Here is a 57,671-nt window from a genome sequence, read left to right on the forward strand (position 1 = left end):
TTCAATGCGATTGAGATTTATATTACCGGAAGTAAGATAGAAAAAACCGAACCTTTTCCAACTTCACTTTTTACTTCAATACTTCCTTTATTTTTTTTGACAAATTCGTTACAAAGAACCAACCCAAATCCGGTTCCTTTTTCTTTGCTTGTACCTTCTGTTGAATAGTTACTCTCTAATTTAAAAAGGTTGTCAATATTCTCAGGACTAATACCAATTCCTGTATCTAGCACTTCAATTTTTATTTTATCGTGTTTTTTAACTGCATTGATGGTAATTGTTCCATTTGGATTTGTGAATTTTATAGCATTTGAAATCAAATTCCTGAGTACTGTCTCAAGCATTAATCGATCCATGGTTATCAAAAAATTTGCCCGAATTTTATTTATGAGTTGAATTTTTTTCTCCTTCAATCTCAGTTGAAATAAAAGACCTATATGATCAGTTAATTCTTTTAAAACGATCGATTTATATTCAACTTTGTTTTTCCCAGATTGAACATATGACCATTGCAATAAATTATCAAGTAGATCAAAACTTTCTTTAGCGGATTGGGAAACCAATGAATTGTAATATCCAATCTTGGTGAAATCTTGACTTTTAATATCTTCATCAATTAAATCCAAAAAACTAATCATGGATGAAATAGGTGTCCGTAAATCATGAGAGATAATTCGAAAAAATCGGTCTTTCGCTACATTCATTTTCTTTAATTGCTTATTTTTTCTTTTGATCTGATCATCTTTCTGCAAAATTTCAAGCTCATCTTGTTCTTTGTGCAATAAGATAAAAATCAATGGCCATGCAATCGAGACGATAAAAAGTCCCATTCCAGACAGTACATTATAATATTCTGGACTATGGAGAATTAAATCGACCTTGAGCAAGTATGTTTGGAGTGATCTGTTAAAAAAAAGAATTGCGATCATAAAGCTAATCCAACCGGCTATTTTTTGCAGTTTTGAGCGAGGATTTCTTAATGAAAAGTCGATCCATACATAGCCGTAAAATAAAAACCAAAAGAAAGAAGCTATAATAACTCGTTGATTTATATTAGTTGAAACGATTGCATATAAAGCGCTGTAAGCGAGGCCAATGATGAGGAGGGATGTAAACTTTAGTTTGACAAAATTTTGTGTAGAAGTGAGCAGGGTATAAATTTCCAACGCAACGCCCACAGCAAGAAAAGTGTTTCCTATTGACATGACAACAGGATTCAGGTCACTAACTTGAAGAAAGAAGATCAGCCAGGCAACTGTTTGCAACGATCGGGCAAAAACATACTTGTTAAGTTTACGAATTCTGGAATGGTACAATCGAATGTAGATCAGGAAAAAAGTAATAATAAATAGATTTCCAAGGATCAGAAAAAGGAACAATGTTTTTACATTAACGTCTAACATCAGCTTGCCATCGGTTAGTTGGAAGATAATATTACGAACATTTTTAATATAACTATCGTTTGCAACAGATAGTTATATTAAAAATGTTCAGCAACATTAATATTCGGGTAATCAACAGCTTTTACCAGCTGTGAATAGTCATTTTAATGATATCCCAACCATTTTCCCCGGATCGACCCATTGGTCAAACTGTTCGGATGTCAGCAGTCCCAAATCAAGGGCAGCCTCCTTTAGAGTCAAGTTTTCAGCATGAGCTTTTTTCGCAATCTTGGCGGCGTTCTCATAGCCAATGTGTGTGTTCAGCGCGGTCACCAACATCAGCGAATTTTTCAGATGCTCATCAATCCTGGTGTAGTTGGGTTCGATACCACCAGCACAATGGTCATTAAAAGCCTGGCAAGAATCGCCCAACAAGGTAGCCGACTGTAAGAAAGCGTTGATCATGACGGGCTTAAAAACATTCAACTCAAACTGGCCGCTTGATCCCGCAATTGAAATAGTCACATCATTTCCCATGATTTGTGTGCAAACCATGGTTAGTGCCTCTGTTTGTGTAGGATTCACTTTCCCTGGCATTATCGAAGAACCTGGCTCATTGGCTGGAATGGTGATTTCTCCAATTCCTGAACGAGGACCAGAAGCGAGTAAGCGAATGTCATTTGCAATTTTCATCAAACTAACGGCTAATTGTTTTAGCGCTCCATGCGATTCGACAATGGCATCATGAGCTGCCAGCGATTCAAATTTATTTTCAGCCGTTACAAAGGGTAAGCTGGTTAATTTGGCAATGGACTTCGCCACTTCTTCAGGATAACCATCGGGCGTATTGAGGCCGGTTCCGACAGCCGTTCCCCCCAATGCCAATTCTGAAAGGTGAGGAAGCGTATTTTTCAATGCTTTCAATCCATGATTCAATTGCGAAACGTAGCCTGAAAATTCTTGCCCCAAGGTGAGGGGAGTAGCATCCATCCAGTGGGTACGGCCAATTTTGACGACGTTCATCATTTCCTCAGATTTCATTTGTAAGGTATCACGCAACAGTTCAACTTTTGGGATGGTGTGCTCTATCAGCTTTCTATAGGCTGCAATGTGTATGGCCGTGGGAAACGTGTCATTCGACGACTGGGACTTATTCACGTCGTCATTCGGATGAATAAACAGCTTTCCTTCGCCCAATTTATTACCAACCAATACGTGTGACCGGTTCGCCACAACTTCATTCACATTCATATTGGACTGTGTTCCTGAGCCGGTTTGCCAAACCACCAGCGGAAACTCATCATTCAATTTGCCGGCGATAATTTCATCGCATACTTGCTGAATCAAGTAACTTTTTTCGTTGGGTAAAACGCCTAATTTTTCGTTGGTGATGGCTGCCGCTTTTTTCAGAAAACCGAACGCATGAATAATTTCAATAGGCATGCTGGCCGCGGGGCCAATCGGAAAGTTTTGAACAGAGCGTTGAGTTTGTGCGCCCCAATATTTGTCGGCAGGAACTTTAATTTCGCCAAGCGTATCTTTTTCAATTCTGAATTTCATGCTGTGTTGTTTTCGTGGTTCTTTTTATTGAGACAAGTCAGCCTCGTATTTGTTTGATAGTGAGGAGGCAGATAAAAAAATATTTTATTGTTTTTTCAATTCAAATTGCGATTATATTTGCGCCCAGTTATTTGATGTTTTGAGTGAATAAGTTAACACCTTTAAAAGAGCGGCACCGACTGAGGAATCAGGAGGAGTACCAGGTGAAATACAACTATTTGAGATTCCCTTCACCGGAAGAAGCAGCGACTGCTATGCAAGAACGACAAACAATTTTGTCAGCCATTGGAAGCAGGGTCAAGTGGGGATTTCATAGCAGCAAAGCAGATGTTTCGAAACTTTCGAAAGGTTGCCAGCTTTGTGGAGAAGGGCAGTGGTCCTGTCTTTTCATTAATAATCTTTGCAATGGGAAATGTTTTTACTGCCCAACGCAGCAGACTGACATGTCCCAGCCGGAAACCAATACACTTATTTTTGATGATCCACGTACTTATGTCGATTACATCCGGAGATTCGGTTTTAAAGGGGTAAGCATCTCAGGAGGAGAACCACTAATTTCATTTGAGAAAAGTCTTTCGTTTGTAAAAGCCGTTAAAACTGAATTTGGTGATGAAGTGTATGTTTGGCTTTATACCAATGGAATTTTATTGACTGAAGAAAAAGTTGTAGCACTAAAAAATGCCGGATTAAATGAGATGCGTTTTGATATTGGTGCTACTGATTACAATACCGACAAAATACGGTTGGCAATAGGTCAGATTCCGGTTGTAACAGTTGAAATTCCCGCAGTTCCGCAGGAAGAAGAATTGCTAAAACAAAAGATTCGGGAGTTGAAGGATTTGGGAGTGAATCACCTGAACTTTCATCAAATGCGTTTAACACCATACAATTTCAATAAACTGATTGAGCACGATTATACTTACACTCATGGTGAAAAAGTAACGGTCATTGAATCAGAACTAACTGCTTTGAGATTGATTCAGTTTTCGTTGGATGAAGGTATTGACTTGCCAATTAATTATTGTTCGTTTGTATTTAAAAACCGGCATCAAAAGTCGGCCAATCGAAAGAAGCACGCTCTGCTTGTAAAATACAACTGGGAAGAAATCACTGAAAATGGATTTATCCGAAACCTTTATGCAAAGGTAAAACCTGCAGGTCACGATAATATTCGAAATCAATTTGCAGATGAACTGGAGAATGGAAAAATGGCGTTTAGTCCAACAATAAATCGGCTTGATTTTCACGTGGAACATTTGCCGATTATAAAATCATTGGGAATGGCAATGTACGTCGAATATCATGTTAGCCAGATTTTCCCGCATGAAACTGGACTGAATGATTTTGAAACAATTGTATTAAATGATGAGGACGAAGTAGTGGTTGAAAGACGTTCAGCCGTTTTGCCAATTGAACTAACGAAAGAACGATTGGGTTTGATAGAAGAAATTATTGCAGGTTCAGTTAAATATGTTGAATCTTACGACAATGAGACTCAGCAAATAATGACCTTTGAATTTATTCAGGAAGGTTTGGGCGAATATTATTAATCGGGAATAGCTATTACCAGCGGTTTCATCCGCTGAAGACTATATTACCCTAATTAATTGATCGTCTGGCTCGATTAAATGACCAAATACAGAACTATTTAATCCGTTTTGTACCAGAATATTTTTCACATCCAGCAACGAATCTTCTTCTACAGCCAATAACAGTCCACCACTGGTTTGCGGATCGCATAGTAACAGTTTATCATCTTCAGATCTTAATTGAACACGGCCCCCGTAGCTATCCCAATTACGGTAGGTGCCACCAGGCATACAACCCTGAGCAATGTATTCAGCAACTTCCGGGAAACGTGGAATTTTATCCAATTCAATTTCCGCAGAAAGTTTACTTCCTTCACATAACTCAGTTAAGTGACCTAACAAACCGAATCCTGTAACATCAGTCATGGCTCTGATACCTGAAATAGAAGCGAGCTCAGCACCAATTTTATTTAGTTTCATCATCGAATCAGGTGCAATATGCAAATGTTCTGGTTTCAGTTTCCCATTTTTCTGAGCAGTAGTCAAAATGCCAACTCCTAGTGGTTTAGTGAGTAGTAATTGGCAGCCTTTTGTTGCGGTGTCATTTTTCTTTAAGTGATTAATTGCAACCTGCCCGGTAACAGCAAGTCCGAAGATTGGTTCAGGGCTGTCAATACTGTGTCCGCCAGCCAGCGGAATGCCCGCTTCCATGCAGGTTTCGCGACCACCCTCCAATACTTGTTGAGCAATTTCCGGCGCCAGTTTATTAACCGGCCAACCTAAAATAGCAATCGCTAGTAACGGATTTCCTCCCATGGCGTAAACATCACTTATGGCATTTGCTGCTGCAATTTTCCCAAAAGTAAATGGATCATCAACGATAGGCATAAAAAAGTCGGTGGTGCTAATGATGGCAGTACCATTCTGCATGTCGTAAACAGCAGCATCGTCCCGACTATCATTTCCAACCAATAGATTGGGGTGATCGATTGTAGCCAATTGGCTTTGTAGAATGGTACTTAATGTTTTCGGTGATATTTTACAGCCACAACCTGCACCGTGGCTATATTGTGTGAGCTTTATTTCGTTCATGATTTTCTGCAAATTTTATTAGAATTTTAGCAATTTCTGTCGCGTCAATTTTTGAAAAAGCAATTTGTTTTACGTTCTCCGGGTTTCTATCTTCAACTCCTCTCGAGTATGCTTTATCATAGTATTGAAGAGCAATCATTGCAACCTCAAAATATTCATTGTTGTCTAGGTGCTCCATAGCCAGTTTTACATTTTGACCTCCAAGTCGTTTGGCAATGCTGTTAATGGCTGATGCAAGTTTTTCATTCCCAAATGCGGTATAATCTTCTACTAAATGTCGTGCACGTTCGGTTTTCGGAATATCGATGAAATACACCTGCTGTTTGCGAATTTGCCGGAATAAGGACATAGGAATTTTTACCCGTCCTATATTATGGCTCTCATCTTCCAGCCAAATTGGTTTATCTAATCGAAGTTTTTTGAATTCATCGTGCAGATCATTCTCAAATTGCTCGACAGTTGGCTGAGCACTCTCTCCAATGGCACCGAATGCGGATCCCTTATGGTGTGCCAATCCTTCCAAATCGATTACCTGCCGACCCTGATCTTTTATTTTTTTCAGTATTGGGGTTTTGCCGCTACCGGTATACCCACCGAGTATTCGAAGATGAAAGGACTGCTCAAAAAAATCAAGAATATGATTTCGGTAAGCTTTGTAGCCACCTTCAATTACAAAAACATTTTTAAATCCGTTTGAGTGAAGGTGTTCCGCAAAAGACTGACTGCGCATTCCGCCACGCCAACAATGAACAGCAATAGCTGATTTCCCGGCAACTTTCCGGCTTTCATCAAGAAACCACTCGAGTTTTGGATTGACAAACTGATAACCAAGTTCGATTGCTTTTTCTCTTGATTTCTGTACGTACATCGTTCCAACTTCGGCTCTTTCCTCATTTGAAAAGAGGGCAATGTTGGTGGCTTCGGGAATATGTCCTTTTTCAAATTCCCCGGGAGAGCGAACATCAATCAAAGGTTGAGGGTTCTCCTGAGCAAAATAATCACCGATGCTGATTTTGGTTATCATGGCTGCAAAAGTAGATCATTTTATACGAGGATGGAAATTGTTATGTCAGTTTTATTTTTGACTAAAGGAATCAGAATTTTTAAGCTAAACCGCTCGATTCCTTGATAATTATCCGATTTGACACTACATTTGCATGAAATATCAAATGTTCTCATCTTTTGAGAATTCTTGGTTATAACGAAGAGTGGAGAGAGCGGGCTCTGTGAAACTCTGGCAACCCTCTTCCGTCAGCTGATGGAAGGAACGGTGCCAAAACCCGGCCGGTAACGGAATTATAATTGAAACTAAAAATTGAAAGAGTGAAAAAATTGGCAAACTCCCTTTTCCTGTTAAGCTTCATGCACTTCTCGAACAGCTGTATGCGCTGATCAGCGCAATACATTTTCCTTTTAAAACAAATACAATTCCGAAAAAGGAGTTGAAAACAAAATGAGTCTTTATTAAAGATTTAAATGAAGAAAGCATGGGCATCAAAAAAACATACGAAGAAATCAACGAAAAAATAAGAAGCGGTAAAGCTGTTGTACTTACTGCCGAAGAAGTTTCAGCAATGGCAAAAGAGATGTCACCAGCTGAAATTGTTCAAAAAGTAGATGTAGTAACTACTGCTACTTTTGGAGCCATGTGTTCCAGTGGCGCATTCATAAACTTTGGTCATGCTGACCCACCGATCCGCATGGAGAAAATCAAATTGAACGGAGTTCCGGTTTACGAAGGATTGGCTGCTGTTGACACTTATGTTGGCGCGACCGCTTGTGATCCGGATAATCCAACCTATGGTGGAGCACATGTCATTCAGGATTTAATAGATGGCAAAGAGTTGGAGTTGGAAGCTTGGGGAAAAGGAACGGATTGCTATCCACGCAAACACATTAAAACCAAGATCAGCAAGGAAACAGTGAATGAAATGTTCCTGTTCAACCCGAGAAATGCATACCAGAACTATAATGTGGCAGTGAACACAACAGACTCCATCAAATACACCTACATGGGATCATTGTTGCCAAATTTGCGGAATGCGACTTATTCTACTTCAGGAGAGTTGAGCCCGTTGCTGAATGATCCTGAGTTTAGGACAATCGGATTGGGAACCCGCATTTTCTTGGGTGGAACGGAAGGTTATGTGTCATGGCCCGGAACGCAATTTAATACCAGCAAACCTAAAAATGAGCATGGTGTTCCGGTAAGTAATTCAGCCACAATTGCAGTAATAGGAGATTTGAAGCAGATGAGTTCCGAGTATTTGCAAGCTGCCTATTACGAAAAATATGGAGTAAGCTTATTTGTTGGTATTGGCATTCCTATTCCGGTGTTGGATGAAGATATGGCTAAAAGGCTTTCCATTCGAAACGATCAGATTGAAACCACCGTATTGGATTATGGCACAGTTGGGACACCAGTTATGGGACGTGTGACCTACGAACAACTTCGTTCAGGATCAATCAAAGTTAACGGTAAGAAAGTTCGAACGGCCCCGGTATCTAGCTTGGCAAAAGCACGGAAGATCGCAGATTTATTGAAAGAAAAAATACAAAAAGGAGAGTTCGAACTGGTTAAGCCAGTAATGACTTTCCCCAAAAATACGAGTCTGAATGGGCTAAAAGAAACAGGAGGTGAATCATGAAGAAGAAACGTTACATGCTTAAATTTCCTCCACAAAGTGGCGACAAAGCTTTAAGTTATCACCTTGTTAAAGATTATGATATCCGCATCAACATTCTAAAAGCTGAGGTTCGACCTGGGAAAAGTGGAAGTTTGGTGCTCGAATTGGTTGGGACTAGCGAGAATTTGAAAAACGGCATAGCCTGGCTTCAGCAAAACAACATTAGCTGTGAACCTTTGGATAAGAAAATTCAATGGAAACAGTCTCGCTGCATCAACTGTGGAAACTGCACGGCGGTTTGTTTCTCCGGTGCTTTGACGATGGATAAAAACTGGGAGCTGGAATTCAATTCAGAAAAATGCATTGTTTGCGAATTGTGTGTTCCGGCATGCCCGTTAAATCTATTTGAGATCGATTTCAGATAAGAAATTCAATTTAAACGAGTCATTCTATCTGTCAGTTGAGGATTGGATGCCAATTTGAATATATGATTTTTGAACCCAGAACATATCGCAACAGTTTTTCAAAAGAGCGCTTTCAGTCTTTTGTGATCACCTATAAAGATTCAGATTTATGGATCGGAATTGATCACGATTCCTATCAGGAAGAAATGGCAAAAGAGGCTTTGAAAAAGTTGACTTCCCTACGGGAGGAGTTAGAGGCATATGTTGCCGATGATAGCTTTTTTAAAAAAAGTCTAAAGCCATGCGAAACAAAAGAGGGTGCACCTGAAATGGCTAAAAGAATGGCTGATGCTGCAAAAAAGGCTGGAGTTGGTCCAATGGCTGCAGTAGCCGGCATGTTTAGTGAGTTGATTGGGAAAATGCTTTTAGAGAACTTTTCTATTGATGAATTGGTTGTGGAGAACGGTGGTGACGTCTTTCTGAAACTGCAAAATCCATTGATTATGAGTATTTTTGCAGGAGAGTCGCCATTGTCCGGCATGGTAGGTTTGGAGATACTGGCTGAACAAACTCCAGTAGGTATTTGTACTTCTGCGGGGACAGTTGGGCCATCGATGAGCTTTGGAAAAGCAGATGCGGTGATGATTGCCTGTAAAGAAACAGCTTTGGCTGATGCTTTTGCCACAGGATTTGGCAACCTGATTAAAAAGCCAACCGACGTGGAAAAAGTACTGAAGCGCACCGAACGGTTTGATGAAATTATATCTGCCGTGTTAATTTGTGAGGATCAGATTGGGATTAGGGGCGAATTTGAAATGAAATTATTGAGCTAAAAAGATGATTAAGAAAAACGACATACGTGAAGAACTAAATAACAGGGTATTGGTGCTTGATGGTGCAATGGGAACCATGATCCAAAAACGAAAGCTGACTGAGAAGGATTTTCGGAATGAAGAGTTGGATGAATTGACCAACGAACTATTTGGAAATAATGATATCCTTTCGTTGACTCGTCCGGATGTAATCCGTGAAATTCATGCTGAATTTTTGGATGCAGGTTCAGATATCATTGAAACGAATACATTTAATGCAACCAGTATTTCCCAGGCAGATTATCATACTGAGAAGTGGGTGTATGCCATGAACAAGGCAGCGGCCGAAATCGCTAAAGTAGTTGCTGAGGAATTCACTCAAAAAGATCCCTCAAAACCTCGCTACGTGGCAGGAGCATTGGGGCCAACGAATAAAACCTTGTCGCTTTCTCCGGATGTAAATGATCCTGGCTATCGGGCAACGACCTTTGATTTTGTGAAACAATCCTACCGTGAACAGGCAAAAGGTTTGCTGGATGGAGGTGTGGATTTGTTGCTGGTCGAAACAATCTTCGACACGCTGAATGCTAAGGCTGCTTTGTTTGCCATTGAAGAAGAATTAGAGGAGCGTGGTATCCGTTTACCGGTGATGGTTTCCGGAACAATTACTGATGCCAGTGGACGGACTTTATCAGGGCAGACTGTTGAGGCTTTTCTTAATTCAGTGCGGCACATTGATCTGCTGAGTATTGGTTTAAATTGTTCGTTAGGCGCAAAAGATATGCGTCCATACCTGGAAGAAATGGCTAAAAAAGCGCCCTTCTACATTAGTGCGTATCCGAACGCCGGGTTGCCTAACCAGTTTGGTGAATATGATGAAACACCAGAAGAAATGGCTACCCAGGTGAAAGATTTTCTGGATAATCATTTTGTAAATATCATTGGGGGTTGTTGTGGTACCACTCCGGATCATATTCGAAAGTTTGCGGGAATTGCAAACGCATCACAACCGCATGTTAAACAGAAAAATGATGAATTAACGCGACTCAGTGGTTTGGAACCGGTAACCATATCGACAGAAACCAATTTTGTGAATATTGGTGAACGATGCAATGTGTCAGGTTCACGTAAGTTTGCCCGATTGATTCGTGAAGAAAAATATGAAGAAGCGTTGGCAGTAGCCCGCGAACAGGTTGATAATGGTGCACAGGTCATTGATGTGAATCTGGATGATGCCATGTTGGATGCCAAAAAGGAAATGGTCACTTTCCTGAATTTATTGATGGCTGAGCCGGATATCGCTAAACTTCCTGTGATGGTTGATTCATCCAAATGGGACGTAATTGAAGCTGGGTTGAAATGCCTGCAGGGAAAAGCAATTGTGAACTCCATCAGCATGAAAGAAGGCGAGGAGCAGTTTCTGGAACAAGCCAGCAAAATAAAACGCTATGGTGCAGCTGTTGTTGTGATGGCCTTTGATGAGAAAGGGCAGGCTGATAGCTACGAGCGACGAATCGAGATTTGCGAACGTGCCTATAAATTGTTGACTGAAAAAATCGGTTTTCCAGCTGAAGACATCATTTTCGATCCAAATATCCTGACGATTGGTACCGGAATGGAGGAGCACAACAACTATGCGGTGGATTTCATTGAATCCATTCGATGGATCAAAGCCAACCTTCCACATGCCAAAACAAGCGGTGGGGTGAGTAATGTTTCGTTCTCCTTCCGTGGAAATAATTTGGTTCGTGAGGCCATTCACTCGGTGTTCTTGTTCCATGCTATTGAAGCTGGTTTGGATATGGGAATTGTGAATCCCGGCATGTTGCAGATCTACGACGAAATTCCAAAAGATTTTCTTGAATATATTGAGGATTTGGTGATGAACCGACGGGCAGATGCTACCGAGCGCTTATTGGAGTTTGCTCAGGATTTAAAAGAAGATCCGGGTAAGGTGGTTCGGAAAGATGAATGGAGGGAGCTTCCTCTCGAAAAACGATTGGAGCATGCACTGGTAAAAGGATTGCCGGATTTTATTGAAGAGGATTTAGCAGAAGCATTACCACACTATCAGCCTACTTTAAACATCATTGAAGGCCCGCTGATGGACGGAATGAACGTGGTAGGCGACTTGTTTGGATCAGGGAAAATGTTCCTGCCGCAGGTGATTAAGTCGGCTCGTGTCATGAAGAAAGCAGTGGCATTTCTGTTGCCTTATGTTGAAGCTGACAAAGCTAAATTTAAGAACCAACAGAGTAGTCAGAAGAAAGTATTGATGGCTACTGTTAAAGGCGATGTGCATGATATTGGTAAAAATATCGTTGGAGTGGTGCTTGGTTGTAACAATTACGAAGTGATTGATATGGGAGTAATGGTTCCAACAGAAAAGATTTTGGAAACTGCCAAAAAGGAAAAGGTGGATGTGATCGGTTTAAGTGGATTGATTACACCTTCCCTCGAAATTATGGTGAGTGTGGCAGCTGAAATGGAGCGTCAAAATTTCCATTTGCCGCTGTTGATTGGGGGTGCAACTACTTCAAAAATTCATACAGCTGTTAAAGTTGAACCTCAGTATTCATTTCCGGTGGTGCACGTGAAAGATGCCAGTCGCACCGTAAATGTAGTGGCAAATCTATTGGCGAATAACCAGGAATATATTCAGTCTGTAAAAGACGAATATGCTCAAATTAGAGAGTTCCACGGGCAAAAGAAACAAAAGCAATATTTGACATTGGGAGAAGCGCAGGCAAATAAATTTCAGATTGACTGGAGTAAAAATGAAATATATAAACCCAAGGAAACTGGTATTTTCGAGTTGATTGATTTTCCAATTGAAGAATTACGAAAATACATCGACTGGAACTTTTTCTTCTTTGTATGGGAATTGAGAGGCAAATTCCCTGAAATTCTAGATGATGAAAAACAGGGAGAGCAAGCTCGTAAGGTGTATGAAGATGCTCAAATCATGTTGGATGAAATCATCGAGAAAAAGATGTTGCAAGCCAATGGAATTTACGGTATTTGGCCGGCACATGCCGATGGAGATGATATTGTGTTGTTTGAAGATGAAAGTCGGAATGAAGAATTAGGACGATTCTATCATTTGCGTCAACAAGAGAAAAAGCGCGAAGGATCGCCGAATTTCTGCTTGTCTGATTTTGTGGCACCAAAAGAAATCGGCAAAACCGATTACTGTGGAGCGTTTGCAGTAACAGCTGGGATTGGTATTGAAAAATGGATGGCTGAATTTAAGGCCGACCATGATGATTATAAGGCAATTATGTTGGAAGCTTTGGCTGACCGGTTGGCAGAGGCTTTTGCTGAATTATTGCACGAAAAAGTGCGTCGGGAATACTGGGGATATGTACCAGATGAGAGGCTTTCATGGGATGATATTTTGAAGGTGAAATACCAGGGAATTCGCCCGGCAATGGGGTACCCGGCTTGTCCTGAACACCATGAAAAGGAAAATCTTTTCAATATATTGGGAGCAGAAAAAATTGGCATAACACTTTCTGAACATTATGCAATGTATCCAACCGCTGCCGTTTGCGGACAGTTTTTTGCCCATCCGGAATCACGCTATTTCAGTTTGGAGAAAATTGGAAAAGACCAGGTGGAGAATTATGCGAAACGAAAAGGTGTTTCTGTGGAGTTGGTGGAGCAATTCCTTCCGGTTAATTTGAATTATAAAGGCGTATAGAAAATTAAATGATAATGAAGAATTCAGCGAAAAAGATATTAATTGCTTTTGTTTTGGGAATGGTACTTATGTTTGTACTCGATATGATTTTTCACTTCAATAACTCGGTTGAAAAACAACTTGAGCGTGAAACCAATAAGGCTGGAAAGAAAATAGAGAATCTGTTTAAAAAGTAGGCAAAATGAAGGTTATAGACATCATCAATAACAGCGATAAAACGGTTTTTTCGTTTGAGCTACTTCCTCCGTTAAAAGGGAATGATGCTGGCAATATTTATCGTACCATTGAAAGTTTGGTGGATTACGATCCAAAGTATATCAATATTACTACTCACCGTGATGAGATGGTTTTTAAGGAATTACCGGATGGTAGCATTGAAAAACGGACGGTTCGTAAACGTCCTGGAACGGTGGCTATTGCTGCTGCAATTCAACACAAATACGGAATTCCGGTAGTGCCTCATATTTTATGTGGCGGATTTTCAAAAAGTGAAACTGAACATGTATTGATTGACCTGAATTTCATGGGAATCAATAATGTGTTGGCATTACGTGGTGACGGATTAAAAACGGATCATGTGTTTAAAGCTAATCCGGATGGAAATGCAAATGCCAATGAGCTGGTTGAGCAAATTGTCAACCTTAGAGAAGGGAAATACATGGAAGAGGATTTGAAAAACAATGCTCCATTGGATTTCTGTATTGGTGTTGCCGGTTATCCTGAAAAGCACTTTGAAGCCCCCAATTTCGATACAGATATGATGTATCTGAAACAAAAGGTAGATGCAGGTGCAGATTACATTGTAACGCAAATGTTTTTCGATAACCAGGTGTATTATGACTTTGTGGATAAGTGTCGGTCGAACGGGATCAATATTCCAATTATTCCGGGTATTAAGCCAATTAACCTGAAAAATCAGTTGACCGTATTACCTAAGATTTTTGCGATTGATTTACCTCAGGAATTAGCTAAAGAGCTGGCAAAATGCAAAAACAATGATGATGCTAAGGTTGTAGGTACAGAGTGGGCTATTCATCAATCAAAAGACTTGGTGGCGCACAATGTTCCAAGTTTGCACATGTATACCTATGGCGTTTCAGATAATGCCCGAAAGATTGTTGAGGCAGTTTTTTAGAAGATAATAAGTAGAATCTAAATACGATCCGGTTTCTTATTTAAGAGGCTGGATTTTTTATGAGTTTAGAAGCGACAAAGAACAAATAGGCAACCGCTGTGCAAATAAACATGATGGTTCCCAGTGGGATGATATTTCCTGTATGGAAAAGTGCCAGTGACGAACCAATTGCTCCACTTAACGCAAAGCGAACAACTCCTACTACTGCATTTGCAGAGCCTGAAATCTCAGGAAATTGATTGAGGATTAATGCAACTACATTCGCAAAAATCAATCCGAGGCTACCGACAAACAATACGATCATGCTAAATACCAGCCAAAGATTTGGCTCAGCCTGTCGGACTGCAAAAAACAAACCGAAACCAGATATTAGTTGCAATAGAAGACCCGCGTGCAATAATTTTGACGGATGAATGTGCTTTACAAGCCGATAATTCAATAAAGTGAGCGCTACATTTAATACAACATTTGATCCGAAGAACAGTGGAAAATTGCTCACATCAACATGGAAGAAATCAATATACAGGAATGAAGCCCCGGTCAGAAAAACAAACATGCCGGCAACAGCAAAACTATTACATAGAATCAGCGTTACAGCCTTCGCTGATCCAAAAATGGTGGTGTATGAATAGGTTACTTTCTTAAAGGAGATTTGATTCGTTATGTACGTTTTGTCTCGGGATTCGGGCATAAATAGTCCAAAAGAAATCGCCACTAAAATGGATACGAAAAACATGAACAGGAAAATGGATTGCCAGCCAAAATGAACTAGCAGAAAGGTTCCGATCACCGGCGCAACAAGTGGTGCCAGCATCATTATCATCCCGATGAGAGAGGACAGACGTGCGACATCTTTTCCCTCAAACCAGTCACGGACGAAGGCCATGTTAACAACGGAAGCACATCCTCCTCCAATAGCTTGAATAAACCGGAGGACCCACAATGTATGCACATCCGTTACAAATACAGCAAAAAGGCTTGAACTGGAGAAAAGGAACAGTCCTAGAAGAGCAATCTTTTTCCGCCCAAACGAATCGGACAAAGGGCCTCCCAAAAATTGCCCAACTGCAACTCCCAGAAAATAAAGAGTAAGCGTAATTTCCAATAGGTTAATGGGCTGACCAAATTCCTTTGCCATGGTTGGCAAGGCAGGCATGTAAGTATCGGTTGCAAATGGAGAAAGCGCTGTTAGAAAAGCTAACAACATGGTAAATTGAGCAACAAAAAACTTGCTTTCCCTCGAAATTAAAAGTCGTTTTATCATCTCTGTTTTCTGTGGCTTTGATAGTCGACAAAATTACGAATGAATTAATTTGATTGTTCTATTGGTCGCCGAATCTTAACAAAAGCATCACATGTTTAACCTTGATGACGTTTGTAAGTCACTATAATTAAATGCATAATAGGATTTTTGCTTTGGCTTCAGCACTTCATTTAATTACTGATTATTATTTAGGCGGATAGTCGATTTAAATTTTTCAGTAAAAATTTCCAAAAAAAATAGTAGGGTCTGCGAGGGTTAGTCAGGATACAATGTAAAGAATTTAGTGTTGGGAAATTAAGCAAATGTTTAAAATGAAAACGTGAGATTATTCGCAAACGCTTATTCTTCATAAGTAACTGTTTCAAATTCAATCTTAAGTAGTAATCGATGAATACTCAAATTACATCTTGTTTTGATGCAATTGATCTAAGTGGGCTTGATCAGGTAAAATTAATGGAACGTACCGATAAAAAGTTTGTAGTACCTGCTGAGAAAATACCTGAGATATTGAATGAAATTTCGAATGATTATTATATTCTTGAAATCGATAATCGTCGTATTCTTCAATACAATACCCACTATTTTGATACTCGTGATGATAAGCTTTACACTTATCACCACAACGGGAAATTGAATCGTTACAAGGTGCGAAAACGAACCTATGTGGATACCCAGATCAGTTTTTTGGAAGTAAAGTTTAAGAATAACAAAGGCAAGACATTTAAGCAGAGAATCCAGAGTCATGATATTGGTTTAAAATTGAACGAAGCTGAAAAGAGCTTTTTGGAAGGTGTTTTCCCAATAAATCCGGCTGAACTTCAGCCAAAGTCAACGAATAAATTTCGAAGAATTACACTGGCTGACAAAAAACTGACCGAACGTTGCACCATTGATTTTGATTTTGAATTCATCAGTGATGATAAGACAGTGTTTTACGATGATTTTGCCATTATTGAGTTGAAACAAGATAAGTATTCAAATTCATCCAGAATTTATCAATGCTTGTTTAATCATCGGATCAGGCCAACCGGCTTTAGCAAGTACTGCATTGGGAGAGTCCTCGCAGAGGAAGACATTAAAAAGAACTTATTTAAGCAGAAGATGAGGATGTTAAATAAAATAATTCAGAATTAATTATGACACTGTTAACTCTATTATTTAGCTCATTCGTTGAGTGGATAGAACAATTTAGGTTCTTGGATATTAAGCTGATCAATGTTGAGGACTTTTCGGAGCTGGTAATCCGGTTCACATTTAATGCCTTGGTGTTGCTTTTTATCATTCGTTACCTGTACGCACGGGTGAGTACAAGGAAAGATTTCTTTTTCAGTTTTTTTGCAGTTGGAATTACTGTTTTCCTGCTTTGTTTTTTGCTCGAGAGCGTGAAGCTTGAGCTGGGATTTGCGCTGGGGCTTTTTGCCATATTTGGAATTATCCGATATCGAACCGATCCCATTCCAATCAAGGAAATGACCTACCTGTTTGTCATTATTGGCATTTCAGTAATTAATGCATTAGCCAACAAAAAGGTAAGCTATTTAGAGCTAATTATGACCAATTCTATCATCGTTGGAGGCCTTTATTTACTGGAACGCTTTTTAAGACTGCGTCAGGAAAATGCATTGGAGGTTTGCTACGACCGGATTGAAAATATCCAAAAAATGAAGCAAAATGAATTACTAAATGATCTTCAGGATCGAACAGGTATCAATATCAAAAGATATCAAATCAACCAAATTGATTTTTTAAGGGATATTGCTAAAATCACCATTTATTTCGATCCAGTTGATGAATTATAAGAGGGAAAACATGGGAAAATATATGATTCGTATTTTAATGGTTTTCAGCCTGCTTGGCGCATTGTTCATAACAAATGCAGCTATGGCACAAGAGAATAGCTGGAATACCTGGGCTGAGTTTGAACTCAGCAAATCAATTAATAAAAAGTTGGAGATTTTTTTAAGCCCCGAAATCCGCTTTCGCGACCAATTCAAAATTGATGAATATTTTATTGAAACAGGATTGGAATACGAAATATTAAAGTTTTTGGAAGTAGGTGGAAACTATCGGTTTCTGATCAATGAACGAGAGACAAAATCAACCGAATATTTTCATCGATTTGCGTTGGATGTTAAAGGAAAGTATAAAATAAACCGGTTTGATTTTCAATTACGAACAAGATATACAAACTATACAGAACTTGATACAGACGCTGCTGAGAACGACAGTTATCTGCGGTATCGGTTAAAAATGGAATATGACTTGCAGGGTTCAAAGCTAACCCCAAATATTGGCATTGAGTTTTTTCATCAGTTAAAAGATAAAGAGATAAACAAAATCAGGTATATCGCAGGTATTCAATACAAGATTAATAAACATCATAAAGTTGGTGTGAATTACCTTATTCAGGATTATTTGAAGAAGGATTACCTGAGAAATATACTATCCCTGGAGTATAAAATTAAGTTTTAAAAAATATGGATATGATTAAAAATGTTTTTCCATTAATTGCCCTATCGGCTCTTTTGCTGGCATCTTGTAATTTAGGATTTGAAGATGAGTCTCAGAATGAGCCTGAAATTATCGATGCAGAAGATAACATTCTGGAGGCAGATGAGAATAATAGTGAAGATTTTGAGGAATCTGGTGATTACACCTGGAGTAGTTCAAGTGAAGTTGAAATTACTTTAAATGGGAGTTCCATTAGTGTGAATGGTGATGGTGCAACTGCTGATGGGAGTGTGCTTACTATTAATGCAGCAGGAAACTACAATATCTCAGGGACATTAAATGACGGGCAAATTATTGTTGATTCAGAGGATGAAGAAATTGTCCGCATAATATTGAATGGAGTGAATATTACCTGTTCAAACAGTGCTCCTATATTTATTAAAAATGCTCCCAAAGTAATTTTAGCACTTGCTGACGATACCGAGAATTTTATTACTGATGGAGTTTCTTATATTACTGATGATGGCGAGCCGAATGCTGCGATTTTTAGCAAGGAAAACATGGCTATTTTCGGTGATGGCTCATTGACTGTTGATGCAAATTATAATGATGGAATTGCCAGTAAGGATGGTTTAATCATAAAAAGCGGAACGGTCATAGTTGATGCTGCTGATGATGGGATTCGAGGAAAGGACTTTCTAATTGTTAAAGGGGGGACAATGGATATTATTGCTGGAGGGGATGGTCTTAAATCGGATAATGAAACTGATTCGACCTGTGGTTATGTTTCTGTGATAGATGGAAAGATTAATGTTACTGCCAGCGGAGACGCCATTCAGGCTGAAACTGATGTGCTGATAACATACGGTGAATTTTCGCTTACATCAGGCGGTGGCAGTAGCCATTCTGTTACCAGTTCCTCAACTGCAAAAGGCATTAAGGCAGGCGTTGAGGTGATTGTTGAAGATGGGTTATTTACTATTAATTCAGCCGATGATGCACTGCACTCCAATGTAAGTTTGACAATAAACTATGGTGAGTTTACAATTTCAACGGGAGATGATGCGATACATGCTGATTCGTATTTGCTCATTAATGACGGTATCATCCAGATATCAAAAAGTTACGAAGGGATTGAAAGCAAAATTGTACAGATTGCTGGTGGCGATATTCATTTAATTTCAAGTGATGATGGTATCAATGCTGCCAGCGGAACTGGCGGTGGTGGTTTTCCGGGAGGTGGCTTTTCAGTTTCTTCCAATAACTTTTTTTACCTGGATGGTGGTTATGTGTATGTAAATGCCAATGGAGACGGAATTGACATCAATGGGGCGGTTGCGATAACTGGAGGAACACTAATTGTGAATGGCCCAACCAGCAGCGGTAATGGAGCGTTGGATTATGATGGCAGCTTCGAAATGAATGGTGGTTATATCCTGGCAGCAGGAAGCTCAGGAATGGCTCAGGTTCCGGGATCTTCTTCAGATCAAAATTCAGTATTGATTTATTTCAGTTCTACACTATCGGCAGGAACTCTGGTGCATCTGGAAGCTTCGGATGGCACGAGCCTATTTACGTTTAAACCTGCTAAAACTTATCAGTCGGTAGCTTTTTCTTCGTCAGATCTTAAACAAGGTGCAACATATACTATTTATACCGGAGGTAGTTCAACGGGTACAGAAGTTGATGGATTATATACTGGAGGTACGTACTCCGGTGGATCCGAATACACAAGCTTTACCATTTCGAGCACAGTAACACAGGTTGGTTCTGGAGGTGGCCATCCACCTGGATGGTAGTTTTCAACATCTAATCTGGGCAGCCAACATGGGCTGCCTTCATTTTTTTTATAATTAACACTTTTTAGAGAAAAGAAGTAGGGTCGGCATTCTTTTGTCAGGATACATTATAAAATAGATTGTGTAACCCAAAAAATTGAAAGAATGAAAATTAGAATTTTAGGAATGATTTTGGTCTTGGCGATCTTTAGTTTTTCATGCCAGGAAACGGACAATTTTAATTCAGATGCTTCTGAATTAATGTTAAAGTCGGCTGATATTGCTACCAGTGATATTACTGTAGAAGGTGTTTTGGAAGAGTTAAACTACGAAGCTGATTTCTTTGCGGAATCAGAACACCTCTTGCGTGAATTGGCCCATTATCGTGGACATGGTCATGATTTGTTACGAGGCAGTCATTGCGATAGGTACGCCGAACAGGAATCGTTGGATGTATCTATTGACACTGCAGAAACGGGCTATCCGATTGTAATTACCATTGACTATGGCGATAGTACAATTTTACATCACGGAACAGTAGTTAGTGGATTGGTGTCGATTGAAATTTCAGCTCCACGTGGGACAGATGGTGCAACCCGCACTTTCAGCTATGAAGATTGTGTGGTGGATTCAGTGATTGTTAACGGGACACGAACAGAGGTTTTTATGGGAGATTCTCTCTCAAGAATGGAAACCAACACCGTGGATGTAAGTTCTATTCTTCCAGATGGAACCGAACTTAATCGTACTGGTGAGAAAGTTCGTGAGTGGACTTCCGGACTTGACACTCCGATGGTTCACGAAGATGATACAATCAAGATCGAGGGAACGGATTACATTGAAAGTTCTACGGGAGATTCCTGGTCAAAAGTCATTACCGAATCATTGGTTAAATCTGGTTCGTGCAGAAATATTGTAAGTGGAGTGGTGCAATATCTGTATAACGATGAGTTAATTGCTTCTCTTGATTATGGGGATGGCACTTGCGATAATGTGGCAGAGCTTACTTCAGACGGAGAAGTTATAGAAATAGAACTTCATGGGTTTAAAGCCAAAGCGAATATGGATGCTCATCACCATGGAGACGGTGAGCATAGAAAAGGTCATTGATTTAGTGATGGAGGTTAGGGGACGTCCTGACCTCTTTTTAAGATTTTCATTTATCTTTGATAGATAGGTGAAAATTAGCTGAAATTGAACAAGGAAGAATTTAAATTATTATTTGACAAGCATTTTGAGGATGTCAGGCGCTACGTTTTTTATCGTTCCGGTGATAATGATGTAGCCACTGATATTGCGCAAGACACTTTTTTGAAAATATGGGAAAAGCAAATGCAGATTAACCATAAAACGGTTAAGGGATTGCTGATAAAAATTGCCAATGATTTGTTTATCACCCGTTATCACAAAGAAAGTCTGGCTTTTAAATTCTTCGATACCTATGAACCAGATCAATCGGCGCTGACCCCGGAAGATCAATTGAATTACGAAGAGTTAAAAAATGCCTATGAAGAAGCTTTAAAAAGCATGCCTGAAAAACAGAGGGTAGTTTTTTTAATGAACCGGATTGATGAACTAAAATATCGAGAAATTGCTGATCAACTGGGCTTAAGTGTCAAGGCTATTGAAAAGAGAATGAGTCAGGCGCTGGAGCATTTAAAGAAACATCTGAAAGAAGAAATTAGTCATCTGGTTCTTCTATTTATTAACCACCGATTTGTCAGGCGAATTGTAAAAAACTGGAAGTGAATGATAAAAACAGACATATCAACCTAGCTGCCATTGACAATCACAGTAAGCGATTTTTTGCAAATGGTACTTTTCAATGGAATAAAAGTCAATACAAGGTTTGGCAGGAATTAGATGTGCTGGCAATAGAGCAAAAATCAAAATCCATCTCATTATCAAATTATAGAACTTGGGCAGTTGCTGCCAGTATTCTGTTACTGGTTGGACTCGGTTCATTTTTACGGTTCTATTCTGTGAAAATTGAAATTCCTTCGGGAATTCATCAAATGGCAGATCTGCCGGATGGCTCAACAGTTGAATTGAATGCAAATTCGACACTTCAATACTATCCATATTGGTGGAAGATGCAACGAATCGTGAAAATGGAAGGAGAGGGCTTCTTTAATGTTGAAAAAGGCAAAAAGTTTATTGTAGCTTCATCGGGTGGAAAAACACAGGTATTGGGTACAAGCTTTAATATTTATTCAAGAGATGATCATTATAAAGTAACTTGTATTACTGGAAGCGTGAAGGTGACCTCTCGTTTGAGGGAAGAAGTTATTTTGAAACCAAACAGCAAAGTAGAAATTACAAAGGATGGTGATATTAACATTAAAAGGGACATTGAGACCTATCCTGAAATATCTTGGAGAAAGAATATTTTCTTGTTTTCAGCAACTCCAGCAGGAAACGTTTTCAAAGAGATTGAACGACAATATGATATAAGAATAAGTGTGGATGTTGATGATTATGTGCTGTACACAGGTAATTTCTCAAAAGAACAAAATGTGGAGGATGTTTTGGGCTATGTATGTCCTGCCTTGGGACTGAAGTTCATAAAAAAATCACCGGGAATCTATGATGTTATTGAGGACAGTGAATGATAAGGAATATTGTATTTGGAATCATATTATTAGTCATTAGCCTGAATGCTTTGGCTCAGGAAAATGAAATTAAGATTGACGTACATGAAAAACCGCTTAACACGCTTTTGATTGAACTTCGCGATCATTACAATATTCGTCTTTCTTACAGTGATAATGAATTATCCAGATTCAAGGTTACGGTTCGGAAGACCTTTCAAAATAGCGAAGAAGCACTTAAGTATTTACTCCATGATCTGCCTTTTCAATTGAAAAAGTCGAACGATGTTTTCATCATCATTTTCGATAAGAAAAAAGCTGAAAAAGAGTTTCAAAATACAGTGAATATTTCGGGTCAGATCGTCGAATCCGGAACCTATGAACCTTTATCATTTTCTTCCATTCTCATTAATAAGCAGCAGTTATTTGCCGATGCATCCGGATCATTTAATTACACGGCTTCTGCTGATAGTTCATTCGATATTCGAATCTCTCATCTGGGTTATTATATTCTTGATACCGTGCTTTATGAAGGTCGAAATCAAAAAATTGTATTAACCCCATCCGTTGAAAATTTGCCTGAAGTAACAGTTCAAAATAGTGTTGTTGAAAAAGCGGCAATTATCGGAGAGAAACCCGGCAACATGAAGCTGAATCACAATATCTCCCGATTTCTGGCTGGGCAGGGAGACAACTCGGTATTCAACTTGCTTAAATTAATGCCGGGAATTCAAGCTGCAAATGAACAGACTACTGATATTCAGATTTGGGGAAGCTACGAAGGGCAAAGCTTAATCTCATTTGATGACTTTACCTTGTTTGGTCTGAAAAATTACAACAGCAACATCAGTATTGTCAATCCGTCGGTTGTCAAAAATATCGAAATATATAAAGGTGGTTTCGAGGCAAAATACGGTGATCGGGTCGGTGGATTGGTTAGTGTTTATGGGAAAAATGGGAGCTTGAAAAAACCCACTTTCAGTTTCAATATCAATCCGATGACGATTAATGGGATGGTAGAACTTCCGTTATTTAAAACTTCGTCCCTTTTATTTGCATACCGGCAAACCTATTATAATCCATATAGTCAGGATGATTTTAAAATTTTTGGTTTTAAAATACACGAGAGGAGAGATCGACCAGAGCCAAACCCGATGCCGGGAGGTGATGTAAATTTGAATGTATTTCCTGAAGATTACCAGTTCAGGGATATGAACTTGAAGTATACTTTCAACTTTGATAATTCCGATCAGATTTCGTTTAGTGGTTATTATGGAGGGGACGATTTTAAGCTTATTACTACCGATAATCTGGTGAATCCTTCATTCGAAAATAATCCGGAACCATTTAAGGTGTCATTCTCGGATTTAGAAAAAAATGAACAGCTTGGTTTATCATTGAACTATCTTAAAAATTGGGGAAATGGGAATCTTTCAAAATTGATATTTTCGCATTCAGACTATTCCAAGAACATTACTGACTCTATTCACACCGTATCAACAAATGATGATGTTGCATCAAAAAGTGATGTAATTCAAATTAAAAATGAGGCGTCTGAAACATCACTTCATCTCAATAATACAATCAATATTTACAAAGGGCACCAGATTGAATTTGGGGCTGGAGTTTTCGTAAATAAAGCCTCAATAAGAAATAGAAATACGCTTACTGATACTTTGGCGGTTGATGACAGCGACGAATTCGAGAATAAAAGAGGAATGTTCTTCATTCAGGATAATTTGCCGCTTCCCGGGAAGATTACTTTGAGAACAGGTCTTCGGATAAATTTACCAGACAATCTGAAAAAAGCATTTATTGAACCAAGAATTAGTTTTACTTCCGCACTTAGCGACAATTTAAAACTGAATGCTTCGTGGGGGCTATATAATCAATTTGTATACAAAACAGCGTATGTTGATCGTGATAGAAATTTCACTTACCTGTGGGCGGTTAGTGATGAGAACTCAAAGGTCTTAAATGCAACTCATTGGAATGTTGGACTGAATTATTATAAGTCAGATTTTACCTTTAATGTTGATGGTTATTTTAAGACCATCAAAAACCTTTCGCGTTATAAATTGGAAAACCCGTTTGTGAATGGGGAGATGAAAGAGAGTTATAATTTGTATTCCGGAGATTCTAAAACCTACGGGATTGATTTTTATATGAAAAAGGATTTTAAGAAGCATGCCATTTGGGGAACCTATACTTTGAGTAAGGTTTTAGAACGGCTGGCACCTGCAAATTCAGTTTTACCACGATACATGCTGGCTCCTCAGGATCAACGTCATGAGCTTAAACTTGCGGGGCTGTTTAATATTGGAAAGTTTTATTTGTCAGCCAATTATATTTATGGTTCGGGTTTAAATATTCTCAAAGAACAATATGGTTTTGGCCGGGAAAATATCAGTTATAAAAGACTCGATGCAGCGATGACCTACAAATTCAACTGGAAAAAGTTGAGTGGTGAAACCGGGATTTCCATTATTAATTTGCTCAACACCCGCAATCTGGTATCCAACAATATCCGAAACATTGACTATGAATTTGGCTCCATTAAAATCAGTTCAGATGCGTTGCCTTTCACCCCGATTGTATTTTTGAAACTTACATTTTAAAAAGGTTTTAAGCTGATTCGGGAAATTGTCTTTATATTGCTATACTTGAAATAATCGATTTAAATTCAATGAATCTTCCAAATATTACCCATACCAATGTTGATGTTTTCCTGAATCGGGAGGATATTATTCTTGATACCATTGCCCAAATCATGAAAGACTTTGGCTTATTTGGTGTGGAAATTCATTTTTCAGGACATATTGATGATGCCTATCATGAGTTGCATCAACAGCTAGTTGATCAAATCGATTCACTCTTGATTACTAATTCAGATTTACTAATGTCCATTTTATATCAGGTTGATATTTCAGAACTTGATATTGCACGCACACAAGCCGATTTTCCTCGCTATAATCAAGTTGAGGTAATTGCCCATCAAATTATCTTTCGAGACCTGAAGAAGGTTTTATTTCGGCGTTATTTCAGTTCGAAAGCTTAATCTGGTAGAAGTTGCTATTTTAGAAATCCTGAATTGTCGATATTAATTGATAATGATTAGCTTTATAACTTTCTAAGCCCAAATGCGTGAAAAAGCTTTTTTATTTTCTAATTCTATTCTTACAAGTCCATGTATTAATTGGACAGATTGACCTTTGCCGGAAATCAACCGAAGGAACTGATTTTTGGTTTGGATTTATGGAAAGCCGAAACTATCATTCTAACCACTTCATTGATATTACAGTTACTGCAAGGGAAACAACTAGTTTTCAAATCTTTATTGGTAAAAATGAATCTCCTTACAATGGAACACATACGGTTCAGGCTAATAGCAGCAAACGTGTTTCTATTCCCTGGACATTAGCGGAAGCCATTGGTTCAGAAACAATTCAGGAAAAAGGGGTCAGGCTTGTATCGGAAAAGCCAGTGAATGTTTACGCACTCAATTGGGATAAAAATTCATCGGATGTTGCAGTAATCTATCCAGTATCCTCACTCGGGAATGAATATTTTGCCGTTTGTTATGAACCACACGTGAACGAAAATAATGGGAATTATGGAGATGGTAGAAACAGCCAGTTTTTAATTGTTGCAACAGAAGACTCAACAGAGGTTGCAATTGTCCCGTCAAAAGTTACCGATAAATTGGTAAGCGTGGGAAGTACTATTAAAACCAAGCTTAATAAAGGAGAAGTTTATCAGGTACAATCCATGAACCATCCAAATCTTGCTGGACAAGGTGATCTAACTGGTAGCTATATACTCGCAGATAGGCCGGTTGCCTTTTACTCAGGGTCATTGGCTACAACAGTTCCCGCACAATCAGGAGTAAGATACTGGGATCATCTCTATGAACAAATTCCACCTGTCTATTCCTGGGGTCGCGAATATTATGCAGTGCCATTAAAATCACGAGAACAAGATTTATACAGGGTAATGGCTGCGCAGGATGGGACAACTGTTTACATTGATGGATTTTCGCCCATGAAACTGGATAGGGGAGAGTTCCGGGAATTTGTGCTACATAATGATCAGCCCAGACGGATATTTTCAGAAAAACCTATTTTGGTTGCTCAGTATAGTCAGTCACAATCGGTAGATAGGGACTATACCGGCGGAAATGGCGACCCGTTTATGATCGTTTTAAGCTCGACAACCCAGACGAAAAATGATGTAACTTTTGTTGCTTACGATTCCGATCAGATTCAAAAGTATTATGCCAATGTAATTAGCTTAACGGAGGAGATTGGAAATATTCGTTTGAATGGCTCCTCGGTTCAAAATCAGTTCACTCCATTCCCAAATAATAGTGAATATTCCTGGGCACAAATAACTCTCAGCCCGGGAACTTATCGGTTATGGAACACCAATAAAGATCGGGGATTCTTGGCATATGTATACGGTTTCGGAGGAGTGGAATCATACGGTTATGGTGTTGGTTTTAATCTTGATCTTGTTTTGGATTTGGGGGAAAGTGTCGATTTTCAAGGTGATACTTTATTGCTTTGCTATGGCGAAAAACGATTGCTGGATGCAGGTCCTTATTTTGATACTTATGACTGGAATACGGGTGATGTTTCGCAGAAACTGCTTGTTGATCAGGCTGGGAAATATTCCGTCAAGACTACTACCATTGATGGTTGTGAGTTGGAAGATTCGATATACGTGTTTGTAAGTCACCCTGAAGTGGAGCTGGGAATTGAGGATGTAAAAGAATGTTATCCCTTTTCATTACCATTGGATGGGAATGATGGTTTTGCAAAATATGTTTGGGAAAATGAAAACGGGGACACGCTCTCAACCAATCGAATTTATGACGCTGATAAAACCGGAGAGTACCGGATTTCATCATATGACAAATACAATTGTGTCGCAAGGGATACCATGACCCTGACCGTATTCCCGGTGCCGGATATCAAGATTGAAGGCGACACCTTGCTTTGTGGTGAGTTAAATTTATCTTTAACCGTGTCCATTGCCAACGCACCCGAAGACGTGTGGAACTACGATGGTAGTTTTAATTGGTCAACAGACAAACCTTTGCAGTTAAGCTTTACAGAGGAAAAGCAAAAGAGTGTTCAACTTGAAGCTTCTGAGTGGGGAACCTACAAGATATTCTACAAACTAACCACAGTTGATGGCTGTGAAACGATTGACACTTTTCAGGTTAGGTTTCATAACAATCCCACTTCTCTGTTTACATTTGAAGACGATGCCAAATGTGAAGGGTACAGTAAAAAACTTCGTTACGTTGGGCAGGCAACTGACAGTGCATCGTTTTACTGGGATTTGGATGGATGTAAATTTGTTGATACGCTTGACTGGCAATATTACGATGTTACCGTGGGCGCCTTCCTTAATGATCCTCCTTATATCAGTTTGGTTATAGACGACAATCAGTGTTGGAGTGACACAACAACAATACCTCTAGGAGCAAAACCCAATTTCACGATGGATGCAGATAAACTGCGGGGGTGTGATGAGATGACTGTTAATTTCACAAGTACGCTTTTAACAGCGGATAATGTCAATTTTGAATGGGAATTTAGCGATGGGGAAGTTGTGAAGCAACAAAATGCAATCAAGCATTTTGCAACGACAGGTTATTATGGTGTTAGTCTGACCATTACCAATCCTGTTACGCAATGTCAGAACGGCTTTTTATTGGACAGCATGGTAAAAGTATTCCCAACCCCAAAAGCATCAATAATTGCTGATCCGAGTTTTTGTTACGAAGATTCAACTCGTATTATCTATTCAAATAACATTGATTCTTCGTTTTGCTCGTGGGAATTTGAAGGGATTACTCAACTGGACGATGGGAATGATTCAATTCTCATTCGAATTGATGATCCCACAGGGACAGTACGACTAATTGTTGATGAATACGGATGCATTAGTGATCCCGTTGAAATGGACCTTAAAAGGAAGCCCCATTTTGATTTCAACACCGATGACCAAGAGGGCTGCCAACCTTATTCGTTGGAGATTTATTCGGAATCAATTGACGAATTCATAAATTATAATTGGATTATAAATGATTCAACCAAGATGCAGGGAGAGTCTGTTTATGTCACGTATCAGGATTCCGGGAAATTTGATATTAGCTTGATCGGAACTTCAACGATTACCGGATGTGTAGATACATTACTGAAACCGGATTGGTTATGGGTACATCCGATGCCGGTAGCTGAGTTTGATGTGAATTTCCCTGTGGCATTAATTGAGAATGCGAATATTTCATTTTACAACAACTCCGAAAGTTCTGATTATTATCAATGGGATTTTGATGATGGGATGAACTCAAATGAATTTGAACCCATGCACACGTATCTGGAACTTGGCGAGTATTTTCCGTCCTTAATTGCAGAGTCCATTTATGGTTGCAAAGACTCAACCGACTTTGAAATTAGAATTTTGCCGTTTGAGGTTTTCACTCCGAATGCTTTTCGGCCGGACAGCGAAATCCCCGAAAATAAAATTTTTATGCCGGTTGGGTTGGGAGCTGATGCGTCATCATTCAACATTAAGATTTACGATCGCTGGGGGCAAATAGTGTTTGAAAGCAATACCCCTGATTATCCATGGGATGGAACAACCAAAAATGGAGATCGTGCCCCGATGGGCAACTATGTATGGTTAGCACAGTTTATTGATATCCAAGGGTTCAAGCACAATCAAAAAGGACAGGTTCTTCTAATCCGATGAGTTGCTACTGCACTCCAAATTCATCCTCGTATGGTCGGAAAAATGGGAAAATTCTTTTTTTATCCACTTTCTTCAGTAAAAATGCGAGTGATAATTCACTAATTCCTCCGGAGTCACCACGTAACCCGGAAACTGTCCAGTCAAAGCTGTAAGTAATTTGCATTCTACTATTTACATATCCAAAAAGAAAGATGACAGAATCGTAACGGATACCAAAATTCTGTCTCAACCAGGCACCAGCAGTAAGTCCTCTTTTAGTCGCAAACATGCCGTAATTAATTTGTTCTGAGATTCCCTGCTTTTGTACAATAATCTGCGGTGAGATATCTAATGTTTTTCGATGATACCCATGTCTAAAAATTGGCAGTCGTGCCCCAACATGTGCAGTATACTTTCGGTAAAGTTTATCACCATTGCTGTCATTCCCAAAATAAGTTTGATTCGGTTCTGTCAAATGATGAACGGCACCTCCAAAAAACAATCGTTTACTATAAATCAGCAATCCGGTGGAAAAATCTACAAATCCATAGTTCGGATCAGATATTATTTCAGCAGTTGTTCCATGGTTTCCATAGTTGATATCCAGGTTATCGGCAAAAACCAATCCACCAACGTTTAACGAATTCTGGTGATATCCAGTTTGTAAGCCGGCATGAATTCTATATTCCTTGCTTAGTTGAAGGAAAACAGAATAAGCCAGATCTATTTGAAATGAATTTACAATATTGTCGGCCTGTGTGTCATTCATTAGATGAAGCCCAATTCCACCTTGCAGTGCTTTTACAGGGAAATCAAAAGCTGCACTGTAAGTTGAATAAGCGTTATCAAACTTATGCCACTGGTTTCGATACTGAAGGGATACCCGGGGTACACCTACAGAACCAGCAAATGCAGGATTGAGGTACAAAGGGTTTGTATAAAATTGGGAGAAGGAAACATCTTGCCCATAGCTATGATGAATACCAATCATCATAATACAAATGACAATGATTTTTAGCTTTTTTAAACTTTCAATATGGTCGCAATTCCGCATTGCCTAAAAATAGCTATTATTCAATTAGATGATTCGTTTAGGGGAATAAAAAAGCCGGACAACTTTGCCCGGCTTAAAAAAGATGATTTTATCAGTATTTTATAAATTTTGACACATAGTTTTTGTTTCCGTTTTGTACAGAAATAAAGTACAGGCCTTTGTCGAATGATCTGATCTGGTATCTCAATAACTTTTGGTTATGAGCAACGATTTCTTGTTCGACGAGAGAACCTACTGTGTTATAGATTTTAACGGATGTTTGATTTCCTGATAAGCTATTAAGTGAAACATTCACATAATCGGATGCAGGATTTGGATACACTCCAAAACCAGCATCGGCAAACTCGATAGCTGCCGTCGCAATTTGTATATCGGTAAAGTTTGTGTTGTGGGTAAATACAATTGTACTATCACCTTTTACATTTTCCAACATTATTCTCCATGCATGATCGGTTGGTGGGTTATCATACATTCCGTTACCATTGTGATCAGCGTAAAAATCAACATCATAGGATTCACCCGGTACAACTCCATAAACACCAATAGTAAAATTGACCGATGCAGTTACTGATATGCTGTCAAGTTTTTCGCCGTTAGTAAGGTCTAAAACATACAAATGGAAATCTTGCCCATCATGGGGTGTCATGCTATTGAATTCAACAGTGAGTTTATGCATCCACATGATATCGGTAAAGTTGGTATTATGAGCAAAATCAAGGGTTTCATCACCAGCTACATCCATTAGTTCCATTCTCCAGGCATGATCAGTTGGTGGTGCATCATACATTCCATTTCCATTGTGATCGGCATAAAAATCAATATTATAAGATTGTCCAACTTCAATTCCCATGACCTCCAGGCTGAAACTTTCTTCAGCAGTTGTTTTCATTCTTTTCAATTCCTCGCCGGTTTCCTGGTTAATAACTGCAAGCCAAAGATCCTGTCCAACATGTGGGGGCATCCCTGTAAAGTTGACCATCAATTTATTCATCCACATGATATCAGTAAAGTTGGTGTTATGAGCAAAATCAAGGGTTTCGTCACCATCTACATCCATTAGCTCCATTCTCCAGGCATGATCGGTTGGTGGTGCATCATACATTCCATTTCCATTATGGTCGGCAAAAAAGTCGATGTTGTATGATTCGCCATTTTCAATTCCCATTACTTCAATAGAGAAATCAACTTCTACGGTGACTTTTACGCGTTCTAATTCCATCCACGTATTTGTGTTGACAACAGAAAACCAGAGGTCTTGTCCAACATGCGGAGTCATTCCAGTGAAATTTACTGTCAATTTATTTTCCATTGAAACTTCATTTACCGTAATGGCACCTGTCATTCCTAAGGAAGCGTGCGGGTCACATTGGTATTGATAAGATCCGGCTGTATTAAAAGTGTATTCAAACGTCCAACCAGTACTAACATCGTTTCCAAAAGATTCCGGGTTTGAAGCAAAATTAGCGGTTGTTCCGTTAACATTATGGCTACCTTCTGTATTTGTCCAAATTACTTTATCTCCTACATTAATAGTCAGAGAAGAAGGGCTAAATTGATTATTGGTAACAGAAACATCATGAGTAGTTTGCGCAAGAAGGCTACCTGCCAATAATAATAAAATGGAAAAGGCGAACAGACTTCCTGAATTTTTAAAAGTAAAAATTGTTTTCATAGGCAATGTTTTAGTTTACGTATTTGAGCTTCAAGAATATTAACACGCAAACAAAAAAAGATGTTCGTATCTTTTATTAAAAAAAAGACAAAATAGTCTTGAAAAAAATATCTATGATACAATTAGTTAGGGTGAAAAATAAAAAGTCCGGCAGTTGTACCGGACTTGAGAAATTAATATTTGGAATAAGGTTTAAAACAATTTCTTAAAGCCAACCAATTGTTTAACCTCCTTTAAAGTTTCGGCAGCAGACTCCCGTGCTTTTTCAGCTCCCATTTTGGCGACTTTTGCCAGGTAAGCGTCATCTTCGAGTATTTCAATAATTCTGGAACGAATAGGACTTGTGAAGGCGACAATGTCTTCAGCCAATTGTTTTTTCATGTCTCCATAGCGGATTTCACATTTGGCGTATGCTTCATCAAATTGCTTTACCACCTCTGGATCTGAAACAATATCCATCAAGGTAAACAAGTTTTGAACGGGTTCTGGTTTTGTTGAATTCATTTCAGTCGGGCCTGCATCGGTTACCGCACGCATAACTTTTTTGCGGATTTCTTTTTCGGTGTCAAATAAGTTAATTGCATTTCCTTCGGATTTACCCATTTTTCCACTTCCGTCTAAGCCGGGAACCTTCACCAAATCAGCTCCATCGAAAGTAAATGGTTTTGGTATTGGGAATACCTTGGATTTATACATCCGGTTGAAACGCTTGGCAAACTTGCGGGCCATTTCCAGGTTTTGTTCCTGGTCTTTTCCAACAGGCACAAAGTGAGCTTTATGAATAATAATGTCAGCAGCCATTAAAACCGGATAGGTTAATAGTCCGGCATTCACATTTTCCGGCTGTTGCCGTGCTTTATCTTTGAAAGAAGTTGTCCGTTCCAATTCGCCGAGATAGGCATTCATATTTAGAATAGTATAAAGCTCATTAATTTCCGGAACATCACTTTGAATAAAGATGGTTGATTTTTCAGGATCAATGCCACAGGCCAAATATTCTGCCAATACTTGTTTTACACCCGATTGCAAGTTTTCCGGGGTTGGATGCGTGGTTAACGAGTGTATGTCTGCAATAAAAAAGTAGCAGTTATAATCTTCCTGCATGCGCAAAAAATTACGCACTGCTCCAAAGTAGTTTCCAAGGTGCAAATATCCTGTGGGTCTGATTCCACTAACAACGGTCGGTTTATTCATCTTTTCCATTCTAAAGTAATGAGTTGCAAAAATAAGCCGATTCCTCGAAACGCAAAAATTAATTTGAATGATCCAATGTTTTATTCCTGATTTTGATTGGCCATCGCTCTTTTTAATGAGCTCACGGAACCAAATCCACCTATCTGAACAAGATTTTCCAAGGACGTGTCAGGATTATCCTTTAAATAATTTTGCACATGCTTAACCCGGTATTGATTGACAAATACATTAAAGTTCATTCCAAAGTTATGATTGATGATATTGGAAAGGTAGGTTCGGTTTGTTCCAACTTCTTTGCAAACAGTAGTAAGGTTTAGATTTGGATTCAGGAACGGCTCTTTTTCCTCAAAGTAGCTGATAAGCGATCGTGTTAACTCTGTATTGACCGTTGCCGATTGATTGATAATTGGGAAGACAAGTTCCGAATTTTCGGTTTTTGTAATCTCTGGTTTTTGTTGTTTAAATGACCAAATTCCAAGAATCCAGGTAAAGGCAGAAATAACAAAGAGAAATCCAACTAAAAACAGTTCGTTTTCTTCTTCAAACGGATTAAACATGTAAAATAGAACACACATTAGGCCAACCAGAACAAACGATCCATTAAACCATTTGAGCCAATTAATTGAAAATTGATCAATATTGGAATATTCATGGTTTAAGCGTTCGTTATACTTTTTGGGAAGACGAAAAAAAGTAATTGAATAGTAGATAACCTGAGCTACAATGAGCAGAACATCAGTACTTCTAAATAGGGTTAAAATCTTTAAATTAAGTGTTGTGAATTCTACACCAGATCGATAGGTTGACAGGTATTGAATGCGCTCATCTAAAGTCAGGAATCCATAAAATATCGTGGCCGAAGTGATGCCAAAAACCAAGCCGGGGAGCAAGTGCAGGAGTTCTTTCTTGAATTCCTTTTTTGTTGAAATGATTGATTTTATATATAAGTAGATGGATGGGAAGATCCACAACACTGTTGCAATGTGCAAGCTGTGTAAATACGTGTAATATTCAAATAGCTTTTGAAAATAAAAGTAGTTTGCCAGAAAAACATAAAAAGCATTGAACAATGCGAGGCTCATCACCAATTTTGGAAAATTCTCCTTCGATCCAACCAAAATTGTAATGGATAATATAAATGGAATTACAAAAGCTGAGGTAAGTAGGGTGAGTTCCAGGTGTTCCATGCTGAAGTCTGTTGATTGTTAGTTGATTGATTTGACCATTTTACGATCTGCAAAAAATAATTTACTATTTAACAACTTCTTTTTATTATTTGACTATTCCTTTTTTACAAAATGGATCGTTCGGTTTCCTTTCAAAGGTAACTTTAAGCTCAATAAAAATAAAACTAAAATTATTACTAATAAAAAGAAGGTTGATCTTTTTGGTTATATCCTTTTATTGGATAACAAATGCTGCAGCAGCTGAAGTTGAGGGCGCAGAACAGGGAGTTTTATATTGGGCAATATATTAGCGAATGAAGGTGGCTTCCCGGGATTCAATTTCGATCTTTTCCTTATATTTGGTTCGATAGGATCCGGGTGTTACGCCTTCATTCTTTTTAAACATACGAATAAAAGAGCTGGTGGAGCCGAAGCCAACTTGATCAGAGATATAATCAATTGAATATTTACAATCAATATCATCCTGTAAAATTTGCTTTGCCTTGTCGACACGGAATTTCCCAACAAAATCTGAAAAAGTGCAGCTAAATTCTTCATTAATCAAATTAGAAAGATAGGTACGATTCGTATTCAATTTTTCTGAGACTAAGGTAATTTTCAGATTATTGTTTGTGTAGATTTCTTCACCACTAAACAGCTGAAGGAGTTGAGTTTTAAGTTTATCTCGTGATACCTGTTTGGGAGTTGCTGCAACGATTGGTTCAATCTCGTGCTCATCATCTATTAAGTTAGCTACTGTATGGTTTTGCATGAAACCTTCAAATCCGATAATAAAAAGCAGCGTGCTAAAAATAGCCGAAGGAATGATAAGAAAGTAGCCGCTATCAATAAAGGATGATTTTCCCAGAAAGTTGAAAACTATGCTCATTGCAGAAGTAGCTACAAAGGATTTAAGTAACAAGTTTACCCAACGTATATTTTTCCCTTCAATGTTTGAATAAAAGTTTGCGATACGTTCGTTGTATTTCTTTACCAGTTTTGATCCTTTAATCAGAAAGTAAATGACCTGTACCACAAATGTAATTCTGGATCCGAAGAATAGAATACGCTGTAATTCACCGGTTTTTGTAATGGCTATGTCCTGATTATAATAAAAAGAGCGCACGAAGTTTTCCGCGTCACTTATGCCCATAATTATATAAAAAATAGCTGACGCCGATGCAAAAAGCAGGGCAGGTAAAAACATGATCCAATTTGTCTTTTTAAATCGATTTTCCACTGTCAATAGCTTGATGTACCAATAATACAGAGGGTAAACAGATAAAGAGCAAACAATATATAGTGGGTCGAAATATGGGAAAATGGCATACAGATTTTGAAAGAAAATTGCGTGGGAACAATACAAAAGAAATGCGACACTCATAAATGCAGCCAACAAAAACTTGGGACGGTTTTGTGTTGGTTTGCTTATACTAAAAAGTATGATGGACCAAAAGGCTGAAATATACATCGGAGTGTAGATGATGAGATCTAAAATCATATAGGGTGAAAATTATGTTATCAATGTGACGATAATTAGGCGAAATATAGAAAAATTTTACCATTTGAAAACGATTTTTACCATTTGAAAGCTTCTCTAAATGGGATTGAGATACCTTTATTTCAAAAACCCAAAATGAACTGTTACAACTGTGGAATGGAACTCACAGCAGCTGAGAAATTCTGTTCCTCTTGTGGAAATCCCACAGATCAACAACCATCAAAAGATATTTTTTGCCCCGGATGTGGAACGAAGGCAGAAGCGGGGAGTGCATTCTGTTATTCCTGCGGATATAATTTCAGTGAACCATCAAAAGTTGACCGCAATGATGCACATCAAAAACATCAATTTACATCAACTATTCGGCAATCATCCGGCAAAAAGCAATTGCGGAATATTGCAATAATTGCTCTAGCCATTATTCTGACAATTACAATAGCCATAATTATATGGATAAAAGTTGATCCGCAGGCTAAGGAGAAACTTACCAATATTGGATATGGTATTCTTTTGATAGCTGGATTTATCTGGTATTTGAAGAGCAAGAAGAAGTCGGGAAAAGGTGGCGGCAGTTCTTTTTGGGACCAGGAGAATAATCATGAGGATTACGATGATAATGATGATGACGGTGATGATGACGATTAACCATAAAACAACCAAATATGACCCTTTGTACCAATTGCAATAATGAAATTCAAAATGGAGAAAAGTTTTGTCCGAGCTGTGGCAGGCCCGTTCAGGCTGCATTAGCAGGTATTAGTTGCCCATCCTGTAGTTATGAAAATCCCTCAACAGCTACCTTTTGCGAAAAATGTGGGAATAATCTGAAAGCTGAGCCTTTAAAAACAGAACCAAGGAAAAAAATAAATGTAAATACCATCACTTCTTCAGGATCTTATTCGGGAACGATGGTTAGCAGTGGATCAAAGTTTTGGAAACGGTTACGGATTGCGATTCTTATCATCGTGTTAGCGATTGCCATTGCTCTTATTATTTGGTTTCAGGTGGATGATGAAGCTGGTCGAAAATTAAAGGATGCATTGATGGGAACAGCCTTTATGATCGTCTTTTTCTTTTTTGGTTGGCTATTTTTTCGTGGAAAGAAGGGACGGGGTAGATCTGGATATGATGACCAGTTTGATCACGACGATGATTTTGGAGATAGCGACAACGATGATTAACCAATAACTAATTTTCTTATGGCTTTTTGTACAAACTGTGGTAATAAAGTAGATGATGGAGTGAGATTCTGCAATTCTTGTGGTGCAGAAATTTCAGGCAACATTAAACCACAATCTCCAGCACACAAACCTTTGGCAAAGGAAGATGAATACACGCCGGAAGGAAGGAAGATTATTAAAGGGGGGCCAAAACCTACGCAAAATTATTCTCAACGATCCCCTGCATATACGCCTCATCCAAAGGAGATAAATTCAAAAAAAGGATATGTTGGCTGTCTTATAGCAATGCTGATTTTGGCTGTAATCCTCACTGTTGGGGGAATTAAGTTATTTAAATCTGCAGGAGGCTGGTTTGATGATCTATTTAGCGGAAACAAGACTGAGCAGCTGGCAATAACAGATCGCGAAATACCAAAAACACAGGCATTAAAAACAGAGAAGGTAAAAACCGAAGTAAAAGGAATACTTGCAGAGCAACGTGTTTCTACTGACAGCATTGATGCTGTTGTTCAGGTCTCAAACAACATGAAAGTAATACTTCCTGTCGGTCTGTTTGAGGGCGAAGAAGAGTTGGTGGTAAAAGAGCTGGCTCCTGTCACTCTGCCCTTTGATGGAAGAAAGTGTACAAACGTGGTAGATATTAGCCTTGGAAATCTTCATGAATTTGATGATTACGTAGAGATCCAGCTTGATCCGCCTGCAGGCTTCGATACTCAAAACGGCGTGGTTCAATGTTATACCCAGCGAGGAAAGAAATGGGAACAAGTACTGGCATTTTACGATTCTCAGATAGGCAAGGTGCGAACATTTACCGATCACTTCACCATGTTTGCATACACTTATAAATCAATAAAACTTACTCATAATCCGCTGATGGAAGTTGCTGCTGAATCTGCCTATTTATGGGGACGTTTGACTTCAACTGCACAGGTTAAGCTATTGGAAGGCTACGATTCGAAAAAAATCATGCAACAACAAGACGATGATTACCTGGCAGCCTGTTGGAACTCAGCGATGGAACTTTATGGATTGGAAAGTGCTGGTTTGTCTTTTGCCGAGAATGTGCTTGAAGTTTCAGACTTGGGGACGTTTAATAATTATGTCGGGAATATTGGATTTGGATTAGCATTGGTTGGTTCTGCCATGGATCTGCAGCGCGGAAACAAGAAGAAGGCTGTTCTGGAAACATTGAAGAATACCTACAATTTTGGAGCTTCAAAAATCATAAATACACGCTCACTAAATATCGCTTTTATCGGAGTGTTTGCAATAGATTATGCCCTGACCACCTTTGCCAATGAAGCATGGGCCGGACGGACTGACCTGTATCGCAAAATGTTTGACAATTTCAATTACCAGCAACGGGTTCGTGCAAAGAAAAACTTTCACTGGTGGAAGAAGGAAATTTTCTGGAGAATGGAAGACAAAAAAGATGCTTCCAAATTTGAAGAAGTCGTGGAAGGATTGATCCAGGAATACATTCAGGATTTTTGGGATGATTACTCAGAGCGAGCAATCATGCAGGCTGAATTACAGAAGCATGGGTGGACGTATGATGGAGGTTACAGCGAAAAGTTAAAGACTGATTTAAATAAAGAATTCAGGTTGTACATTTTACAATATATTCAACCGCTGATTGAGCGGATGCAATTGCGCTATTTGCTAAACGCGAAATCAGAAATTCAAAATGAAGCAGCCAAACTTGCTGATTTATTAAATGAACAGCACTCATTGAAATGTCTTGTTGAACTGGGTAATGATGAAGAACCCGAAAATTATAAAGGTTTTAAAGTGGCTTTTAAGACTGCCAACAAAACCTTTCAAAAGTTGTGGCAGGGAGTGTTGGATGAGGATGCAACGATGGAATTCCCTTGCACTTATGCAGGTTTCATGGATGCAGGTATGCCGCAGAAAGCAGTTCTTTATATTCCAATTAATGAAGAAAAGGATGAATTTGAAGAAGTTGAACAAAGTTTTACCATAAAAACTGACGACAACTCAACGGACATTATTTTCTCCATGGATGCAGAACTGGCCGATGGGCCATGGGAAATATCAGAATATGAAGCATCCGAATTATTCAGTTTTATGAACGACATTGTTGATTTGGCCCTCGGATCAGAAGAAACGCAAAAGCAAGCAGAAGAAGAGAACGCTGCAAAACGCAGGAGTGCTATTCGAAAATTGAATGAAGAATATAAGCGAACAAAAGAGCTTGGGAAAGTAAATGCGCCAAATGCAAATTATGAAGCCGGGGAGGAACTACTTTATCTGTATAAGTTTAACCCCGAGAAAGAAAGGGGGCTTTACACCTTTACAATAAATGAGGATGATTGTGAAACAAGAGTATTGCTCGATCTTAAATCAAACTTTTATTTCGAAGCCAAGATGTTCACCATTTGCGATGGCTTTGTTTGGATTGATTACTTAAAAGGAGAATTAAAAAGATAAATATGGCTTTTTGTACCAATTGTGGAACTGAGATTAATAGAGGGATGAAGTTTTGTACTTCATGCGGAACGCCTATTTTGGCTGATTTGCAGTCAGAAAAGCCTTCAAGCTCGAATAAACCGGAAGAGGAATTTACCGCTGAAGGGAGAAAGATAATCAAAGGAGGACCTAAACCAAGTCAGCAACAATCGGCACCCAAAAAGCAGGTTAGAAGAAAAACTACAGCGGTGAAATCCACAAAGCAAGAAACGGTGGAAAAGAAGGGTACGGTAAAAAAACAAGCAGATAAGAAACCACCTGTAAAAAAGCGAGTAGACAAGAAACCGGCTCAACAGAAAACGACAAAGCAAAACCCTGTGAAAGTACAAAAGGCGACAAAGCAAAAATCCGGAAGATTCTTTTTTCGGTTGCTAATTTTGGCGGTTATCATTTGGGGTGCTGTCAAAATATTCAATCTGGCCGGAGATTGGAGTGGTGGTAGTTTTTCCAGTTCAGACAATGTAAAAATGGACGAATATGCAATCCTTTTAGGGGATGGTATTACCAGATCTGGAGATCGAATTAATCAGCTTACTAAAAATGTAAAGCCAATAAAGACTGAATTCAGGAAAGTTGATGACGAAAATACAATTGCTGAGGTTGGCAATGTAAAAGTTGATTTCGGCGAATTCAATTTAAATGAACCGAAGGACTGCGAAGTAGGTGTTTATCCTGACAAGATAATTGATGGAGAATGTAAAATTACAGTTTATGATATTAGTCTCGACAATCAGCACCAATTTGATGATTACCTGACAATTTCACTTCCCTATGATCCCGGGTTTGTAGAGCAGGGAAAGATAGAAGACTGTGTCGCAGCTCAATATTTCAATGACAAAACCAATGAATGGGAACCGGTAATTTACGACATTGACTACAAGAATAAACAATTGATTGTTCATACGGATCATCTAAGTCAATACGGAGTGTTCACCGTAAAAAACGACAAGAAACGAAACGCTTACATAACTAGCGTTTATATTTCTGATAGCTATATGAAACGCTATAGAGAAGGGGCGCACATTGATGTTCTTGAAAACTACTACGAGAATGATCGTTCATTGGGCAAGGAAGCTTTGGATTTTGGTCTTTCATTCTGGGGAAAATTTTCAGGACAATCGGGCGTAGCAATAAACACACTGACTGCCGGAGGAATGTACTCAACTGATTTCACGTCGAAACTAAATGATGGATTTAAAAATTTGGGATACGCTGCCAGCATTGTTCAATTAGGATATGATTTATGTTACAGCGATAATAAAACTACTGCGATTAACCTCACTAAAAACATCATGAACCAGTTGGTTGCTGAGTTTGGAACACCTGCTATCAACATTGCTTTCATTGGTGTTTACTTTTTTGACGTGGCACTGACTGAGTTTGGAAATGCCATGCTGGCTCAAAAATATAAAGAGCTTTTTGATGTGTACGATTACTACAATAAAACCTACAACCCAAGGTCATTGAAAGAATGGCGTTCATTAATGATCAAAATTCATCAGGATAATCCCGATGATCCGAATGCTGCTTTCAAGGAAATTATGGAAGAGATTGAAGATTATGCGTGGAAGTTCATGAATAAAACAGGTATCGGGACTAAAAGCGAAAACACTGCCGAATTAAACTCCCTGGCGGGGGAAGCGGGTTTAAAGCGAATGGCCTGGCCCAGTGAAAAAGATATTGATGGTGTTTATGGTGAAGGAAAGCAAAAGATCATCGATAAACTTTTTCCAGTCTTTGTATCCGTCAACAATTGGAGGATGAAAAAATTGCGTGCAGAACTAACCAAAGAGGCATCGAAACTTGGCAGACAGTTAAATAAGAAAATAAAACTGACGATTACCGAAAATCTAAGAAAAGGGCAAGCATCCAAGTACGGAGACTGCACCGTTGCTATCCGCCCACTGGACTCTGGAACCGACAAAAAGCAATGGACAGGCATGCTGAACAAGTCCGGCACAACCCATACGTACTTCACTTACATTGGTCATTACACCGCAGGAATGCCTAACCGGGTTGATATCTACAAACCCGGAGACAAGCCCGATGTAAGCAAACCCATTTTTACCGAAGAATTCGTAGTTGATGAAAAAAATGAAATCATTATTGAATTGGGAAATCTTGCAGAAAGCAAATGGGTACTATTTGATACGGAGGTTATTAAAAGCTCCGGCTATTATTCTTTTGTAAAACATGAATCTACTATTGATAACGGAAGTCTAAAAGCAACCTGTGTCTCCCCCGATCCAGCCAGTAATTCATTCTCTCATTATACCATGTCCGCAAAATGGACGCCTTTTAAGAATTCTTATATGGAAGGCGAACAGGTTCGAACAAAAGCTACCGTGAGTTTTGATGGTAAAAATGTGACTAATTCGGTATTATTCATCCTTTTTCAAACTGCTCTGAATGATGAAAAACCATCTGATTTTAAAGGCAGATCAAAACGCGCCGGAATTGATGGTGAATTGACATATTCGGATGGACGGGAAACTGATAACGGTGAATTTACAACGGTAGCTCCACGGGCGTTAAGTAAAGATGATGTTTGGGTTCTTTCTGTTTACGGGGAAAGTAGAGAATACAAAATGTACTATAAACCACAAAAAGTCAATTAATAAATAACAAAATATAAACACTGATATTATGGCATTCTGTTCAAATTGTGGAAATGAAATGAAAGCAAATGCAGCATTTTGCGGCAGTTGCGGTCAACCCGTTGGTGGCGTTGCTGCTGCCCTAACTGCGCAAACTGGTACGGTGACTTTTGATGTGGTTAACCGTGAGCGTTTGAATATGGTCAAAGTAGATCTTGTGAACTCTGCTTTTCGTTACGAAGCTGGAGCAATGCACTATATGCAGGGTAACCTGGAGTTGGAATCGGATATACCTGGAGTTGGAAAAATATTTAAATCAATGATTACCAAGGAAAAAATTGTAAAACCAGTAATCAGTGGAACAGGAACGATTTTTCTGCAACCATCCTTTGGTGAATTTACGATTCTCAATCTTCAAAATGATGAATGGATTTTGGATCAGGGCGCTTATTATGCATCTGAGTTAAATGTTGAAATAGGGGCTTACACCAACCGGGCTATCAGCGCCATGTTTTCCGGCGAAAAGTGGTTTCAAACAGTGGTTGCCGGAACAGGAAAAGTTATTATTACATCGGCCGGGCCACTCGAAGAGATTACATTAAATAACGACAAACTTGTTGTTGACGGACGCTTTGCCGTGGCACGAACTTCAGGCGTTGAGCTAAAAGTGGCAAAAGCAACGCGTGGAATATTTTCAACTATTATCTCAGGAGAGGGATTGGTGAATACGTTTACAGGGACGGGAAAAGTCCTTATCGCCCCGGTAGATAATTATTTCAATACCCTCATACATACTATTCGCTCTGTTGATTACAAAGTTTCACAAATCAGTAAAAACTAATTTTGCCTAAATTGAACCAAATGAAAAAGATTATTTATGTTGTTTTGCTTTCGGTAGTTTGTTTATCCTTGCGGGCACAAACACTTAATATACCGTCTTCTCAGTTTAAACCAGGAGAAATAATCTATGTTGATTTTACTGCACCAGGATCGTATGCCGATAATGCCTGGGTGGGGATTATCCCGTCATCGGTGCAACATGGCAGCGAAGCCACTAATGATAAATACGATTTAACTTACCAGTACCTAAAGAAAAGAACTAGTGGACGACTGGAATTTAAAGCTCCGGCAAAAGAAGGGTCGTTTGATCTACGGATGAACGACTCAGATAGTGGAGGAAAAGAAGTTGCATCAGTGAGTTTTGTGGTGAGCAATACCAGTCAAACCGCAAATTCAGGATCTTCTTCAAATAATCAAAATTATTCCGCAAACCATCAGATTGCTGGAGATTACACTACTGATTTTAAAGATATGACGATCAATATAAGTGGGAGTCATGTCACCGGTACTTATGCTCATTTGGGTGGAAAAATTGATGGTAACTTACAAGGGAACAAACTGGTAGGTGCCTGGACACAGACCAATGGAAAAGGGAAATTTGAATTCGTATTTACAAGCGACTTTTCCTCTTTTAAAGGCAAGTGGGGATACAATAACGACGCCCCAACTAAAAAGTGGGATGGTGAAAAGAAAGGTTCATCAGTAGGTTCTGCAAGCCTTCCTTCAGTTTCAAATTTGCCAATCGATATTGCAGGTAGCTGGAGTTCAAATGGGAGTAGAAATCAAATAGCACGTGTTCATATTTGGCAAAATGGCGACGAGTTTCAGGTCATTTCTGCATGGCCCGATGAGACCACTGGTAAATGGAAAAGTTATCGGGGAGAAGGCCGTTTTGAAGGAAGAAATATGAATTTTAAGGTATTTCCATCAACGACTGACGGTAGCAGCGCTGATCAGGGATATGTTCAACACTGGACGGTTTCTTCGGATAATTCTGAGATTTCAGGGTACTATACCCGGCATGGAAAACGGACAATTGATAAAAACGTCCTTTATAAGTTGGTAAAGTAAGGGTATTGATGTTAAGCGTTCGGAATCGACCTATGTAAGATTGGCATTCTGGAATATAAATTTGATTAAAACTAAGACTTGAAGTATGGCAGTTAAAAAAAATAAAGGCAAACAATCAATCAAACTACCAGTATCAGCGGTCTTCAAGTGGATACTTATTGCAGTTTCCATCGGGCTTATCACCGGATGGGTTCGCTATTGGATTGGATATTATGTCCTGTTGCAGGGTGTGATTGCAGGCTTGCTAATTCCGTGGCTTGTTAAAAAGACGGCTTCAGGGCAGCTGGAAGCCTTGTCCGATGTACGGTTTAAAATAGCGATTCTTCTTTTCTTCGCTTTTATGATTGCACAGGCTTTTGGGTTTGGCCTGGCACAACCGAAGTTTGATCCGTTTAACTGGTTTGGCAGGGTATGGAACGGTGATACTTTCGAATCCGTTTTTGGTATCTTTTCTACCGCTGGTGTTGTGCATCAAACTTTTGCAGAAGGATTGAGTGGAGGTTTCTGGGTTTTTCTATCAGCAATCGATGTTGCATTTATGTTCTTTTTTATACTAGTATCATTACCTATCGTAACCAGTAAAAGTAAATCATGATCAAATTTGTCCGCATTATATCATTCGTCATCGCAATAGTTATAACCATTTTTAGCATTTTCTATATCGAACCGGATCAAGAGTTGGTGAAAGCTCAAAAGGCCTATAGAAATGGAGATATGGATCAAGCATTACGAATGGCCAGGCGAGCCAACCACGCGTTTTCTGAAAATAACAAAAAAGTGAATGCATTCTATTTACAGGCCAAAGCTGCTTCGAAAATGGAATGGAAAGATACAGCTGTTGACTATTTAGATCAGTTGCTATCCATAGACCAGGAAAATGCACTGGCCTTGATGTTTCGGGGAGAGCTCCAATATCAACTTAACCAAAATCAGAATGCTTTGATCGACTTAGATAAGGGTTTAGATTTGGTATCTCAAGATATTTCTAAGCATACCTTGTCATATTATCATGTCCAGCGTGGGCTGACATATCTGGCACTGGGGCAGGCAAACCATGCAGAAGATGATGCTCTGGAAGCTTTGCATTTATCTACTGACTTGGCTGAGGCTCACGATCTAATGAGTAAGGTATTTGAAGAAAAGGGGGATATTGAAGGTGCGTTGGCAGAGTGCGAAAAGTCTTATCAACTCTCTATCGAAAAGAATAAGCTTTCGTTTATGACTCCCAAAGGGGAAGAATTATCGAAAAGGTTGGTGGATTTAAAAGTTAAGTATCTCCGGTCTTCAAGGAAAGATTAGAATTCTTTCAAATAAACCAATTCGACTTTTGACGAGCTTGAAAACTCAAAAAATAATAACTAGTTTTAACGGGACAAAATGAAGATATGTATAAGATTCAGTTATTTGGGAAGGAATGGCACTGGCGTAACGTGAAGATGGAATCACGTAAGCATAATATGAATTCACGATCTTAACTGGATCGGGAAAGGGGTTTGTTGTATATAGGCAGCAAACCCCTTTCTTATTCACAAAAAACACTAATTAAAACCATAAAATCATGGCTAGACAAAAGAAAATCTTTTTAGATGAGGCTGATATGCCTAAACAATGGTACAACTTGGCGCCTGACCTTCCAACTCCATTAAATCCACCATTAGGACCAGATGGAAAACCAGTAGGACCGGAAATGTTGGCACCAGTATTTCCAATGAATTTGATTGAACAGGAAGTTAGTCAGGAACGCTGGATTGATATCCCAGAAGAAATTCGTCAAATTTTGTTCAAATGGCGCCCAAGTCCGCTGATTCGTGCTTACGAATTGGAAGAAGCGTTGGGAACACCAGCCAAAATCTATTATAAAAACGAAGGTGTTTCCCCTGCAGGAAGCCACAAACCAAATACAGCAATTCCTCAGGCTTGGTACAACAAGCAATTTGGAATTAAAAAACTGACTACCGAAACTGGAGCCGGTCAATGGGGTTCTGCCCTTTCATTTGCCTGCTCTGTGATCGGTGGAATTGAATGTAAGGTTTTCATGGTAAGAGTAAGTTTTGATCAAAAACCTTTCCGTAAGATGATGATGAACACTTGGGGTGGAACTTGTATTGCCAGTCCAAGTACTGAAACGAAAGCCGGACGCGATATTTTAGCTCAATATCCGGATACACCTGGATCATTAGGTATTGCGATTTCTGAAGCGGTTGAGGCTGCTGTATCAGATACCACTGGTCAAACTCGCTATTCGTTGGGATCGGTATTGAATCACGTAATGTTGCATCAAACTATTATTGGTTTGGAAGCGAAAAAACAGCTTGCTAAAGTAGGTATTGACAAACCTGATGTGGTAATTGGTTGTTGCGGTGGTGGTAGTAACTTCGCCGGGCTTTCATTCCCATTCATGTACGACAAAATTAATGGTGCAGACATCCAGATTATTGGTGCCGAGCCATTCTCTTGTCCTACACTGACCAAAGCACCGTTCATTTATGACAACGGAGACGTTGCTCAAATGACTCCACTGTTGGCGATGCATAGCTTGGGACATAACTTTGTTCCTGCACCAATCCATGCTGGTGGTTTGCGATATCACGGTATGGCTCCATTGGTAAGTGCTGCCTTGCGTGATGGACTGATGGAAGCACAGGCTATTCACCAAAGCGAATGTTTCGAAGCCGGTTTGTTGTTCTCAAAAACCGAAGGTATCATTCCTGCTCCTGAAACTACACATGCTATCGCTGCTACCATCCGCGAAGCTAAAAAAGCTAAGGAAGAAGGAAAAGAGAAAACCATCCTTTTCAACTTCAGCGGACATGGTTTAATGGACTTAGTTGGTTACGATAAATACCTGAACGGGGAATTGCATGACTATGAATACCCTGAATCAGAGATTGCATTGAATCTGGAGAAATTGCAAGGGTATCCACTACCAAAATAAGAAATAGCGTGATTCACTTTTTGTGAACCTCATTAATGAAATAATGTCCTGCCAAAATGGTGGGACATTATCATTTTTGTAAACTGATGCTTTTTCCTATTTTTGCAAAGCTTTTTAAGCATGGTCCCATAGTTCAACGGATAGAATAGCAGTTTCCTAAACTGTAGATATGGGTTCGATTCCCGTTGGGACTACAAAAGACGCTGATTATCAGCGTCTTTTTGCATTGTCGAACCCTAAGTCATACCCTAAAGACTATTCTAACGAATTATTATTAGACAATAACAGATTCTCATTTGATCTAAATTAGAATTTTAGAACACACAAGTAAAGATAATTGACTGATCTTTGAAATAAAATTTATATTTGACTGACTATTCTGGCCACAGACCATCTATTATCGGCGATAATTCCAACATCGAGGGATCAATAATAACATATTTCATTTTTATTCGTTTCCAGGTGTAGATAACATGTACCAAACCATCATTAGTCTGGATTACTGCAGGATAGGAAAAACGCTGATTAGTTTCATCTTCCAAAATTAATGCAGCTTTCCAATTCTGTCCATCATTACTAACGGCAATATTTAGAGGAGAGCGACTGCCACTTGTTTTCCCATCAGGAGGCAATACATGGTTATAAACTACTAACTGACGACCATCAGAAAGAGTTATGGCATCGATTCCAGAATTATTTTGAGGCAAAGAAGTTTGAGTTAAAGCTGACCAGTTTTCTCCAAAATCGGATGACCATGTTTGCAATACAGCTCGATTTTTACTTCGACAAAGGGCATGAATACGCCCATCTGTATAATTTAAGATGCATGGTTGAATCGCAATCGTATTATATCCATCATTAATAGATGCTGTTTTTCTCCATGTTTTTCCGAAATCCTCAGATATTTCGAAATGTATCTTCCAACCATCATCCTCAGTGCTTGAAGGACTAATTAACTTATTCCCTATTAATACAGGTTTATTCTTTATCGGTCCTAAAATCCCATCTGGTAATTTTTCCTCCTTAGACCATGTAACTCCACCATCCTCTGAAGTTATCATCATCCCCTCCCAAGTCCTAGGATTCTGGCCTACCTTATAATACAGTTGAAGATCTCTGTTAGGAACCTGATACAAGACCGGATTCCAAGTTGGATATCTTAAAGAATCATTTTTAATCCCATCTGCAACAATCTTTGGGGCTGTCCAATGACCATCCACTTTTCTGCTTACATAAATACATACATCTTCTTCTCCCTCATAGGTTCCACCAAACCAAGAAGCTATCAATATCCCATCTGAATTTTCAACAATTGTTCCTGCATGACATGACTGAAAAGGCGCTTTCTCATATATAAACTCATCATGTAAAATTCCTTCCTTATAGGTCCTCTCTTTTCCTTTTTTGATTCCATATAAAAAGAAGGGGCAAACAATAAGAGAAATCCAAAGTAAATTCTTTCTCATAGTAATTAATTTTTTCATTAAACTAAACCAGACATTTGGTGAATTACTCCAGCAAACATCTACTATTGCATTGACAGAACTGGTCAAAATTGTCCTTCAGCTTTCAATTGGTATTAAGGCTCAAAAATCATTAAGTCATCTAAAACATCTGCTATATGCTGATAAGGATATTTATGAACTAAAAAATAATGGCTAGCATTTTCATTAGGATTCCATTCATTTCGACCATCTTCATGTATAACAAACTTTCCAGGTCCATTTACATAAAAATATTTTTCAGGATCGCGGACAGCACATAAAACCGCTGTTTGATCCCATGAATTACGTTTTTCAGATATCTTATTTCCATATGTTTTCGAATTATACTGATATGCCCATGCAACTGGATTCTTGCATGTATCCCCGTTTGCAATTTTATGTCCTGTAAAAATTGGCTTCCCTATTTCAAATCCACTAAAAAGAATTGGTGTAGGCCAATTTTTAAAGAGATAATATGAAGCTTCAGGATCTTTTCTTACATTAAATTCTCTTCCTTCTGGAAATCCTCCAGCCATGCTAACCAACCTTTTGACTTTCTTTTTTACCAAATCAACTCCCTTTAGAGATGAAAACTCATCTGGATTCGATTTAAGTAGTGCAGCAAGATTACTAAGAAAACCTACAGTAACAATAACTACGCTATTGTCTGGTTGGGCAGAAAGAACTTTTCGATATACTGCCACTGCTGATGGATAAGGCTCATCTATCATTGATTCCGGCAAGAACTTTGAAATAACAGAATCATTCCAATGGTTTCCTTTTGTAAAATCGGGGGCACTATCCACAGCAACACCTATTGGAATACTATTTTTACCAAAATATGTATTGAAAACGCTAATTGTTGGCGCTATAGATGGATGAGCATCACTGGCACAGCAAGCTAAAATTTCACACTCTCCTTTAGCTGCAAGTGCATGCAATACAGCAATCGCTCCAACATCATCATAGTCTGGTCCCATATCTGAATCAAAAATAACCTGAACAGGCTCAAAAGTGTTATTGACCTTTGGTTCTGTTGTACATCCTACAACCAATACTATTAAGGAAATATAGAATAGTTTCATTTTTTGTTGTATTTCTTATTATGTATTCTTTAATTTTTCAACAAGAAACTCCTTCCTTCAAGAAATAAAGGATTGAGTTCAAACCCACTTAATCAAAAATTATTTGGTTTACAGTCAATTACAGCTACTTGTGTCAATATTTTTTTCTTAAAAAGTAATTTCAAGAAAAACCTAATAAAATGTCACCGACGGCTATTATGACTATTGTGTGTAATCCTAGAAAAGTACTGAGATTGCTCTACTTGCACTAGGTGATCTTTATCTAAATTCACATTAAGCTAAATCCCCCTCCTCTTACAGAAAAGGAATTGATTCTTACCAGCTATCCGTTCGAAATGATGAAGCCGGAAGCCCCTCTGTATTGTAGAGCTGACCAACGACAAAATCTTCAAACGCATATCTCACAGCTACTGGACTAATCACTTCTTTTGAAGACAACCTTATCCCTTTCTTGTCAATAACAGCATGAGCCGGATAGAAATGCCTATTAACTCCTGCTATTTCAAAGTTAGTCAGCTCTTTACCAAAGGTCGTAAGCCCGTTCTCAGCATGGTCAAATGTTAACAGTACCTGAGTTCCTTCTACCGTCATACACTTTAATTTAGGCCCTGAATATTCAATTCCTCTGATACCGTAGGTTTTAGCCAAAGCGAAATAAGCAAGCCTTTCTCCCACTATTTTTTTATTTGATGGATGAATACAATCTTTTTCGCCGACATCAAGTAAACAGGCCATACCAACATTGGCAACTTTTGATGAAACCTTTAGTTGTGACTCTCTCAAAAAAGCTGAATTGACTTTTTCATCGTTATAATCATAGGGCGCTATTTGAGCATAGTAGAACGGAAAATCCCCAATTCCCCACTGCGACCTCCAATCACTGATAAGACCCGGCAAAAGTTTCTCGTACTCTTCAGGTCCATAACGATTTGATTCGCCTTGATACCAAATCACCCCTTGAATCGCAAAAGCTGTCAATGGGTGAATCATAGCATTATATAAAATCGAAGGTACTTGGGGAAACTTTGTCTGGTTCCTATTTTTTGCAAACGGTGGTTTTAAAAAATCAAACGTTCCTATGACTTTTTCACTTATCCAAGGTTCAATCCTGGTACCGCCCCAGCTAGAACATATGAGTCCAACCGGAATGTCCAATGTCTCTTGGATCATTTTTCCAAAACAATAAGCCACCGCACTGAAATTAGCAACCTCCTCAGGACAAGATTCCGTCCATTTTCCTGAAAAGTCATCCAATGGAACATCGCTTGTATCTTGTTTCACAGTAAACAATCGAATTGAATGGTTTCCAGATTTAAGGATGGCTTCATTTGAACCACAGACAGGCTGATTTTTATAACCTTTCATAGGCATATACATGTTTGATTGACCTGAACAGACCCAGACTTCTCCAATCATTACATCAGTTAATTCTAGAGGTTCTCCATCTGTGATACGTATCCTGTATGGACCTCCAGCCAATGGAGTCTTGACTTCCAGCAGCCAGTTTCCCAAACTGTCAGACCTGGCCTGATAACAAATTCCATCCCAAGAAGTCAACACTTCCACCGTTTTATTGAATCCTGCCTTTCCCCATAGAGCAGCGTTAGTTTGTTGCTGCAAAACCATGTGGCTTCCCAAAATTGAAGGAAGTTGAATTTCTGCATTAGCTACTTCCACTATAAAAGTTACATGCAATAACAAAATCAAAAATTTAAAACGAATACTTGCTTTCTCTCTCATCTATTTTTTCTATAACGATCAAAATTATACATATGTAATCCCAGAAGAAAGCTATAATTCTAGCTTTTCCAGAGCTTCCTCTATTATTTTTTGTTCTTCTAACCTAAACCGATGAAAAGGTTCGGCCATAAAATCAGAGCAAACGCCCTTTATTGACAAAGCACACTTCAAACCTTTGAGATAACTGGACCCGTAATTACCGACTTTGTAGAGTGTAGTGCTGATTTGCATAACCTTTTGCTGAATAGAGGTAAGCGATTCAAAGTCCTTAGTCAACGCTGCATGATAAAGGTCAACATATAACCGAGGGAATAGATTGGCTCCACCATTCACCCCTCCATGCCCACCCATTAGCACAAATTCCGCTGTGATTTCTTCCGGACCAACCATAAAAGTAAAATCAGGTCTGTTTCGCAACAAATAACGGGTATGGTTCAAATAAGCCAAGTTCGCAGAACTATCTTTAAGCCCAATTATCCCAGGGATCTCAGCAGCATGCATTACCGTTTCAGGAGCAAATGCTGCTTTTGTATGTACAGGAATGTTGTAAATAAAAATGGGTAGTGGCACCTGCGGAGCAATATGTTTCAGGTATTCCAGCAATTCTGCCTGCCCGGGTTCGAAATAGTATGGTGGAGTTAAGACAACCGCATCTGCTTCATATTGAGCTGCCTTTCTAGCTATATTAAGGCTTTCCGGGAAAGACGTGTCCGAAATACCTACCAAAACAGGAACCCGACCATTAACAAATTTTAAACTATACATGATCATTTCTTCCTTTACTTTAAAGCTCAAACTTGCAAATTCGCCCGTTGTCCCTAAAATAAAAACGGCATGAACACCTCCTCCTAGTACATGCTCAACTAAACGTTCAAGTCCCTCGATATCCAACGTGTCGTTGTCAATCAATGGGGTAACAATTGGAGGAACGATTCCTCTTAATGGCATAGAAAGCTTATTCCCTATGATACGATTAGTTTTATAATTTGATGTCATTATTAAAATTTTTACTACTAATAAATAGACCCACAAGAAACATACTAAGCGTTGCTATCACGACACTCATATATGTATGAAAAGGACTTTGTAAGAATTCAGGAAGTACATGTATCTTAGATGACAATGAGATCCAGACAATCACTAATATACCTACGATAACAGAAACACCAGCAGCTACATTATCTGCCTTTTTAACTACAAATCCTAAGAGGAACAAACCTAACATAGCCCCTGCAAATATTCCTGTCAATTGCCACCAAACAGCAAGTATACTTTCCGAGCCAATTATGAGTAGCGCAACAATGGTTCCAATGATTCCAACAAAAAGAGTTCCCCCCCGTAAAACCATCATTGCCTCAGAATCTGCCGCTTTCGGACGTACATATTTTTTATAAACATCTTCTAATAGAATAGTAGCCGAGCTATTTAAACAAGTACTCAAGGTACTCATGGCTGCAGCCATGATTGCGGCAATTATAAAACCAGCTATTCCTGCAGGTAGTTTGTTTGCCATAAAATGTGGCAATGCCTGATCTGCAACTTCTTCAATTGTTAATGAAGTTGATTTTATTGATGCATATTCATAGTTAACGCTACTACTCTCGTCAGCCGACAGTTCATTAATTTCCAGATTAATACCAGCCTTTTCTTTTAAATCATTTAACAAAGCCGGCTGGGTCTGGTAGTATGAAAATAACATTGAGCCTATGAAAAAGAACAATACCGAAATTGGAACATACAATAGACCTCCAAACCAGAGTGACCTGCGGGCATCCTTATCAGACTTTGCAGTATGATACCTTTGAACATACGTTTGGTCAAAACCAAAGGCTTTGACGTTAATAAAAAGTCCGTACAGGAATACTACCCAGAACGTTGATTTTGACAAAGACAATTCAAAAGAGCCCAGTGAAAATTTGGAATGCTCACTCGCTATCTTGATCGCATTAATCGGACCTCCCGGAATATCCACTAATATAATCACCAATAGTAAAATCGCCCCCGCAAATAAAATCACAGACTGTATGACCTCTGTCCATATCACAGCTCTAATACCTCCCAACAAGGTATAAATTGTTATCAATACACCTGATACAATTATTATTAATCCCATGCTCCAGCCTGTCAAACCATTTAATGCTAAAGCAACTCCAAATGTTATTGTAGCAATCCTGGAAAACTGGATCAGCAAGTAGCATACAACAGAATATGTCCTGGCCCAGGATCCAAATCTCTTTTCCATATGATGGTAAGCAGATATTTCCCCTCCATGCCTATAGAAAGGGACAAAATACTTTGTCCCAATCCATATTGCAAATGGTATAGCTAAACTAAAAACAAGATAATTCCAATCAGTACCAAAAGCCCTACCTACAACTCCTATAAATGTATTGCTACTAATATATGTCCCAAAATAAGACAAACCAATTACCCATCCCGGCAAAGAACTCCCTGCGACCATAAAGTCATTACTTGTACGGTTCTTCCTAACAAAGTAACTGCCAAATAGAACAATAAATATTAAGTACAGGATAATTACGGCTAAATCAATAAAAGGTAACTTCATTTTTTACTCCCGTTAACAAGATTTGTATTATAAGTTTGTTGATCCAGGTGCTTCATATTCCATGGAAAGCCAAAATCAGGTCCCTCTGACATGTAAGATATTTGGTCCCGTAACCACTCCCCTGATATCTCAATTACATCCATATGGCCCTTTGCAGCCTCTGCTGCTGCCAGTCCCGCAGCTTCTCCAATTCCATGCATCGTAGCCATAACCCGGATTGCTGCAGAGGCTTCGTGGGTAGCAGACAGTGCCCGACAGGCAACTGCAAGATTTGTACATTTCGTTGTCAGCAAACTTCGAAGGGGGATCTCATAGTAGTCTCCCGGAGGAGGAGCAAAACTTGCACTCACTTTTCCCTGCTGCCCTGGTATTTGCTGGACATCTTTTGCTCCTTTAGGATTATGAATATCAATAAAATACCTCGACCTGGTTACCCCATCTTCAAATTTCCTGCCTCCAAGGATATCTTCCTGACTTACTGTGTATAATCCCCGAATATGTCTTGTCTCTCGCACTCCCACCTGGCAGGCAACTTTTTCAACAAAGGAATCCTTAAACCAGGGAACGTTTTTAATTAGCCAGTTACCTATCACGTAGGCCTGTCTCCGCCCTTCCATCTCTGCTTTAGAAAGATCTTCAACAGATAACCCTGAAACCTCATTGATCCTTGTCATATTAAAATGGAGTATTCCGGTCCTTGGGTAATCATAGAAGTGGATAAAGTCCCTGTAGGGATAATAAAGTTCCCCTTTGGACAGGGCTTCCTGGAAATAAGGCTCTACCAAACCACGGGCTGCCCGTAAATTACCTGTTGCTATCATTTCCCGTTTATCAACATTTCCCATTCTAAAGCTTACGGTCATAGCCTGGGTGAGCCCGTCTTCATCCCTTCCTATCTTAAACGGCACTCCTGCTAAAGCTGCAAGATCACCATCACCAGTACAATCAATAAAGTTTTTAGCTTTCAAGGTTGCGCTTCCACCCTTTGATAATACATTAACAGATACTATTCGTGAGCCAATTTTCTCTAGTGATTTTATGTAGGAATGATAACGAACATGAACTCCTGATTCAATTAATAAAGAGTCATAAACATGTTTTAACAGTTCTTCATCAAAAGCGTATCTCGAAAGACTTGACCCAAAGCCGCCCTCCTTTGCTAACCGACTTGCTACATCTTTAAAAATACCACCAATTAGTGAACCTTCTTGTTTCGTTTCAATATCCATATATTCATGTCCCGACCAGGGATTGACCAAAGCTGCAGTTGCCATACCCCCACTAAAACCATATCTTTCTATTAGCAAGGTTTTAGCCCCGGTCCTAGCACTTGCCAGTGCTGCGGCTACTCCCGAGGGGCCTCCGCCACATACTATTACATCAAAAAAATTATCTGTACTAATTGTCATTTTTAGATATTTTACCTATTATATTTTTAGATGTTAGTAGTCTAACATCTTTGAGTTTTGTTATTTTTCAAATTTGCTTATATTTTCCTTTTTTAAATCTTTCTCCCATTTCTCTATTTTTGAGTTTAATTGAAGAATTTTTTGGGGAAATTGAGAAGCGATGTTTTCTTTTTCCCCAATATCCTTTCGTAGATCATACAGTTCAGGCTCATTCACCTGATCGTTCATAACGAGCTTCAAATTCCCCATGCGGACAGCCCGTTGACTTGGAGTTCTCCAAAAAATTGTCCTAGTTGGCAACTTACCATTGCTAAACAACACATTAAGGAGACTGACACCGTCAATTGAATTTTTACTACTTTGGGGAACTGATATATCTAACAATTCAAGAAATGTCGGTAAAAGATCGAAGGTCAGAACCGTTTCATCGCATACAGAAGAGGCCGGAATTTTTCCGGGACACCAAGCAATGGCCGGTACCCTATGTCCCCCTTCGTACAATTCGGTCTTCTGTCCTTTGAGGATTCCGTTGGATCCGACTGCTTGCCAGGTATTATCAGCGTAACTTGTGTAACCGCCATTATCTGACAAGAAAAAGATTAAAGTATTATCAGATAGTGAATTGATCTTAACAGTATTTACAATGCATCCCACGCTCTCATCAAGCTTTTCTATCATATTGATCAAAACCGAAGGGACATCCTTAGGAGTATGTGGGCCTAACTTACAGAAAGGACCAGGAATATTTGAAACATATTCATCCCCTTCTCTCCGAGTCCACAGATCGTCATCCGCTGGTTCTTGCCAAGGAAAATGAATTGCGAGTTGAGATACATAAAGAAAGAAAGGATCGTTTTTATGGTCTTCAATAAAACGGCAAGAATGGTTTGTAATAAGATCTGTAACATAACCATTTTCATTCAGCATATCTTCATTATGCCACCAGTCCTTACTTCCGTGCCTAGAAATTTTTGAAAAATAATCCAAGTCACCATTAAAATATCCCCAAAACTCATCAAAGCCAAACTTTATAGGATTGCCTTCTCGGGGTTGCCCCAAATGCCATTTTCCAACAATTGCAGTGCAATATCCAGCTCGTTTTAAATATTGCGCCATGGTAATTTCATTTGTATTTTGCGGAAGATCCAAAACGTGCTTTTGGGGAATTTCAACTCCCAATCGTTGTGGATAGCGCCCTGTAAGCAATGATGCCCGTGTAGGGGAACATGTTGGACCATTGCTGTGAAAATCAGTAAATAACATACCTTCTTGCGCCAGTCCGTCTAAATTTGGAGTTTTTGCAGGTCCTCTGTAATATCCTCCTATATCTCCATAACCCACATCATCTGCTAAGATTATGACTATGTTGGGCATTTTTCGATTCTTTGATGCAAACGTATCAATATCGCAGTTTAACAAAAAATATAAAATCCAAATAATCGATTTAATCGACTTTAGTATTTGATAAAATCGATTGATCATGTTAATTTTTCCTTTCATGCTCTGATCATTAGTGATATTAAACTGCCAACTTGAAGTCGAAATCTTACTTAAGATCCGGATCAAAGATTGTTGCAGCGATATACCGATATTTGTCCCCTGCATTAGCATTATTGTAATAATAAATAGCTACCACTTTACCATCAGGAAGCAATACAGACCTTGGATAACCTATATCCCAACAAGCTCCATCATGTCCTCTTAATAATTCAGGCTCACTCCAGCTTTGTCCTTCATCAGAACTATAAGATACATACATACCTATCCCTTCAGACATCGTTTTTTCTCCTCTTATCCCGTAAACCAAGGACAATCGTCCATCTTTTAACTTTAATAGTGCTGGGGGATTTCCATTATAATCGACCTTTACAGGATCAGCTAACTGGGTCCAGGAATTTCCATTGTCTTCAGATAGGAAACTGACCATACGTGGTGGTTTCGTCCTCCTTATTACAGTAAGAAGCCTCGATTCATCTAAGCGCACAGAAGAAGGCATGATTGAATTAATTTTGTGAGAACCTATCCACGAGAGAAATTTCCAGGATTGTCCACCATCGCTAGTTCGGACACAAGCAACTTCTCTCCATTTTTTATCACCATCCTTAAATCCAACCGTCAAAAAAGCTGTTAGCTCGTGTTTACCTTCTACGATATAATCTGTTCGTGCAACTATACCTGCAGGATCACGTTCTGGAAAATCAACTTTTAACTCAAATGCTCCTACCCATGTTTTGCCTCGATCATAGGAATAATAGAAAGACGAAGGACCAATGTACATATCGCACATTCGAAAAGTTAAAGCAAAGTTTGGATTTGTAAAATCAATACTTTCAGCTAATGGTTTGGCAGGTATAGATTTGTTCCCTAGATTATGCTCTACAGTTCCCTCTGTAATACCAGCATCATAGGCGTCTTCTATTGACCATGAAATTCCTCCATCTATGCTACGAGCAAATTTCGTGATTGAAGATTTCTGATCAAAAGTATGCCCTCTCTCTTTATCAACGAAGTCTGCTTGTGTAAAGCCAACTAATACTTCATTTCCCCACGACCAGATTCCCCAATTTGCGGGCCAGCCTCCATATTTACCTTTTTCGTAATATACTTTGACATT

At 39.0% G+C, this 57,671-nt stretch carries 44 protein-coding genes, 1 tRNA gene and 1 riboswitch (1 of these 46 running past the window's edge); of the genes, 27 read left to right on the plus strand and 18 right to left on the minus strand.

Going from position 1 to position 57,671, the window contains the following annotated elements; translation table 11 throughout:
- Nucleotides 1–17 precede the first annotated feature (17 nt).
- Nucleotides 18–1,403 (minus strand): sensor histidine kinase, encoded by a 1,386-nt coding sequence (locus tag ACUNWD_RS04335; protein WP_445586549.1) that lies wholly within the window; start codon nucleotides 1,401–1,403, stop codon nucleotides 18–20.
- 138 nt (nucleotides 1,404–1,541) lie between these two features.
- On the minus strand, nucleotides 1,542–2,942 hold the full coding sequence (fumC, locus tag ACUNWD_RS04340) for a class II fumarate hydratase (RefSeq protein ID WP_445586550.1): 1,401 nt from the start codon (nucleotides 2,940–2,942) through the stop codon (nucleotides 1,542–1,544).
- Between the two features lie 143 nt (nucleotides 2,943–3,085).
- Between fumC and ACUNWD_RS04345 the strand changes: the two genes are divergently transcribed.
- Entirely contained in the window at nucleotides 3,086–4,492 is a 1,407-nt protein-coding gene (locus tag ACUNWD_RS04345) for a radical SAM protein (protein ID WP_445586551.1), read from the plus strand.
- Nucleotides 4,493–4,531: 39 nt separating this feature from the next.
- On the opposite strand, the gene selD is transcribed toward ACUNWD_RS04345, so the two are convergent.
- Together selD and mnmH are read right to left on the minus strand one after the other, a co-directional pair.
- Nucleotides 4,532–5,566, minus strand: coding sequence for a selenide, water dikinase SelD (selD, locus tag ACUNWD_RS04350; protein WP_445586638.1), 1,035 nt, complete (start codon nucleotides 5,564–5,566; stop codon nucleotides 4,532–4,534).
- Nucleotides 5,535–6,587, minus strand: coding sequence for a tRNA 2-selenouridine(34) synthase MnmH (gene mnmH / locus ACUNWD_RS04355; protein WP_445586552.1), 1,053 nt, complete (start codon nucleotides 6,585–6,587; stop codon nucleotides 5,535–5,537). Before mnmH ends, selD begins: the two co-directional genes overlap by 32 nt.
- Before the next feature lie 169 nt (nucleotides 6,588–6,756).
- A riboswitch (SAM riboswitch) is annotated at nucleotides 6,757–6,868 on the plus strand.
- A gap of 182 nt (nucleotides 6,869–7,050) precedes the next feature.
- On the opposite strand from mnmH, the gene ACUNWD_RS04360 reads away from it, so the two are divergent.
- The 6 genes from ACUNWD_RS04360 to metF all read left to right on the plus strand — a co-directional run bounded on the left by ACUNWD_RS04360 (nucleotide 7,051) and on the right by metF (nucleotide 14,244).
- A complete protein-coding gene (locus tag ACUNWD_RS04360; RefSeq protein ID WP_445586553.1) occupies nucleotides 7,051–8,211 on the plus strand; it encodes a homocysteine biosynthesis protein in 1,161 nt (386 codons plus the stop codon).
- On the plus strand, nucleotides 8,208–8,615 hold the full coding sequence (locus tag ACUNWD_RS04365) for an NIL domain-containing protein (protein WP_445586554.1): 408 nt from the start codon (nucleotides 8,208–8,210) through the stop codon (nucleotides 8,613–8,615). Before ACUNWD_RS04360 ends, ACUNWD_RS04365 begins: the two co-directional genes overlap by 4 nt.
- 62 nt (nucleotides 8,616–8,677) lie before the next feature.
- Complete coding sequence (locus ACUNWD_RS04370) at nucleotides 8,678–9,427, plus strand: UPF0280 family protein (protein WP_445586555.1); 750 nt, start codon at nucleotides 8,678–8,680, stop codon at nucleotides 9,425–9,427.
- Between the two features lie 4 nt (nucleotides 9,428–9,431).
- Complete coding sequence (gene metH / locus ACUNWD_RS04375) at nucleotides 9,432–13,109, plus strand: methionine synthase (RefSeq protein WP_445586556.1); 3,678 nt, start codon at nucleotides 9,432–9,434, stop codon at nucleotides 13,107–13,109.
- Between the two features lie 14 nt (nucleotides 13,110–13,123).
- Complete coding sequence (locus ACUNWD_RS04380; protein WP_445586557.1) at nucleotides 13,124–13,285, plus strand: hypothetical protein; 162 nt, start codon at nucleotides 13,124–13,126, stop codon at nucleotides 13,283–13,285.
- Nucleotides 13,286–13,290: 5 nt separating this feature from the next.
- The gene (gene metF, locus ACUNWD_RS04385) at nucleotides 13,291–14,244 is read left to right on the plus strand and encodes a methylenetetrahydrofolate reductase [NAD(P)H] (RefSeq protein ID WP_445586558.1); all 954 of its coding nucleotides are present in this window, start codon (nucleotides 13,291–13,293) and stop codon (nucleotides 14,242–14,244) included.
- Nucleotides 14,245–14,284: 40 nt separating this feature from the next.
- Here metF and ACUNWD_RS04390 read toward each other — a convergent pair whose 3' ends face one another.
- Nucleotides 14,285–15,508, minus strand: a complete 1,224-nt coding sequence (locus tag ACUNWD_RS04390) for a Bcr/CflA family multidrug efflux MFS transporter (protein WP_445586559.1) — start codon at nucleotides 15,506–15,508, stop codon at nucleotides 14,285–14,287.
- 387 nt (nucleotides 15,509–15,895) lie between these two features.
- Here ACUNWD_RS04390 and ACUNWD_RS04395 point away from each other — a divergent pair, with 387 nt between their 5' ends.
- From ACUNWD_RS04395 to ACUNWD_RS04440, 10 genes are all read left to right on the plus strand, one after another.
- Entirely contained in the window at nucleotides 15,896–16,642 is a 747-nt protein-coding gene (locus tag ACUNWD_RS04395) for a polyphosphate polymerase domain-containing protein (protein ID WP_445586560.1), read from the plus strand.
- Between the two features lie 2 nt (nucleotides 16,643–16,644).
- On the plus strand, nucleotides 16,645–17,307 hold the full coding sequence (locus tag ACUNWD_RS04400) for a DUF4956 domain-containing protein (protein ID WP_445586561.1): 663 nt from the start codon (nucleotides 16,645–16,647) through the stop codon (nucleotides 17,305–17,307).
- Nucleotides 17,308–17,317: 10 nt separating this feature from the next.
- On the plus strand, nucleotides 17,318–17,980 hold the full coding sequence (locus tag ACUNWD_RS04405; RefSeq protein WP_445586562.1) for a DUF2490 domain-containing protein: 663 nt from the start codon (nucleotides 17,318–17,320) through the stop codon (nucleotides 17,978–17,980).
- An 11-nt stretch (nucleotides 17,981–17,991) separates the two neighbouring features.
- On the plus strand, nucleotides 17,992–19,758 hold the full coding sequence (locus ACUNWD_RS04410; protein WP_445586563.1) for a carbohydrate-binding domain-containing protein: 1,767 nt from the start codon (nucleotides 17,992–17,994) through the stop codon (nucleotides 19,756–19,758).
- A 144-nt stretch (nucleotides 19,759–19,902) separates the two neighbouring features.
- Nucleotides 19,903–20,847 carry a hypothetical protein gene (locus tag ACUNWD_RS04415; RefSeq protein ID WP_445586564.1) on the plus strand — a complete coding sequence of 315 codons (945 nt, stop codon included), beginning with the start codon at nucleotides 19,903–19,905 and terminating at the stop codon, nucleotides 20,845–20,847.
- An 84-nt stretch (nucleotides 20,848–20,931) separates the two neighbouring features.
- Complete coding sequence (locus ACUNWD_RS04420; RefSeq protein WP_445586565.1) at nucleotides 20,932–21,486, plus strand: RNA polymerase sigma factor; 555 nt, start codon at nucleotides 20,932–20,934, stop codon at nucleotides 21,484–21,486.
- A complete protein-coding gene (locus ACUNWD_RS04425) occupies nucleotides 21,483–22,349 on the plus strand; it encodes a FecR family protein (RefSeq protein WP_445586566.1) in 867 nt (288 codons plus the stop codon). The genes ACUNWD_RS04420 and ACUNWD_RS04425 overlap by 4 nt, the downstream gene beginning before the upstream one ends.
- A complete protein-coding gene (locus ACUNWD_RS04430) occupies nucleotides 22,346–24,946 on the plus strand; it encodes a TonB-dependent receptor (protein WP_445586567.1) in 2,601 nt (866 codons plus the stop codon). Before ACUNWD_RS04425 ends, ACUNWD_RS04430 begins: the two co-directional genes overlap by 4 nt.
- A gap of 68 nt (nucleotides 24,947–25,014) precedes the next feature.
- Nucleotides 25,015–25,386, plus strand: a complete 372-nt coding sequence (locus tag ACUNWD_RS04435; protein ID WP_445586568.1) for a hypothetical protein — start codon at nucleotides 25,015–25,017, stop codon at nucleotides 25,384–25,386.
- 86 nt (nucleotides 25,387–25,472) lie between these two features.
- Nucleotides 25,473–29,093 carry a PKD domain-containing protein gene (locus ACUNWD_RS04440; protein ID WP_445586569.1) on the plus strand — a complete coding sequence of 1,207 codons (3,621 nt, stop codon included), beginning with the start codon at nucleotides 25,473–25,475 and terminating at the stop codon, nucleotides 29,091–29,093.
- 4 nt (nucleotides 29,094–29,097) lie between these two features.
- On the opposite strand, the gene ACUNWD_RS04445 is transcribed toward ACUNWD_RS04440, so the two are convergent.
- The 5 genes from ACUNWD_RS04445 to ACUNWD_RS04465 all read right to left on the minus strand — a co-directional run bounded on the left by ACUNWD_RS04445 (nucleotide 29,098) and on the right by ACUNWD_RS04465 (nucleotide 35,398).
- Nucleotides 29,098–30,126, minus strand: a complete 1,029-nt coding sequence (locus ACUNWD_RS04445) for a PorP/SprF family type IX secretion system membrane protein (protein ID WP_445586570.1) — start codon at nucleotides 30,124–30,126, stop codon at nucleotides 29,098–29,100.
- Between the two features lie 91 nt (nucleotides 30,127–30,217).
- Nucleotides 30,218–31,798 carry a T9SS type A sorting domain-containing protein gene (locus ACUNWD_RS04450; RefSeq protein WP_445586571.1) on the minus strand — a complete coding sequence of 527 codons (1,581 nt, stop codon included), beginning with the start codon at nucleotides 31,796–31,798 and terminating at the stop codon, nucleotides 30,218–30,220.
- A gap of 192 nt (nucleotides 31,799–31,990) precedes the next feature.
- Entirely contained in the window at nucleotides 31,991–32,992 is a 1,002-nt protein-coding gene (gene trpS, locus ACUNWD_RS04455) for a tryptophan--tRNA ligase (RefSeq protein WP_445586572.1), read from the minus strand.
- An 80-nt stretch (nucleotides 32,993–33,072) separates the two neighbouring features.
- On the minus strand, nucleotides 33,073–34,179 hold the full coding sequence (locus tag ACUNWD_RS04460) for a helix-turn-helix domain-containing protein (protein WP_445586573.1): 1,107 nt from the start codon (nucleotides 34,177–34,179) through the stop codon (nucleotides 33,073–33,075).
- Nucleotides 34,180–34,465: 286 nt separating this feature from the next.
- Nucleotides 34,466–35,398 carry a helix-turn-helix domain-containing protein gene (locus tag ACUNWD_RS04465; RefSeq protein WP_445586574.1) on the minus strand — a complete coding sequence of 311 codons (933 nt, stop codon included), beginning with the start codon at nucleotides 35,396–35,398 and terminating at the stop codon, nucleotides 34,466–34,468.
- Nucleotides 35,399–35,794: 396 nt separating this feature from the next.
- Here ACUNWD_RS04465 and ACUNWD_RS04470 point away from each other — a divergent pair, with 396 nt between their 5' ends.
- The 10 genes from ACUNWD_RS04470 (at nucleotide 35,795) to ACUNWD_RS04515 (ending at nucleotide 46,967) form a co-directional block, all read left to right on the plus strand.
- Nucleotides 35,795–36,304, plus strand: a complete 510-nt coding sequence (locus ACUNWD_RS04470; RefSeq protein WP_445586575.1) for a double zinc ribbon domain-containing protein — start codon at nucleotides 35,795–35,797, stop codon at nucleotides 36,302–36,304.
- Nucleotides 36,305–36,321: 17 nt separating this feature from the next.
- Nucleotides 36,322–36,840 carry a zinc ribbon domain-containing protein gene (locus ACUNWD_RS04475; protein WP_445586576.1) on the plus strand — a complete coding sequence of 173 codons (519 nt, stop codon included), beginning with the start codon at nucleotides 36,322–36,324 and terminating at the stop codon, nucleotides 36,838–36,840.
- Between the two features lie 18 nt (nucleotides 36,841–36,858).
- Nucleotides 36,859–39,291: a zinc-ribbon domain-containing protein gene (locus ACUNWD_RS04480; protein ID WP_445586577.1), complete on the plus strand. Its 2,433-nt coding sequence runs from the start codon at nucleotides 36,859–36,861 to the stop codon at nucleotides 39,289–39,291.
- 2 nt (nucleotides 39,292–39,293) lie between these two features.
- The gene (locus ACUNWD_RS04485; protein ID WP_445586578.1) at nucleotides 39,294–41,948 is read left to right on the plus strand and encodes a zinc-ribbon domain-containing protein; all 2,655 of its coding nucleotides are present in this window, start codon (nucleotides 39,294–39,296) and stop codon (nucleotides 41,946–41,948) included.
- 28 nt (nucleotides 41,949–41,976) lie between these two features.
- Complete coding sequence (locus tag ACUNWD_RS04490; protein ID WP_445586579.1) at nucleotides 41,977–42,768, plus strand: AIM24 family protein; 792 nt, start codon at nucleotides 41,977–41,979, stop codon at nucleotides 42,766–42,768.
- 20 nt (nucleotides 42,769–42,788) lie between these two features.
- The gene (locus ACUNWD_RS04495; RefSeq protein WP_445586580.1) at nucleotides 42,789–43,838 is read left to right on the plus strand and encodes a hypothetical protein; all 1,050 of its coding nucleotides are present in this window, start codon (nucleotides 42,789–42,791) and stop codon (nucleotides 43,836–43,838) included.
- An 85-nt stretch (nucleotides 43,839–43,923) separates the two neighbouring features.
- Nucleotides 43,924–44,433, plus strand: coding sequence for a hypothetical protein (locus ACUNWD_RS04500; protein WP_445586581.1), 510 nt, complete (start codon nucleotides 43,924–43,926; stop codon nucleotides 44,431–44,433).
- Entirely contained in the window at nucleotides 44,430–45,137 is a 708-nt protein-coding gene (locus ACUNWD_RS04505) for a tetratricopeptide repeat protein (protein ID WP_445586582.1), read from the plus strand. The genes ACUNWD_RS04500 and ACUNWD_RS04505 overlap by 4 nt, the downstream gene beginning before the upstream one ends.
- Nucleotides 45,138–45,396: 259 nt before the next feature.
- The gene (locus ACUNWD_RS04510) at nucleotides 45,397–46,773 is read left to right on the plus strand and encodes a TrpB-like pyridoxal phosphate-dependent enzyme (protein ID WP_445586583.1); all 1,377 of its coding nucleotides are present in this window, start codon (nucleotides 45,397–45,399) and stop codon (nucleotides 46,771–46,773) included.
- A 122-nt stretch (nucleotides 46,774–46,895) separates the two neighbouring features.
- Nucleotides 46,896–46,967 (plus strand) — tRNA-Arg (locus tag ACUNWD_RS04515).
- 180 nt (nucleotides 46,968–47,147) lie between these two features.
- Here ACUNWD_RS04515 and ACUNWD_RS04520 read toward each other — a convergent pair.
- The 8 genes from ACUNWD_RS04520 to ACUNWD_RS04555 form a co-directional block, all read right to left on the minus strand.
- Complete coding sequence (locus ACUNWD_RS04520) at nucleotides 47,148–48,239, minus strand: sialidase family protein (protein WP_445586584.1); 1,092 nt, start codon at nucleotides 48,237–48,239, stop codon at nucleotides 47,148–47,150.
- A 113-nt stretch (nucleotides 48,240–48,352) separates the two neighbouring features.
- The gene (locus tag ACUNWD_RS04525; RefSeq protein ID WP_445586585.1) at nucleotides 48,353–49,342 is read right to left on the minus strand and encodes a nucleoside hydrolase; all 990 of its coding nucleotides are present in this window, start codon (nucleotides 49,340–49,342) and stop codon (nucleotides 48,353–48,355) included.
- 315 nt (nucleotides 49,343–49,657) lie between these two features.
- On the minus strand, nucleotides 49,658–51,082 hold the full coding sequence (locus ACUNWD_RS04530; protein WP_445586586.1) for a sialate O-acetylesterase: 1,425 nt from the start codon (nucleotides 51,080–51,082) through the stop codon (nucleotides 49,658–49,660).
- Between the two features lie 51 nt (nucleotides 51,083–51,133).
- Nucleotides 51,134–52,078, minus strand: a complete 945-nt coding sequence (locus ACUNWD_RS04535; RefSeq protein ID WP_445586587.1) for a dihydrodipicolinate synthase family protein — start codon at nucleotides 52,076–52,078, stop codon at nucleotides 51,134–51,136.
- Entirely contained in the window at nucleotides 52,062–53,648 is a 1,587-nt protein-coding gene (locus tag ACUNWD_RS04540; protein ID WP_445586588.1) for a sodium:solute symporter, read from the minus strand. The genes ACUNWD_RS04535 and ACUNWD_RS04540 overlap by 17 nt, the downstream gene beginning before the upstream one ends.
- Nucleotides 53,645–55,057 carry an FAD-dependent oxidoreductase gene (locus ACUNWD_RS04545; protein WP_445586589.1) on the minus strand — a complete coding sequence of 471 codons (1,413 nt, stop codon included), beginning with the start codon at nucleotides 55,055–55,057 and terminating at the stop codon, nucleotides 53,645–53,647. Before ACUNWD_RS04545 ends, ACUNWD_RS04540 begins: the two co-directional genes overlap by 4 nt.
- A 60-nt stretch (nucleotides 55,058–55,117) precedes the next feature.
- The gene (locus ACUNWD_RS04550) at nucleotides 55,118–56,431 is read right to left on the minus strand and encodes a sulfatase-like hydrolase/transferase (protein ID WP_445586590.1); all 1,314 of its coding nucleotides are present in this window, start codon (nucleotides 56,429–56,431) and stop codon (nucleotides 55,118–55,120) included.
- 172 nt (nucleotides 56,432–56,603) lie between these two features.
- On the minus strand, nucleotides 56,604–57,671 hold the 3' portion of the coding sequence (locus tag ACUNWD_RS04555) for a sialidase family protein (protein WP_445586591.1). 90 nt of this gene lie beyond the right edge of the window; the window shows 1,068 of its 1,158 coding nt (coding positions 91–1,158); its start codon lies off the right edge, out of view; its stop codon occupies nucleotides 56,604–56,606.

Source organism: Sunxiuqinia sp. A32, from assembly GCF_052690465.1.

Bases quoted from the DNA above. Each gene is read 5' to 3' on its own strand.
- ACUNWD_RS04520 (WP_445586584.1), bottom strand. From the start codon at position 48,239: ATGAGAAAGAATTTACTTTGGATTTCTCTTATTGTTTGCCCCTTCTTT.
- metH (WP_445586556.1), top strand. From the start codon at position 9,432: ATGATTAAGAAAAACGACATACGTGAAGAACTAAATAACAGGGTATTG.
- ACUNWD_RS04395 (WP_445586560.1), top strand. From the start codon at position 15,896: ATGAATACTCAAATTACATCTTGTTTTGATGCAATTGATCTAAGTGGG.
- ACUNWD_RS04500 (WP_445586581.1), top strand. From the start codon at position 43,924: ATGGCAGTTAAAAAAAATAAAGGCAAACAATCAATCAAACTACCAGTA.
- ACUNWD_RS04525 (WP_445586585.1), bottom strand. From the start codon at position 49,342: ATGAAACTATTCTATATTTCCTTAATAGTATTGGTTGTAGGATGTACA.
- ACUNWD_RS04390 (WP_445586559.1), bottom strand. From the start codon at position 15,508: ATGATAAAACGACTTTTAATTTCGAGGGAAAGCAAGTTTTTTGTTGCT.
- ACUNWD_RS04360 (WP_445586553.1), top strand. From the start codon at position 7,051: ATGGGCATCAAAAAAACATACGAAGAAATCAACGAAAAAATAAGAAGC.
- ACUNWD_RS04545 (WP_445586589.1), bottom strand. From the start codon at position 55,057: ATGACAATTAGTACAGATAATTTTTTTGATGTAATAGTATGTGGCGGA.
- ACUNWD_RS04485 (WP_445586578.1), top strand. From the start codon at position 39,294: ATGGCTTTTTGTACCAATTGTGGAACTGAGATTAATAGAGGGATGAAG.
- ACUNWD_RS04550 (WP_445586590.1), bottom strand. From the start codon at position 56,431: ATGCCCAACATAGTCATAATCTTAGCAGATGATGTGGGTTATGGAGAT.
- fumC (WP_445586550.1), bottom strand. From the start codon at position 2,942: ATGAAATTCAGAATTGAAAAAGATACGCTTGGCGAAATTAAAGTTCCT.
- ACUNWD_RS04540 (WP_445586588.1), bottom strand. From the start codon at position 53,648: ATGAAGTTACCTTTTATTGATTTAGCCGTAATTATCCTGTACTTAATA.
- ACUNWD_RS04400 (WP_445586561.1), top strand. From the start codon at position 16,645: ATGACACTGTTAACTCTATTATTTAGCTCATTCGTTGAGTGGATAGAA.
- ACUNWD_RS04480 (WP_445586577.1), top strand. From the start codon at position 36,859: ATGGCTTTTTGTACAAACTGTGGTAATAAAGTAGATGATGGAGTGAGA.
- metF (WP_445586558.1), top strand. From the start codon at position 13,291: ATGAAGGTTATAGACATCATCAATAACAGCGATAAAACGGTTTTTTCG.
- ACUNWD_RS04445 (WP_445586570.1), bottom strand. From the start codon at position 30,126: ATGCGGAATTGCGACCATATTGAAAGTTTAAAAAAGCTAAAAATCATT.
- ACUNWD_RS04470 (WP_445586575.1), top strand. From the start codon at position 35,795: ATGAACTGTTACAACTGTGGAATGGAACTCACAGCAGCTGAGAAATTC.
- ACUNWD_RS04370 (WP_445586555.1), top strand. From the start codon at position 8,678: ATGATTTTTGAACCCAGAACATATCGCAACAGTTTTTCAAAAGAGCGC.
- ACUNWD_RS04405 (WP_445586562.1), top strand. From the start codon at position 17,318: ATGGGAAAATATATGATTCGTATTTTAATGGTTTTCAGCCTGCTTGGC.
- ACUNWD_RS04490 (WP_445586579.1), top strand. From the start codon at position 41,977: ATGGCATTCTGTTCAAATTGTGGAAATGAAATGAAAGCAAATGCAGCA.
- ACUNWD_RS04450 (WP_445586571.1), bottom strand. From the start codon at position 31,798: ATGAAAACAATTTTTACTTTTAAAAATTCAGGAAGTCTGTTCGCCTTT.
- ACUNWD_RS04335 (WP_445586549.1), bottom strand. From the start codon at position 1,403: ATGTTAGACGTTAATGTAAAAACATTGTTCCTTTTTCTGATCCTTGGA.
- mnmH (WP_445586552.1), bottom strand. From the start codon at position 6,587: ATGATAACCAAAATCAGCATCGGTGATTATTTTGCTCAGGAGAACCCT.
- ACUNWD_RS04435 (WP_445586568.1), top strand. From the start codon at position 25,015: ATGAATCTTCCAAATATTACCCATACCAATGTTGATGTTTTCCTGAAT.
- ACUNWD_RS04510 (WP_445586583.1), top strand. From the start codon at position 45,397: ATGGCTAGACAAAAGAAAATCTTTTTAGATGAGGCTGATATGCCTAAA.
- ACUNWD_RS04535 (WP_445586587.1), bottom strand. From the start codon at position 52,078: ATGACATCAAATTATAAAACTAATCGTATCATAGGGAATAAGCTTTCT.
- trpS (WP_445586572.1), bottom strand. From the start codon at position 32,992: ATGAATAAACCGACCGTTGTTAGTGGAATCAGACCCACAGGATATTTG.
- ACUNWD_RS04505 (WP_445586582.1), top strand. From the start codon at position 44,430: ATGATCAAATTTGTCCGCATTATATCATTCGTCATCGCAATAGTTATA.
- ACUNWD_RS04530 (WP_445586586.1), bottom strand. From the start codon at position 51,082: ATGAGAGAGAAAGCAAGTATTCGTTTTAAATTTTTGATTTTGTTATTG.
- ACUNWD_RS04415 (WP_445586564.1), top strand. From the start codon at position 19,903: ATGAAAATTAGAATTTTAGGAATGATTTTGGTCTTGGCGATCTTTAGT.
- ACUNWD_RS04365 (WP_445586554.1), top strand. From the start codon at position 8,208: ATGAAGAAGAAACGTTACATGCTTAAATTTCCTCCACAAAGTGGCGAC.
- ACUNWD_RS04475 (WP_445586576.1), top strand. From the start codon at position 36,322: ATGACCCTTTGTACCAATTGCAATAATGAAATTCAAAATGGAGAAAAG.
- ACUNWD_RS04430 (WP_445586567.1), top strand. From the start codon at position 22,346: ATGATAAGGAATATTGTATTTGGAATCATATTATTAGTCATTAGCCTG.
- ACUNWD_RS04410 (WP_445586563.1), top strand. From the start codon at position 17,992: ATGATTAAAAATGTTTTTCCATTAATTGCCCTATCGGCTCTTTTGCTG.
- ACUNWD_RS04460 (WP_445586573.1), bottom strand. From the start codon at position 34,179: ATGGAACACCTGGAACTCACCCTACTTACCTCAGCTTTTGTAATTCCA.
- ACUNWD_RS04495 (WP_445586580.1), top strand. From the start codon at position 42,789: ATGAAAAAGATTATTTATGTTGTTTTGCTTTCGGTAGTTTGTTTATCC.
- ACUNWD_RS04380 (WP_445586557.1), top strand. From the start codon at position 13,124: ATGAAGAATTCAGCGAAAAAGATATTAATTGCTTTTGTTTTGGGAATG.